A 42,648-nucleotide genomic window follows, 5' to 3' on the forward strand; every position below is an offset into this window, starting at 1 on the left:
CCTGCTCGTAGACCGCGGCCGATTCGGTGCGCTGTTTGATCATCTTCTGGAGCAGCGACAGGATCTCCTCGTCGGAGATCGGCTCCTTGCCGTTGCCGCGGGCCTCGATGTCCCGGTCTTTCAGGGCGGCCTGAATCATCCGGACGGTCGCCAGCCGCTCTTTGTCGCCGGCCTTCATGGCCTCCTTCATCTCGGTGGTGAAGCGCGCGCGCAGCATCTCGATGAACCTTCCAACGGTCGAAGCGGGGGCTGGCCTGCGATTTGCGGGAGTTGAGCCCTGCCGGCAGCGGAGCCACATTGACCCCATCGCGGGCCGCTCGCTAAGAGCGCCGCACACGATCATGCCGCAAGCCGAGAGCGCCGCAACCCGGCGCCCGCCTTCGGCCGGACATAAGCGAGACTCAGCCCATGCTGCAAGACGCCGCCGCGCATGCCCCCGAGCCTCAGGCTCCCGAGCCCTGGGCCGAGCCCGTCGCGACGGCTCTGCTGGTGCTGGCCGACGGCACCATCCTGGAGGGATTCGGCATCGGCCAGACCGGCGTGGCCGACGGCGAGGTCTGCTTCAACACCGCGATGACCGGCTACCAGGAGATCCTGACGGACCCGTCCTATGCCGGCCAGATCGTCACCTTCACCTTCCCGCATATCGGCAATGTCGGTACTAACGACGAGGATCTGGAGAGCCTGGAGGCGGCACCGGCCTCGGGCGTCCGCGGCACCGTCATCGCTTCGGCGGTGACGAACCCGTCGAACTGGCGGTCCTCGTCGCATCTCGACGGGTGGCTCAAGGCGCGCGGCATCGTCGGCATCACGGGCGTCGACACCCGGGCGCTCACGGCCCGCATCCGCGACCAGGGCATGCCCAACGCCGTGATCGCCAACGATCCCCAGGGCAATTTCGACCGCGAGGCCCTCAAGGCCCGCGCGGCGGCCCTCGCGCCGATGGAGGGGCTGGACCTCGTTCCGCCGGTGACGAGCCGCGCGCCGTCGGAATGGTCCGAGACCGTCTGGGCGCTGGGCAACGGCTACGGCACGCGCGCACCCGGCGAGGGCCTCAGGGTCGTGGCCATCGATTACGGCGTGAAGCGCAACATCCTGCGCCTCCTCGCCCAGGCCGGCTGCGACGTCACCGTCGTGCCGGCCACCACGACGGCCGAGGAGATCCTGGCGCTGAAGCCGGACGGCGTGTTCCTGTCGAACGGCCCCGGCGACCCGGCCGCCACCGGCGCCTACGCGGTCCCGGTGATTCGCAAGCTCCTGGACGAGAAGGTGCCGACCTTCGGCATCTGCCTCGGCCACCAATTGATGGGTCTCGCCCTCGGCGGCCGGACCGTGAAGATGGGCCAGGGCCACCACGGCGCGAACCACCCGGTGAAGGATAAGACCACCGGCAAGGTCGAGATCGTGTCGATGAACCACGGCTTCGCGGTGGACCCGGACAGCCTGCCGGAGACGGCCGTGGAGACCCACGTGTCGCTGTTCGACGGCTCGAATTGCGGCCTGACCCTCACCGACCGCCCGGCCTTCTCGGTGCAGCACCACCCGGAGGCCTCCCCCGGCCCGCGCGACAGCCACTACCTCTTCGAGCGCTTCGTGACGCTGATGCGCTCGGGCGAACCCGAGCGCGCCTGACGCGTCGTCCTCGCGAGCGCCGCGGAGCCGCGGCGCGGCCTTTCAGTCCTGCGTCCCGACCCCAATCGGGCCGCGGCGGGGCCATAAAATCCGCCAGATCGGACGGCTTAAGGGAGCCCACGACGGCCCCTGAACGGCGGCGCATCCGCGCCCGGCGACGGCGGTCCGTCGCAGGGGATTGCCGGATGACCATCGACGAGGCGCGCGACGATTTCTCCCGCCTGCACCGCAGCTTCACCTTCCATCTCGGCGTCGCCGCGGGCCTGTCCTGGCTGACCGCCCTCTACGCCGCCGTCTACGCCCCCTGGGTGCGCAACATCCGGGCGCTGATCGATCCGACCGGCGGATTCGACCGCGTCGAGAGCACGGTGTCCTACCTCTTCGCCATGCCGGCGGTCCTCGCCCTCGCCTGGGTCTCGGTCTATTTCGGCCGCGAGGCCCTGCGCCGCGCGCAGACGCTCTCGAACGTCGCCGTGGAGTTCGCGGCCGCCGCATTGGTGGCCTTCGGGGTGTTCTACCTCTCGATCGACCGGGCGGTCGCCGCGCTCCACGCCGGCTTCTGAGACGGATCGGGGCGGCCAGCGCCGCCCCGGCGCCTACTGAACTTTCTCGAACAGCGGCTCGAACCGCTTGGCGGCCAGCTTGTTCTGCGGCACCGCCCGGGCCGCCTCCAGGTTCTCGGGCCTGTCGCCGACCTGGACGAGGCCGACCATCCCCATGATGTAGTGCGGCGAGCACTTGATGCCGTAGAGGCCGGGCTTGTCGAAGGTCACGGCCTCCTCCTTGCCGACCACCGTCTTGAACGGCGCCGCGCCCTCGGGCGCCATCCCCTTGATCAGCTCGGCATTGTGACCCTTGTCGGCCGGCACGAACCGCACCGTGTCGCCGGGCTGGATTTTCACGAAGGCCGGGTCGAAGACCATCATCCCGCCCGGACCGCTGTTCAAAGTCTTGATGGCGACCTCCGAAGCGTTCGCGCCCGTCATCGAGCCGATCAGAAGTATCGCGAAGAGTGTCGCTAGCCTGAGCATTTTCGGTCTCGAACGATGATGATGTCGATCGGCGCGCTGGCCGATCCATCGGAGCTTAAGGTCCGGCGTCAATCTCCTGCAAGAAATCGATGAATTCTTTTGAGAATTTATAAATCCTCCAAATCGAAGGATCGATGCCGCATCCATGCGCCGGGCGCGCGGCCAGACTGCGCGGTTGTCCCGGCCTTCCAATGCGCCCGTCGCCCGTGTAAACGCGGGGCTCAACGACATTCCCGCCACGCGCGTCCGGGAGCAGGGCTCACTCGAGCCGTGCCCGATCGGGCGCGCTTGGCCTGAGAAGGCCCACGATGCCCAAACGCACCGACATCTCCTCGATCCTGATCATCGGTGCGGGTCCGATCATCATCGGACAGGCCTGCGAGTTCGATTATTCCGGCACCCAGGCCTGCAAGGCGCTCCGCGAGGAGGGCTACCGCATCGTCCTGGTGAACTCGAACCCCGCGACCATCATGACCGACCCGGACATGGCGGACGCGACCTACGTCGAGCCGATCACCCCGGAGATCGTCGCCAAGATCATCGAGAAGGAGCGCCCCGACGCGATCCTGCCCACGATGGGCGGCCAGACGGCGCTCAACTGCGCCCTGTCGCTGCAGAAGATGGGCGTGCTCGCGAAGTACGGCGTGCAGATGATCGGCGCCACCGCCGAGGCCATCGACAAGGCCGAGGACCGGAGCCTGTTCCGCGACGCCATGACCAAGATCGGGCTCGACACCCCGAAATCGGCGCTCGCCAACGCGTCCGCCGCCAAGAAGGCGGACCGTCAGGCCTACCTGGCCGAGATCGCCAGGATCGAGGCGGCGAACAGCGATCCGGCGGCGCGCCAGACCGCGCTGGCGGCCTACGAGAAGAGCTGGGCCGCGGGTGAGACCGAGCGGCGCAAGCGCTACGGTGAGCACGCGATCGGGCAGGCGCTGATCGCGCTGGCCGAGGTCGGCCTGCCGGCGATCATCCGGCCGTCCTTCACCATGGGCGGCACCGGCGGCGGCATCGCGTACAACCGCGAGGAGTTCCTCGACATCGTCGAGCGCGGCATCGACGCGTCGCCGACCAACGAGGTGCTCATCGAGGAGAGCGTGCTCGGCTGGAAAGAGTACGAGATGGAGGTCGTCCGGGACCGGAACGACAACTGCATCATCGTCTGCTCCATCGAGAACATCGACCCGATGGGGGTCCACACGGGCGATTCGATCACCGTCGCGCCGGCGCTGACGCTCACCGACAAGGAATACCAGGTGATGCGCGACGCATCGCTGGCGGTGCTCCGCGAGATCGGCGTCGAGACCGGCGGCTCGAACGTGCAGTTCGCGATCAACCCCGAGAACGGGCGCATGATCGTGATCGAGATGAACCCGCGCGTCTCGCGCTCCTCGGCCCTCGCCTCCAAGGCCACCGGCTTCCCGATCGCCAAGGTCGCGGCCAAGCTCGCGGTCGGCTACACGCTCGACGAGATCGCCAACGACATCACCGGCGGCGCGACCCCGGCCTCGTTCGAGCCGACGATCGACTACGTCGTCACCAAGATCCCGCGCTTCGCCTTCGAGAAGTTCCCGGGCGCCGAGCCGACGCTCACCACCGCCATGAAGTCGGTGGGCGAGGCCATGGCGATCGGCCGCTGCTTCGCCGAGTCGCTGCAGAAGGCCCTGCGCTCGCTCGAGACCGGCCTGACCGGCCTCGACGACATCGAGATCGAGGGGCTCGGCAAGGGCGACGACCACAACGCCATCAAGGCGGCGATCGGCACTCCGACCCCGGACCGGCTGCTCAAGGTCGCGCAGGCCCTGCGGCTCGGCGTCAGCCACGAGCAGGTCTACGCCTCCTGCAAGATCGACCCGTGGTTCCTCGAGCAGCTCCAGGCGATCATCGACCTCGAGAACCGCGTGAAGGCCCACGGCCTGCCGAAGACGGCCGGCGCCTTCCGCCAGCTCAAGGCCGCCGGCTTCTCGGATGCCCGCCTCGCGGTGCTGGCCAAAACCGACGAGGCCGCCGTCAGCGCGGCCCGGCGCGCCCTGGCGGTGCGGCCGGTCTACAAGCGGATCGACACCTGCGCGGCCGAGTTCAAGTCGCCCACCGCCTACATGTACTCGACCTACGTGGCGCCGTTCGCGGGCGCGGTCGTGGACGAGGCGGAGCCCTCGGATCGCAAGAAGGTCGTGATCCTCGGCGGCGGCCCGAACCGGATCGGCCAGGGCATCGAGTTCGATTATTGCTGCTGCCACGCCTGCTTCGCGCTGTCGGACGCCGGCTACGAGACCATCATGGTCAACTGCAACCCGGAGACGGTCTCGACCGACTACGACACCTCGGACCGGCTCTACTTCGAGCCGCTGACCGCCGAGGACGTGCTGGAGATCATCGAGACCGAGCGGCAGGCCGGCACCCTGCACGGCGTGATCGTGCAGTTCGGCGGCCAGACCCCGCTGAAGCTCGCCCGCGCCCTCGAGGCCGCCGGCGTGCCGATCCTCGGCACCTCGCCCGACGCGATCGACCTCGCCGAGGACCGGGACCAGTTCAAGCGGCTCCTCGACAAGCTCGCGATGAAGCAGCCGAAGAACGGCATCGCCTACTCGGTCGAGCAGAGCCGGCTGGTGGCCGAGACGCTCGGCCTGCCCTTCGTGGTCCGCCCGAGCTACGTGCTCGGCGGCCGCGCCATGGCGATCATCCGCGACGAGACGCAGTTCGCCGACTACCTGCTCGACACGCTGCCGAGCCTGATCCCCTCCGAGGTGAAGGCCCGCTACCCGAACGACAAGACCGGCCAGATCAACACGGTGCTGGGCAAGAACCCGCTCCTGTTCGACCGCTACCTGTCGGACGCGGTCGAGGTCGATGTCGACGCGGTCTGCGACGGCAAGGACGTGTTCATCGCCGGCATCATGGAGCACATCGAGGAGGCCGGCATCCATTCCGGCGATTCGGCCTGCTCCCTGCCGCCGCGCTCGCTCTCGGCCGAGATCGTGGACGAGCTGGAGCGGCAGACCAAGGCCATGGCGCTGGCGCTCAACGTCGTCGGCCTGATGAACGTGCAGTACGCCATCAAGGACGGCACGATCTACGTGCTGGAGGTGAACCCCCGCGCCTCGCGCACGGTGCCGTTCGTCGCCAAGGTCATCGGCGAGCCGATCGCCAAGATCGCGGCCCGGATCATGGCGGGCGAGCCGCTCGCGACCTTCGGCCTGAAGCCCAAGACCCTGCCGCACATCGCCGTGAAGGAAGCGGTCTTCCCCTTCGCCCGCTTCCCCGGCGTCGACGTGCTGCTCGGACCGGAGATGCGCTCCACCGGCGAGGTGATCGGGCTCGACGCCAGCTTCGGCGTGGCCTTCGCCAAGAGCCAGCTCGGCTCGGGCACCCAGGTACCGAAGGCGGGGGCCGTCTTCGTCTCGGTGCGGGATGCCGACAAGGCCCGCATCCTGCCGACCATGAAGCTCCTGTCCGATCTCGGCTTCACCATCCTGGCGACCGGCGGCACGCAGCGCTACCTCGCGGAGAACGGCGTTCCGGCAGAGCGGATCAACAAGGTTCTGGAGGGCCGGCCGCACGTGGTCGACGCGATCAAGAACGGCGGGATCCACCTCGTCCTGAACACCACCGAGGGGGCCGGCGCCCTGTCGGACTCGCGCTCGCTCCGGCGCGCGGCCCTCTTGCATAAGGTGCCGTATTACACCACTCTAGCCGGCGCGATGGCCGCGGCCGAGGGGATCAAGGCCTATCTAGAAGGCGATCTCAAGGTCCGCGCGTTGCAGGAATACTTCGCGGCCTGAACCTCAGGGTTCCGCTGACTTCATTTCATGGCCCGGGGAGAGTGCTGCACTCTCGGCCGGGCCTCTTCATTGTGGCGCGAGACGATGGCGATAGACAAGGTTCCGATCACGGTGCGCGGGCTGGCAGCCCTCGAAGAGGAGCTGAAGCACCGCCAGCAGGTGGAGCGCCAGCGCATCATCCAGGCGATCGCGGAGGCCCGCGCGCTCGGCGACCTGTCGGAGAACGCCGAGTACCACGCCGCCAAGGAGGCGCAGTCCCACAACGAGGGCCGCGTCCTCGAACTGGAGAGCATGATCGCGCGGGCCGAAGTGATCGACGTCACGAAGCTCTCGGGTGACAGGATCAAGTTCGGCGCCACCGTGAAGCTCGTCGACGAGGACACGGAGGAGGAGAAGACCTACCAGATCGTGGGAGAGCCGGAGGCCGACGTGCGCTCGGGCCGGGTCTCGATCACCTCGCCGATCGCCCGCGCGCTGATCGGCAAGGGCGTCGGCGACACGGTCGAGGTCACCACGCCCGGGGGCGGCAAGTCCTACGAGGTCGTCGCCGTCCAGTACGGCGGCTGAGCCGATGCGCCCGCGTACGTGGGGCCGGCTCGCCGGCCTGCTCCTCGGTGCCGTCGCGGGGTCCGCGGCGGCGAGCGACTTTCCGCCGACTCCGGTCTTCTCCGACGTCAGGGTCGACGTGCGGCCGCTCCTGAACAAGGGCGCGGGGCTGCAGGCCGAGGCGCTGGCCGGCGACCTGACCGACGCCCTGCGGAAGAACTTCGCCGGTCGGATCGGCGGCCGCGGGCCGCGCCTCGTCGTGGTCGTGACGAGCCTGTCGCTCCGGCCCTATGTCGGCAGCGGCTCCCTGCGCGGCCTGGGCGGCAACTTCGAGACCGACTACATGGAGGGCGAGGCGCTGCTCGTCGGGCCCAAGGGGCAGGTGCTCGGGCGCTACCCGCAGATGACCGCGACGCCGTCGAGCTACGGCGGCGCGTGGTACGATCCGCAATTCGAGCAGCGCCGGCTCGCCGCCATCGCCGACATCTACGCCCAGTGGCTCGCCCGCGACCTGCCGCGGGATTAGAAGGCGGCCGCCGGCCCCGGTCGGCAGCGTGGGGCGTATCCGGTGAGGAGCATGGCAAGCATCGACGTGTCGGAGGCGCAGAGCGCGCCGGTCAGCAATTCGGACCCGCGGCGCGAGCGCCTGCCCGAGCTCGCCCGCGCCCGCGCCTGGATCGTCACGGACGGCAAGGCCGGCGACGAGAACCAGTGCGTCGGCATCGCCGAGACCCTGGGTCTCGACTTCGAGATCCGGAAGGTGCCGGCCTCAGGACCATTCGGCTGGATGGCGCCCTGGGGGCCGATCGACCCGCGCGAGGGCCCGCGCCGCCGGGCCGGCGCCCTGTCGGGCCCCTACCCCGACATCCTGATCGCCTCCGGCCGCCGGTCGGTCCCGTACCTGCGGACCGTGCGGCGCGCGACCGGCGGCCGGACCTTCACGGCCTTCCTGAAGGATCCGCGGACCGGCGCCGACAGCGCCGACTTCATCTGGGTGCCGGATTACGACGATCTGCGCGGTCCCAACGTCTTCACCACGCTCACGGCGCCGCACCTCGTCACCGCGGCGCGCCTGGCCGCGGCCCGGGCCCGGCCGGATCCGCGGCTCGCGCGCCTCGACGGCCCGCGGGTGGCGGTGCTGGTCGGCGGCGACAGCCGTCACCTGAGCTACCGCAAGACCGACATGAACCGCCTCGTGGAGGATCTGCGCGGGCTGGCCGCGCAGGGCTGCCGGCTGATGGTGACGATCTCCCGCCGGACGCCGAACCCGCTCCGCGACGCCGTGAAGGTGCTCGCCGCCGAGACTGGTGGGTTCCTCTGGGACGGGAGCGGCGACAACCCCTACGTGGCCATGCTGGCGCTCGCCGAGGCGATCGTCGTGACCTCCGACTCGGCCAACATGGTGAGCGAGGCGGTGTCCACCGGCGCGCCGGTCCTGCTGTTCGACCTGCCGCGTACCTATATCCGGCATCGGCGCATGTTCGCCGGGCTGGCGATCGCCGGGGCGCTGCGACCGTTCACCGGTCAGTTGGCAGATCTGACGTACAAGCCGATCGATGCGACTCCGGTGATCGCCCGGGCGCTCGCCGACGCCTATGCCGCGCGCCGCGCGGCCGGACCGGCCTGAGGAGACCGAGACAGATGGCCCACACCCACGCCAAGCTCGTCATCATCGGCTCGGGACCCGCCGGCTACACGGCGGCGATCTACGCCGCCCGCGCCATGGTCGAGCCGCTGCTGATCTCCGGCTTCCAGCCGGGCGGCCAGCTCATGATCACCACCGATGTCGAGAACTACCCGGGCTTCGCCGAGGCCATCCAGGGCCCCTGGCTGATGGAGCAGATGCGCCTCCAGGCCGAGCACGTCGGTACCCGGATCGTCTCGGAATACATCACGAAGGTCGATCTCAAGCAGCGGCCGTTCCGCCTCGAGGCCGATTCCGGCGAGACCTACTCGTGCGACGCCCTGGTCATCGCCACCGGGGCGCAGGCCAAGTGGCTCGGCATCCCGTCCGAGGCGGCGTTCCAGGGCGGCGGCGTCTCGGCCTGCGCGACCTGCGACGGTTTCTTCTTCCGCGGCAAGGACGTCGTGGTGGTCGGCGGCGGCAACACCGCGGTCGAGGAGGCCCTGTACCTCGCCAACATCGCCAGCAAGGTGACGGTGGTCCACCGCCGCGACAGCTTTCGCGCCGAGCGGATCCTTCAGGAGCGCCTGTTCAAGCACCCGAACGTCGAGGTGCTGTGGCACCGCGAGATCGCCGAGATCTGCGGCGTGCAGAAGCCGGCACCGAACGTGACGCACGTCCGTCTCAAGGATCCGCGCTCGGGCGAGATCAGCGAGGTGAAGGCCGACGGCGTGTTCGTGGCGATCGGCCATCAGCCGGCGACCGCCATCTTCGAGGGGCAGCTGCCCATGCGCCACGGCGGCTATCTCACCGTGAAGCCCGGCACGACCGAGACCGAGATCCCGGGCGTGTTCGCCGCCGGCGACGTCACTGACGACGTCTACCGCCAGGCGATCACCGCCGCCGGCATGGGCTGCATGGCGGCGCTGGAGGCGGAGAAGTTCCTGGCCAATCTCGAGATCGGTGAGAGCCCGGTCCAGGCCGCCGCGGCGGAATGACGGCCGGACGGGCCTCCGCACCTCCCGCGCGAAGCCGTCAGGCCCCGCATTTCAACAAGTTCGCGCTGCTTATGCTTGCGCAGGACCATGCGCCGTGTGCATAGGAGTGCTGACTGCGCCGGGATGCACCGATTGCATGCCCGCGCGGTGTCGGGAGCGGCCATCCGCACGCGGCACCGCGCAGTTCGCCCGGTGATCTGCCCGCCGCTTCGCGCCCCTTCTCCACCCCGGGCGCGACCCGCGGGCGCGCGCTGGTAGGGGTTCTCGCCTTGGACTGGGACAAGATCCGGATCTTCCTCAACGTCGCGGAGGCGGGGAGCTTCACCAAGGCGGGTGACGATATCGGGCTCAGCCAATCGGCGGTCAGCCGCCAGATCAGCGCCCTGGAGCGCGAGCTCAAGGCGCCGCTCTTCCATCGCCACGCCCGCGGCCTCCTGCTCACCGAGCAGGGCGACCTGCTGTTCCGCGCCGCGCGGGACATGAAGCTGCGCCTGGAGAATACCCGGGCGCGCCTCGTCGAGACCTCCGAGCGGCCGACCGGCGACCTCAAGGTCACCACCACGGTCGGCCTCGGCACGTCCTGGCTGTCGCAGCGGGTCGGCGAGTTTCTCGACCTCTACCCGGACGTGCGCATCGAGCTGATCCTCACCAACGAGGAGCTCGATCTGGCCATGCGCGAGGCCGACGTGGCGATCCGCATGCGCCGCCCGGCGCAGCCGGACCTGATCCAGCGGCGGCTGTTCACCGTGCACTACCACGCCTTCGCCAGTCCGGATTACGTGAAGCGGTTCGGCGAGCCCAAGACCATCGAGGAGCTCGACGACCACCGCCTTGTCTCCTTCGGCGGCAACGAGCCATCGTACCTGCTGGCCGCCCACTGGCTCGCCGATGCGGGCCGCGAGGGCCGCGAGCGTCGCCAGGTCCACCTGACGGTGAACAATATCGGCGCCCTGCAGCGCGCCATGGAGGCCGGCGCCGGCATCGGCATCTTGCCCGATTACGCGGTGGATGGCGGCCAGCAGCTCGTGCAGGTGCTGCGCGAGACCGAGATGCCGAGCCTGGAGAGCTACCTCGTCTACGCCGAGGAGATGCGCTCGGTCGCCCGGGTGCAGGCGTTCCGCGACTTCCTCGTCTCGAAGGCGCAGCGCTGGACCTACTGAGCATCCGATGGTTGGATCCGGCTCCTCACGGAGACGATTCGATGCGCGCTGCTCTCTACGCTCTGATCCTCGTCGCGGGCTCCACCGGCGCGATGGCGGATGACTGCGCGGAAGCTTGGTACCAACGCAACCTGATCTACAAGCAGGCCGGCTACTGCTTCACCACGCCGCGCGCGGTCCGGACCTTCGGCAACGCCGATTGCCGGTTCGACGCCATGGATCGCGTGCCGCTCTCGCGCCAGGAGCAGGCGACGGTGGCGGATCTGCAGGCCTTCGAGCGGGCCCATGCCTGCCCGCGCTAGGCCGCGGATTGTCGACCTCGTCGGCCGGGCAGCGTAGGAGCCGCGTCGTCGCTGCGGAAGCCGCGCCAGATCAGCGCGGCTCCGGCAGGCCCGTGCTCACACGAACAGGCGCTCGCCTTCGAGGCCCTTGTAGAGGCCGGCGACCTGCTCGCTGTAGCCGTTGTAGATCAACGTCGGTACGCGCTGATCGGTGCCGAGGACGCGCTCGGTCGCCTGGCTCCAGCGCGGGTGCGGCACGGCCGGGTTCACGTTGGCCCAGAAGCCGTACTCCGAGGCCTGCAGGCCCTCCCAGAAGGTCTTCGGCCGGTCGGCCGTGAACGAGATCTTCACCAGCGACTTGGCCGACTTGAACCCGTACTTCCACGGCACCGCGACGCGGATCGGCGCCCCGAACTGGTTGGGCAGCGGCTTGCCGTAGATCCCCGTGACCATGAAGGCGAGGTCGTTCCCGGCCTCAGCCAGGGTCAGGCCCTCCGTGTAGGGCCAGGGATAGAAGAACGCCCGCTGGCCGGGCGCCATCGCCTTGTCCATGAAAGTCTCGAAGCGGATGTACTTCGCGCCGGAGGCGGGCTTGGCCAGCGCCACGAGCTTCGCCAGCGGGAATCCGGTCCAGGGCACCGCCATCGACCACGCCTCGACGCAGCGGTGACGGTAGAGACGCTCCTCCAGGCCGACCTTCCGGATCAGGTCGTCGATGCCGATCTCGAACGGCTTCTCGACGAGCCCGTCGATCTTCAGGGTCCAGGGCTGCGTCTTGAGGGCGTTGGCCGCCGGCAGCACCGTCTTCGACGTGCCGAACTCGTAGAAATTGTTGTAGTCGGCGCTGAAGCGCTCCGGGGTCAGGGGGCGGTCGAGCGTGTAGGCGGGGTTCTGCGGCGCCGGGTAGAGCGGCTGGTCGCCCGCCGCCGCGAGGGCCGCGCGCCCACCCAGGAGCGAGCCGGCCGCGAGCCCGGCCGCGCCGCCGATCAGGGCCCGCCGATTGAGGAACACGGCTTCCGGCGTCGCCAGATGCTCCGGAATCTCCCAGCCGCGCCTGCGCTTGATCAACATGGCCGTCTCCTCGGATCTCCTGCCTGCACAACCCACAGATCGGCCGCGGCCGACAGGGGCGCAAGCGCCGCAGCCTCACCTTTCGGCGAACGGCGCGCAGGAGTTACGCCGCCCGTGAGCGGCACCGGGACGCAGGCCGTCCGCCGCGCGGACGACGCTCAGGCCGGCGGCGTCTCGTCGCGCAGCATCCGCCGCAGCACCTTGCCGACATTGGTCTTCGGCAGGGTCTCGTGGAGCACCACGCGGCGGGGAACCTTGTAGCCGGTGAGCTGGGTGCGGGCATGCGCCCGCAGGATATCGGTGGAGACCGACGGGTCCTTCAGGACCACGTGGGCCACCACCATCTCGCCCGTCTCCTCGCTCGGCGCGCCGACCACCGCGCATTCGAGCACGGCCGGGTGGGCCGCCAGCACGTCCTCGACCTCGTTCGGATAGACGTTGAAGCCGGAGACGAGGATCATGTCCTTCATCCGGTCGACGATCCGGACCTGGCCGTCCGCCTGCAGGATCGCGACGTCGCCCGTCCGGAAGAACCCGTCCGCGGTCATCGCCCGCGCGGTCTCCTCCGGCCGATTCCAGTAGCCGCGCATCACCTGCGGGCCGCGCACGCAGATCTCGCCCGGCTGCCCGGCCGGGAGGGGTTCGCCGGAGACGGCGCGGATCGAGACCTCCGTGGAGGGCAGCGGGTAGCCGATCGTGCCGGAGAAGTCGCGCATGCCCCGCGGGTTGACGCACACGACCGGCGAGGTCTCCGACAGGCCGTAGCCCTCGATGATCGTGTTGCCGGTCAGGGCCTTCCAGCGCTCGGCCACCGCCCGCTGGACGGCCGTGCCGCCGCCGACCACGAAGTCGAGGTGGGCGAAATCCACCGTGCCGATCTTCGGATGGTTGATCAGGACGTTGAACAGCGTGTTCACGCCCATCAGGTGGGTGAAGCGCGTGCGGCTCAGGGTCTTGACCATGCCGTCGCAGTCGCGCGGATTGGGGATCAGCAGGCAGGAGCCGCCGCTGCGCATGAACTGGAAGAAGCACGCGGTGAGCGCGAAGATGTGGTAGAGCGGCAGCGCCGTGACCACGCAGCGCGCGACGCTCGGATCCTTCGAGTTGAACCAGAGCTGCGACTGCTCGACGTTCGCCATGATGTTGCGGTGGCTCAGCATCGCCGCCTTGGCTATGCCGGTGGTGCCCCCGGTGTATTGCAGGAAGGCGAGGTCCTCCGGGTCGACCGCGGCGGACGCGCGCGGCATCGTCCGGCCCTGGCGGAGCACGGTGGCGAACGGGATCGCCAGCCCTTCCGGCAGGCGGAACGGCGGCACCGCCTTGCGGACGTGCCGGCTCGCGAGGTTGATCACCCGCCCCTTCAGCCCCAGCCCGTCGCCCGGACCCACGAGGACGACCCGCTCCAGGGCCACGTCCGGCAGCGCCGCCGCGATGGTGGCGCCGAAATTCTCCAGGACGATCAGGATCCGCGCGCCGGAATCGTTGATCTGCTGCACGCATTCCCGGGGCGTGTAGAGCGGGTTGGTGTTGACCACCGTTCCCCCCGCCAGGAGGACGCCGAAGATCGCCACGGCGTAGGCTGGGACGTTCGGCAGCATGATCGCCACGCGGTCGCCCTTCGCCAGACCCTGTCCGCGCAGCCAGGCCGCGAGGTCGCGCGCCTGCTGGCCGAGGGTCGCGTAGGTCATGGTCGAGCCGAAGCACAGCATCGCTGGCCGGCTTGCGAAGGCGGTCACGCTGGTCTCGAACAGGTCGACCAAGGTCCCGAGGCCCGCGACGTCGATCTCCGCCGGCACGCCGGGCGGATAGAAGGGCAGCCAGGGCCGGTCGGAGGCCCCGTGGCCCGGCATCGCTCCGGCCGTGGCGGCTCGAGCGCCGTGCTCCATCACGTTCGCCTCATGCATCGCGATGCCTCCCGCGGGCCCGACTCTCGGGGGCCGAGTCCCGCAACGCCTGTCGCGCGGACTCTGCGGGAACGGAGGCCGGCCCGCAAGGCAGGGGGGTCAGAGGGCTGGACGATGCCGGCGCAATGTCGCCAGCACGGTGTGGGGCAGGGCCGCCGCGATCAGCAGGCCGGCGGCGAGCGCGGCCTCCTCCGGCCGCATGGCCCGCCGGGGCCAGGGGCCGACGCCCAGGTCGCCGGCGAGGCCGATCAGGATCGCGCCGAGCCACAGGGTCAGGAAGGCGAGCGCGCCGTAGCCGACCCGGCGCAGCCGCGGCCGCAGGGGCCGGTTGGCCGCGACCGCGAACAGGCCGAGGACGCCGCCGAACGTCAGCGCGCCCACGGCGGCGCCGAGCCCGTAGGCCAACCACAGGGGCTGGTGGGTGAGGAAGGCCATGCCCCCAGTGGCGAAGGCGCCGCGCAGGACGAGGCCGCCGAAGGTCGGGTAGAGCCCGGCGGCGAGGAGCGCGGCCGCGCCCGCCAGTCCGAACACGATCCGGCGCGGCGCGGAGCCCGGGCCCGGGCCCGTCGCCACCCGCGCGAGGTGGCCGAGCCCGTAGACCAGCGCGAAGGCGAAGAGCGGGTAGCGGGCGATGAAGTAGCCGAAGATCCAGGGCTCGAGGGCCTCCGGCACGGCGTCGCGCTGGCTCAGGCCGGTCGCCGCGACGAGAGCCAGGGCGGCCAGCATGGCGAGGATCGGCCCCGCCGCCGTCAGGACGCCGCTCGTGCGGCCTCCGGACGTCCCGGCGCACGGGGGGCCGACCCGGTCGAGCGCGGCGTTGGCGTGTGCGGCCATGTTGGGATCACCCGGAGAGGCGCGCGGGGTCGGGACCGCCGCGGCAGCCTCAGCGGGCCTCGTAATGGTCGCGGATCAGCCGGTCGAGGAGGCGCACACCCCAGCCTGCGCCCCAGCTGCGGTTGATCTCGCTGGCGTTCGACGACATCGCGACGCCGGCGATGTCGAGATGCGCCCACGGAACGTCCTCGACGTAGCGCTTGATGAACGACGCCGCGGTGGCGGCGCCGCCGTGGCGGCCGCCGGTGTTCTTCATGTCGGCGAACTTGGAATCGATCGCCTTGTCGTAGGCGGGGATCAGCGGCATCCGCCACACCTTCTCGCCGGTCGCCTCGCCGGCGGCGTGGATGTTGCCCGCCAGCGTGTCGTCGTTCGAGAACATGCCGGCGATGTCCTGGCCCAGCGCCACGATGATCGCGCCGGTCAGCGTCGCGAGGTCGACGATCGCCTTGGGCTTGGTGCTGCGGATGACGTGGGTGATCACGTCGGCCAGCACCAGCCGGCCCTCGGCGTCGGTGTTGATCACCTCGATGGTCTGGCCCGACATGGAGGTCAGGATGTCGGACGGGCGGTACGAGCCGCCGTCCGGCATGTTCTCCACGATGCCGATGGCGCCGACCACGTTGCAGCGCGCCTTGCGGGCGGCGAGCGCGTGGAGCGCGCCGACGACGGCGGCGGCGCCGCCCATGTCGCCCTTCATGTCCTCCATGCCGCCGCCCGGCTTGATCGAGACGCCGCCGGAATCGAACACGACGCCCTTGCCGATGAGGGCGACGGGCGCCTCGGCCGCGGGGCCGCCGTTCCAGCGCATGATCACGATCCGCGGCTCGCGGGCCGAGCCCTGCGCCACCGCGAGCAGCGCGCCCATGCCGAGTTCCCGCATCCGGGCCGGCTCCAGCACCTCGATCTCGACTCCGAGCTTGGCGAGTTCCGAGGCGCGGCGGGCGAACTCAGCCGGGAAGAGCACGTTCGGCGGCTCGTTCACGAGGTCGCGGGCCAGGACCACGCCGTCGGACAGGCTCTTGGCGCCCTCGCCCTCGCGGGCGGCCGCGCCGTGATCGGCGAGCAGCAGGGTCAGCGCGGTGACGGTCTTGTCGTCGGCATCGGGCTTCTTTTTGGTCTTGTAGCGGTCGAACGCGTAGGTCCGCAGGCGCGCGCCGAGAGCGAACTCGCCGGCCTGCGCCGCCGTGACCGTCGCGCCCGGCCAGTCGAGCACGACCCGGGCGGTCCGTCCCGCCACCTTGCCGGCTGTGAAGCCGCCGAGCGCCGGCCAGTCGGTCTTGGCCCGGTCCTTCTCCGAGCCCAGGCCCACGACCACGAGGCGGTCGGCACCGACGCCCGCCGGGGCCGGCAGGGACAGGGCGCTGAGCGAGCGGCCCTTGAACTTCTCGGAGGCCGCGGCGCGGGCCACGAGATCCGTCCCGGAGGCGCCGAGTGCCTCGCGGGCAGCCGACCCGAGCGACAGGTCGTCGCCGACGAAGACCACGAGATCGCCGGATCCGCCGGGGCCCTGGCCGCTCTGCTCCAGGGGACCGAAACCGATCTCGATACCGTCCGCCATACCCGTCGCCCTGCCCGTTATTCCGGAGCCGTACTACGCACCCGCGCGCCGAGGCGCGGGCGATCCGCCCTGTGTAGCCGCTGAGACGGAGAACGCAACGCGGCGTGACAGCCCTGGAATCGCCCCTTTTGTCGGGTCCCTGCCGCCTCGAGGGCGCGAGAGGACGAGCGGGACTGCCGGGCCGATGAGGCAGATCGAGCGCTACATCTTTCGGATCGCCCTGGGCGCCACCCTCGCCTGCCTGATCGGGCTGACGGGCACCATCTGGCTGACCCAGGCCCTGCGCGAGCTCGATCTCGTGACCGCCAAGGGCCAGACGCTGCTGGTCTTCCTCTTCGTCACCGGCCTGTCGCTGCCGACCCTCGTCGTCGTCATCGCCCCCGTGGCGCTGTTCATCGGCACGATCTACGCGCTCAACAAGCTGAACGGCGATTCCGAGCTGATCGTCATGTCGGCGGCCGGGATGCCGCCGCGCTCGCTGCTGCGGCCCTTCCTCACCCTGGCGCTGTTCGTCAGCTTCCTGGTGGGATTCCTGGTCGTGGTGGTCATGCCCGCGAGCTTCCAGGAGCTGCGCGACGTGATCACCCGGGTGCGCGGCGACTTCATCGCGAACGTCGTCAAGGAAGGGCAGTTCACCCAGCTCGACAACGGCATCACCTTCCACTTCCGCGAGCGCGGGCCGGGCGGCACCCTCAAGGGGCTGTTCATCCAGGACCGGCGCGAGGCCGGGAAGACCAAGGTCTACCTCGCCGAGCGCGGCAACGCGGTCGACGTCGACGGCCAGAGCTACCTGATCCTGGAGAACGGCAGCGTCCACCAGCAGCAGAAGGACTCGCGCGATTCCTCGATCCTGACCTTCGAGCGCTACACGATCGACCTCGCGGCCTTCGCGCCCCCGGATTCCGACACGATCTACAAGCCGCGCGAGCGCTCGACGGCGCAGCTCCTGTTCCCCGACACGACGGAGGGTTACTACAAGCTGCAGAAGGGCCGGTTCCGCGCCGAGCTGCACGACCGACTCTCCGCCTGCCTCTACCCGCTGGCGCTGGTCTTCATCGCCTTCGCGGCTCTGGGCGATCCCCGCACGACCCGGCAGGGGCGCGGCGTCGCGATCGCCGGCGCGATCGTCGCCGTCGTGGCGCTGCGCATCGGTGGCTTCGCGGCGGTCAGCGCCGCCGCGCGCAGCCCCGCGGCGGTCCTGGCGGTCTACGGCGTGCCGCTGCTCGCGATCCTCCTGTCGAGCCTCCTCATCTTCTACGGGCCTCGGGTGCGCGCCTTCAACGCCGCCCTGGCCCGCGCCGTCCGCGGCCGGTTCCGCGGCCCGCGCCTCGCGCCGGCGGCCTGAACCCGATGATGCTGATCGGTCCCACTCTCGGGCGGTACTTCGCCGCCCGGTTCCTCCGCACGGTGCTCGGTGTCTTCATCACCGTGTTCGCGCTGGTCTACACGCTCGACTTCGTCGAGCTGCTCCGCCGCGCCGGCGAGGCCCAGGGCGCGTCCGCCGGCCTGATGGCGCAGCTCTCGCTCTACCGCACCCCCGCGGTGGCGGAGGGCGTCCTGCCCTTCGCGGTCCTGTTCGGCTCCATGGCGGCCCTGCTCCAGCTCTCGCGCAAGCTGGAACTGGTGGTCGCCCGCGCGGCCGGGATCTCGGCCTGGCAGTTCCTGCAGCCCGGCTTCTTCGTGGCCCTCGCCCTCGGCGCGCTGGCGGTCGGCGTCTACAACCCGGTCTCCGCGATGCTGAAGCAGCGCTCCACCGAGATCGAGGCGAAGATCTTCGCCAAATCCACCAAGGCGAGTTCGGGCAAGGACCTCTGGATCCGCCAGAAGGGCCTCGACGGCGAGGCGATCCTGCGCGCCGAGACCGCCATCGAGGGCACGACCACCCTGGCGGGCGTGTCGGTCTTCACCTTCGACGACGCCGGCAAGTTCGCCGAGCAGCTCGTCGCGGCCCGCGCGACGCTCCACGACGGCTACTGGGAGCTCTCCGATGTGCGCGTTCTCACACAGGGCACACCGCCTGAGTCGTTCGACACCTACCTGATCGCCTCGAACCTCGACCCCGGACAGGTGCGTCAGGGGTTCACCCCCCCGGAATCTGTGCCTTTCTGGCAACTTCCCACAACCATCGCGCGGACCGAGCGGGCCGGTTTGGACGCCACCCGCTACCGTCTCCAGTACGATGTCCTGTGGGCGCGGCCGGTGCTGTTCGTGGCCATGGTCATCGTCGCCGCAACCGTTTCCTTACGGTTCTTCCGCTTTGGTGGTGTCGGTAAACTCGTCCTCGGTGGCGTCGCGGCCGGCTTCGCCCTCTACGTGGTCCGACAGGTCATGGAGGGGCTCGGAGCGTCCGGACTCGTCGCCGCACCGGTGGCGGCCTGGTTCCCGGCCGTGGTAGGCAGTCTTCTCGGTACGCTCACGCTTCTGTACCAGGAAGACGGCTGACTTCCGCGATCCTTCGCGGGACGGGAGACGGGTGTTGAGGTTGGTGGCGGCAGACGTCACAGGGGTTGGGACGCGCGTTGCGTAAGGTCGCCGACATCCTGCGGAAGGCTGGTTTCCGGGCCGCGCTGGCGTTCGCCGCGCCGCTGGCCGGGGGCCTGTCCGCCCATGCCCAGGGCCTGCCCGCCGTCGCGGCCGGGAAGCCCGGCGACAAGCTGCTCGTCGAGGCCGACGAGCTGATCTACGACAACGACCGCGGCACCGTGACGGCCCGGGGCAACGCCGAGCTGCATTACGGCCCTCGGACCCTGCAGGCCGACCGCGTGCGCTACGACCGGAATTCCGGCCGGGTCTTCGCCGAGGGCAATGTCCGCCTCACCGAGGCCGACGGCGGCGTCGTGACCGGCGCGCGCATGGAGCTCACCGACGACTTCAAGACCGGCTTCGTCGACGCCTTCCGCGGGCAGCAGACCGTGCAGCGGAAGTTCGAGACGGTGCGCACCCGCTTCTCCGCGCCGCGGGCCGAGCGCCTGAACGGCGAGCAGACGAGCTTCGAGTCCGGCAGCTACACGGCCTGCGAGCCGTGCAAGGACAACCCTGAGACGCCGCCGCTGTGGCAGATCAAGGCGAAGAAGATCATCCACGACAACGAGACCCACACGGTCTACTTCGACGACTCGACGCTCGAGATCGCCGGCATCCCGGTGGCCTACCTGCCGTATTTCGAGGCGCCGGACCCGACGGTGAAGCGCAAGACCGGCTTCCTGACGCCGCGCTTCGTCACGACGACCGCGCTCGGCAACGGCGTGTCGCTCCCGTACTTCATCAACCTCGCGCCGAATTACGACCTGACGCTGACGCCGACCCTGCTCAGCCGCCAGGGCCTGCTCGCGCAGGGCGAGTTCCGCCAGCGGATCGACAACGGCTTCTACAACATCCGCCTGTCGGGCATCTCGCAGACGACGCCCTCGGCGTTCCTGCCGAGCCCCCTCGGCGCCGGCGAGCGCGACTTCCGCGGCTCCGTCGAATCGCAGGGCCGGTTCTACATCAACCCGCGCTGGCGCACGGGCTGGGACCTCGTCGGCGTGACCGACAAGTGGTTCCTCGACAATTACCGGATCCGCAACCAGAACATCACCACGGACTATTTCCGTGAGGCCACCTCGACGGCCTTCCTGATCGGCCAGGGCGACCGCTCGTGGTTCGAGGCGCGGGGCTACTACTTCAAGGGTCTGTCGAGCTTCGACTGGCAGAAGCAGCAGCCGATCGTGGCGCCGGTGATCGACTACGACAAGCGGATCAACGGCCCATCGGAGATCGGCGGCGAGGTGCGCTTCCAGGCGAACATCACCAGCCTGACCCGCGAGACCACGCAGTACCAGGGCCTGCCGCGGACCTCGAGCTACCTGTTCTCGCCGAGCGTCAACGGCGTCAGCTTCCCGCTGTACCAGACCTGCACGGTCTTCCAGCGCGGCCTGTGCGCCATCGACGGGCTCGCCGGCACGAACACCCGCGCCTCCGCGGAGCTGTCCTGGCGCCGCAGCTTCATCGACGATCTGGGCCAGAAATTCACGCCCTTCGCGTACCTGCGCACGGACGCGTTCTTCAACAGCACGAGCTTCTCGGGCTACCAGAATGACCTCGTCCCGCAGGTCGCGCACGTCGATCAGGGCTTTGCCGGGCGGGTCATGCCGGCGATCGGCCTCGACTACCGCTACCCGTTCGTCGCCAATTTCGGCGCCCTCGGCGTCCACACCCTGGAGCCGATCGGCCAGATCATCGCGCGCCCGTCGGAGACCCGGATCGGCCGCCTGCCGAACGAGGACGCGCAGAGCCTCGTCTTCGACGACACCTCGCTGTTCGAGTGGGACAAATTCTCGGGCTACGACCGGGTCGAGGGCGGCGTGCGCACCAATCTCGGCGGCCAGTACTCGGTCGTGACCCCGTCCGGCTGGTACGCGAACGTCCTGTTCGGCGAGTCCATCCAGCTCGCGGGCGTCAACTCGTTCCGCCGCGGCGACATCGCCAACACCGGCCTCGATTCGGGGCTCGAGACGCAGCGCTCGGACTTCGTCGGGCGTTTCCAGGTCTCGCCGAACCAGAACATCACGTTCATCAGCCGGGCCCGGTTCAACCAGTCCGACTTCCACGTGGCGCGGTTCGAGACCGGCGCGACGGCGCGGTTCGCGCCGTTCCTGCCGCTCACCGTCTCGGCCTTCTACTCGTACTACGAGGCGCAGCCTCTGCTGGGCTACAGCCACTACCGCGAGGGCATCACCGCCACCGCGACCTACAACATCACGCCGAACTGGTTTGTGTCGGGCTCGCTGCTCGTCGACCTGACCCACTACCTCGACGTGCGCAACACCTACACGGACGCGCTGAGCTCGTACCTGGCGAACCCGATCGGGACGGTGCCGATCTACCAGAATCCGGGCCGCTTCTACCTGTCGGGCGCGAGCTTCGGCGGCGGCTACCAGGACGAGTGCACCACCGTCTCGCTGAACTACATCAACTCGCCGATCGCGACCGCGACGGGCGTCCGCGAGCGCAACCAGACGGTGCTGCTTCGGGTCGAGCTGAAGACCCTGGGCGAGGCCGACCTGCGCCAGAACGTCGGGACCGCCACCACCGCCGACGGCATCGCCTCGATCCGCTGAGGAACCGGGACCGGCGGCGCGCCGATCCGGCGCGTCGCCCGCCGCGATCCCGCCGCTCGGTCTGAGCCGCCGAGGATGCGCCCGCGCCGCGCGGGCGCTATAGAGCGCCCATGCCGCCCCTCGCCCTCACCCTCGGAGATCCCGCCGGCATCGGACCGGAGCTGGCGCTCAGCGCGTGGCTCGGGCGCGGCGGGGCGGATCCGCTGCCGCCGTTCTTCTTGGTGGCCGATCCCGACTTCGTCGAGCGCCTCGCCCACCGCCTCGACCGCCCCGTCCCGGTGGCGGAGGTCGATCCCGAGACGGCCGCCGAGGTATTTCCGCGCGCGCTCCCCGTGGTGCCCTTGCCGAGCGGCGCCCGCGTCGCGGCCGATCCCGGCGTCCCCGATTCCGGCAACGCCGGCGCGACCATCGAGTCGATCACCGCGGCGGTGGAGTTCGTGAAGGCCGGGCGTGCGAGCGCGGTGGTGACCAACCCGATCGCCAAGTTCGTGCTGACCCGAACGGGCTTCGCCCATCCCGGGCACACCGAGTTCCTGGCCGCCCTCGCGGTGCCGCCCGGCGTGACGCCGCCCCGGCCGGTGATGATGATCTGGAGCGCCGGCCTCTCGGTCGTGCCGGTGACGATCCACGTGCCGCTGAGGGACGTGCCGGACCTGCTCACCCAGGAACTCGTCGAGGAGACCGCCGCGATCGTCGCTCGGGACCTGCGGGAGCGGTTCGGCCTGCCCGAGCCGCGCCTCGTCCTCGCCGGCCTGAACCCGCACGCGGGCGAGGCCGGAACGATCGGCCGCGAGGACCGCGACGTCCTCGCCCCCGCGGTGGCGCGTCTGCGGTCGCGGGGCATCGACATCCGCGGGCCGCTCCCCGCCGACACCCTGTTCCACGCCCGCGCCCGCGAGACCTACGACGTCGCCCTCGCGCCCACGCACGATCAGGCCCTGATCCCGATCAAGACGATCGCGTTCGACGACGGCGTGAACGTCACCCTCGGCCTGCCCTTCGTGCGCACCTCGCCGGACCACGGGACGGCCTTCGACATCGCCGGCCAGGGCGTCGCCCGGCCGGACAGCCTCGTGGCGGCCCTGCGCCTCGCCGACCGGCTGGCCGCCAACGCGGCGGCGCGGAGCGAGGCCCCCGCCGGGGCCGAGATCATCCCGTTCAGCGTCTATGCCGGCCGTCCCCGGCCCGTCGGCGCCTGCCACTTCGATCCCGAGGACGAGCTGTGAGGCAGCCAGCATGAGCGCCGGGGACGGTCTTCCCCCGCTGCGCGAGGTCGTCGCCCGCCACGGCCTGGAGCCGAAGAAGGCGCTCGGCCAGAACTTCCTCTACGACCTCAACCTGACCGGCCGGATCGCCCGGGCGGCCGGTCCGCTCGCGGGGGTGACCGTGGTGGAGGTCGGGCCGGGCCCGGGGGGCTTGACCCGCGCGCTCCTCGCCGAGGGCGCCGCCCGCGTCGTGGCGATCGAGCGCGACCCGCGCGCCCTGCCGGCCCTCGCCGAGATCGCCGCCCACTATCCCGGCCGGCTCGAGGTGGTCGACGCCGACGCCCTCGCCTTCGACCCGCGGCCGCTGGTGGGCGAGGCGCCGGCGCGGATCGTCGCCAACCTGCCCTACAATGTCGGGACCGCCCTGCTCACCGGCTGGCTCGACGGCGAGGTCTGGCCGCCCTGGTGGGACCTCGCCGTGCTGATGTTCCAGCGGGAGGTCGCCGAGCGGATCGTCGCCGGCCCGGAGGAGCGGGCCGATTACGGCCGGCTCGGCGTCCTCTGCGGCTGGCGCACGGAGGCCGAGATCCTGTTCGACGTCAGCCCCTCGGCCTTCGTGCCGCCACCCAAGGTGACCTCGAGCGTGGTCCGGCTGGTGCCGCGCGCCCAGCCCCTGCCCTGCCGCGCCGGCGCGCTCGAAGCCGTCACCCGGGCGGCCTTCGGCCAGCGGCGGAAGATGTTGCGCCAGAGCCTCAAGGCCTTGACGCCCGAGGCCGGCGCCCTGCTGGCCGCCGCCGGCCTGTCCGAGACCGCGCGCGCCGAGGAGATCCCGGTGTCCGGGTTCGTCGATCTCGCCAATCGGTGGGACGCGCACAGAAAGGCCGGCGCCCCGGTGAGGACGCCGGCCTGACGGAGAGCCGTGGCTCCGGCCCGGAGGCCGGAGCGCTGCCGGGTCAGCGGGTCTGCTGGATCGCCGAGAGCACCCAGCCGCGGCCGGGCTGGCGCAGGAACGTCCAGAGCTCCGTCGCCTCGGACGAGTCCGTGGAGACGACGCGGCCGCTCGACCGCTCGATCATCACGTCCTTGAGGGCGTAGCGCATGGCCACGGTCGCGTAGTCGGTGCGGTCCTCGCCCCAGGCCTCCGCGAGGTCGCCCTGCAGCAGCTTCACGTCCGAGATCTTGTTCACCACGCCGCGGGAGGCGTTGCCGCGCAGCTCCTCGTCGAAGTAGCTGACCATCTCGGGCGTCGACAGGTTGCCCAGGGTCACCCGATCCTCGCGCGAGTAGGCGTCCTGGATGTCGCCGAGCAGGCGCTCGAAGGCCTGGTAATCGGCCGGGCCGATCTGCACCGGGCGCGTCTGCGGCGGGCGCTGCCCACCGCCGAACATGCCGCCGGGAGCCGGGCCGCCCGGAGCGCCGCCCGAAGCGCCACCCATCGGGCCGCGGGCGCCCGGCTGATCGTCGAGCGACGAGCGGACGTAGGGCGCGCCGGCGCCGGCCGGCTCGTTCCGGCGGCGGAAGAACCGCAGGGCCAGCATCACCACGAGCACGACGAGACCGACCTGGAACAGCAGGCCGATCATCGAGGCGAGGCCGCCGAGGCCGCCGAAGAAGCCGCCGCCGAGCAGCGCGCCGATCAGGCCGGCGCCGAGCAGGCCCGCGAAGAAGCCGCCGCCGAAGCGGCGACCGGGCGCGGCCGGGGCCTGCATGCCGGGGCTGCCCATGCCGGGCGAAGGCGCGGTCTGCGAGCGCTGCATCGTCGTGCCGCCGCCGGGGGCGGTCGGCGTGGCGGAGGGCGCCGTGTAGGTGCGCGAGCCGCGGGACCCGACGGACCCGCCGCCGCCCGGACGGGCTTCCACGACGGGTGCCGCGACGGTCAGCGCAGCGGCCAGCGCCAGGAGGGCGGCCACACGCCGGCGGCGCGAAATCTCAGTAAACATGTACACGCCTCAGAGGACGAGAACCGGGTGGCGCGGAGCGCCAGTGACGATATGGGAACGGTCGGGCAGCGGTTTTAGTCCTGGCCGCCGTCGCCCGGGCGACGTTTTCCACCGGATCGGTGCTGCGCATTCCGAGCCCGCCCGTCGCGCCCATCGCGTGAATGGCACGGCTCTAGTGGAGCGTGCGCTCCGGGGCGGCCGGGAAGGAGAGGCGCACCTGCGTCCCCTCCCCGCTGCGGCTGTCGAGGGTGATGGTCCCGTTCTGCCGCTTCATGAGGCCGTGGACGATCGCGAGGCCCGCGCCGCGCCCGGCCTCGTGGCTGGTCTGGAACGGGGCCAGGGCCCGGGCGAGCATCTCGGGCGACATGCCCTGCCCGGTGTCGCCGACCGCGATCCCGACGCTCCCCTGGCCCGGCTGCTGCAGGGAGCGGTCGCCGGGATCCACCCGGAAGGTCGACAGGGTCAGCGTCCCGCCCGACGGCATCGCCTCGCAGGCATTGGCGACGAGATGCCGCAGGGCGAACTCGATCTGCGTGGGATTGCTGATCGCCCGCGGCAGGCCCGGCGTCGCCGCCACGGTGAGGCGGATCCCGGGCGGCAGGTCGGGCTCGAGGCGGGCGGCGAGGTCGGCCACGATGGCGTCGAGGTCGACCGACCGGACGTCCGGCGCGATGCGGCGTGAGTAGGCGAGCAGGTGCCGGGTCAGGATCGCCGCGCGCTCGGTGGCGTCGGCCGAGCGGGCGATCGCCCGCTGGACGAACGGCTCCTGCCGGTCCCCGAGCCGCCGCTTGAGGCCGTCGATGTAGCCGATCAGGATCTGCAGGAAGTTGTTGAACTCGTGGGCGACGCTGTTGGTCAGGAGTCCCAGCGCCTCGCGCTGGCGGGAGAGCGCGAGCGCGCCCTCGGCCTCGCGCCGGGCCGTCTCGTCGCGGATCTGGCCGATGCGGAACGGGGTTCCGGGCAGGGCCGCCGTCTCCAGGCGGGCCCAGAAGCTCGTCCCGTCCGCGCGGCTGGCCAGGAATTCCTGAGGCTCGGTGCCGGCGGGGTCGAGGGGCGCCGTGCGCTGCGCCAGGATCAGGTCGAGTCCCTGCGCGACGAGCCGCTCCGCCGGGTAGCCGGCGATCCGCTCCAGGGCGGGATTGGCGTGGCGGACACGGCCCTGCGGATCGAGCACCAGGCTGGGCGTCGGCAGCGCGTCGAGGAGCGCGCGGGCCTCGTCCGCCAGCGACCCGCCTTCGGCCGCGCTGTGATCCGTCCCGGGCTGCGCCATGCTGCGTTCGCGCTCAGCGGATGCGGAAGGTCCGCGACGGGCCAGCGATAGCGATGAACGGCCTCACGGCCAAGCGTGGATCCGCGGGTGGATCCGCGCGTCGATCGGCGTGCCGACCCGTCCGGGCACCGCCTACTGGCGCACCCACATCACCCGGGCCATCCAGGCCACCTCGCCGAGATTGAGGACCCGGTCCTCGTGCTCGGGGTTCAGGGAGGCCAGTTCCACGGTCCGGGCGGTACGCCGCCGCAGCTCCTTGGCCAGGACCTCGCCGCCGTGCAGGCGGACCACGACGCGGTCGCCCTTGCGCACGCTGGCCGTCGGCGACACGATCAGGACGTCGCCGTCCCGGAACAGCGGCAGCATGGAATCGCCCTGGATCTCCAGCGCAAAGGCCCGCTCCTCGCCGAGATCCGGAAACTCGATCTCCTCCCAGCCGGCGCCCCCGGTGGGCATGCCCTCGTCGGTGAACAGGCGGCCGGCCCCGGCCTGGGTCAGGCCGATCAGCGGCACCATCGTGCGGGCGGGGATCTCGCGGGCCTCGATGAGCCGCAGGAACTCGTCGAGGCTCGAGCCTGTGGCGGCCAGGACCTTCGACACGGATTCGGTGGACGGCCAGCGCTTGCGGCCGTCGGCGCCCACGCGCTTCGACCGGTTGAAGCTGGTCGCGTCGAGGCCGGCGCGGCGGGCGAGGCCCGAGGCCGAGTAGCCGTGGCGCTCTGCGAGCCGGTCGATGGCGTTCCAGATCTGCTCGTGCGACAGCATAGCGGGCTCGGAAGCTCAGCCTGAGCGGGCCGGCACCCCCGTCTCACCAGCCGGGATCCGGCTGCCTCGGAGGCACGGAGACGGTTCGCCCGCCGGGTCCGTTCGACACCCGCCGGGTACGCGCGGAGATACTTGACAATCTGCTTTCCGGATCCGCTCTGCCGGTCCGGACGGGACTGTGTGACGTCCAGCCTAGTCGTAGGAAAGTAGAACTACGGGCGGCAGATTGCAATCGCTCCTCGAATCGGGCGGGGCGCGGCGCGGTTGCCGCCGCGGCCCCGCGCCTCTATCGCAGCGTCGTCTCCGGGGAGCTTCGATGCCGCTCATCTACAAGATCTGTCCGCGCCCTCTGTGGCGCGAGGCTGAGGCCGCGGGCCGGTTCACGGGCGCCCCGATCGATCATCAGGACGGCTTCATCCATTTCTCGACGGCCGCCCAGGTCGCCGAGACGGCGGCCCGGCACTTCGCCGGGCAGGACGACCTGCTCCTCGTCGCGGTCGAGGCCGACGCCCTCGGCGACGGCCTGCGCTACGAGCCCTCTCGCGGCGGCGACCTGTTCCCGCACCTCTACGGCCCGCTGCCGCTGTCCGCCGTGGTCGCGGTGGACGATATGCCGCTGGGCGCCGACGGCCGGCACGCCTTCCCGGCCGGGATCCTGCCGGCATGATCGCGGCCGCCTTCCCCCTCGTCAGACCGCTGCTGCACCGCCTCGACGCGGAGCGCGCGCACGACCTGACCCTCGCCGCCCTGGCGCTCCTGCCTGCGGGGCCGCGGCCGGCGGACGACCCGCGCCTCGCCGTCGACCTGCTCGGCCGCCGCTTCCCCAACCCGGTCGGCCTCGCGGCCGGCTTCGACAAGGGCGCGCGCGTTCCCGACGCGCTGCTGGGCCTCGGCTTCGGCTTCGTCGAGGTCGGCGGGGTCGTGCCGCGGCCCCAGCCCGGCAACCCGCGGCCGCGGGTCTTCCGCCTCCCCGACGACCGCGCCGTGATCAACCGCTTCGGCCTCAACAGCGAGGGGCTGGAGGTGGTGGCCGACCGTCTGCGCGCCCGGAGGGGGCGGCCCGGCATCGTCGGCGTCAACATCGGCGCGAACAAGGAATCCGCCGACCGCCTCGCCGACTACGCCGCCTGCACCGCAGCCCTCGCGCCGCTCGTCGACTTCGTCACGGTCAACGTTTCCTCCCCCAACACGCCGGGCCTGCGCGACCTCCAGGGTGAGGCCTTCCTCGACGAGCTGCTCGCCCGCACGGTCGAGGCCCGGGACGCGGCAGGCGCCGGTGCGGCGATCCTCCTCAAGATCGCCCCCGACATGGCGCTGGACGCCCTCGACGCGGTCTGCGCGACGGCGCAGCGGCGCGGGGTCCAGGCCCTCGTGGTGTCCAACACCACGGTGGCCCGCCCGGCGAGCCTGCGCGAGCAGGGTCTCGCGCGGGAGACGGGCGGCCTCTCGGGGCGGCCGCTCTTCGGCCCGGCGACGCGGATGCTCGCCCAGACGCGCCTGCGCGTCGGGGACGCGCTGCCGCTCATCGGGGTCGGCGGCGTGGATTCGGCCGAGGCGGCCTGGACCAAGATCCGGGCCGGGGCGAGCCTCGTGCAGCTCTACTCGGCGCTGGTCTACGAGGGGCCGGGCCTCGTCGGGCGCATCAAGGACGGGCTCCTGCGGCGCATGAGCGAGGCCGGCATCGCCTCGCTCCGGCAGGTCGTCGGGCGCGACGCCGCCGACCTCGCCCGCGGGGTCTGAGCCGGCGCGGGCGAGCCCGTCGCGGCGCCGCGCCAGACAATTTTTTTCGGGTCGCAGTTTAGAAAGGCTTTGCACAGCGGGAGCTTAGCCTGTGCCCCATGCATGAGGGGCCTGCGCCGGCACGCCATTGTGAGGGGGTCGGAGAGGCGCTTATCTCGCGGTTGCGAGACACATCGCGTCAGCCAATCCAGGACGGTTCATGGCCCAGTCTGAAGGGTCCACCAAGCGCTCCTCCGCCGCCGGCGGCTGGGGTGCTCTGAAGAGCTGCGGCAAGCACCTGCTCGGCAGCCGCGCACCCCTCACCGGCGCCCGCGCGCTGCTGAAGGCGAACCAGCCCGACGGGTTCGACTGCCCCGGCTGCGCCTGGGGCGACCCGGAGCACGGCTCGTCCTTCGAGTTCTGCGAGAACGGCGTGAAGGCGGTCTCCTGGGAGGCGACCGACAAGCGCACGAAGCCGTCCTTCTTCGCCAAGCACACCCTGACCGAGCTGCGCACCTGGAGCGACTACGCCCTGGAGGGCCAGGGCCGCCTGACGCACCCGATGCGCTACGACGCTGCGAGCGACCGCTACCTGCCGGTGAGCTGGGACGAGGCCTTCGCGGAGATCGGCGCGACCCTGCGCGGGCTCGACCATCCGGACCAGGCCGAATTCTACACCTCGGGCCGCGCCTCCAACGAGGCGGCGTACCTGTACCAGCTCTTCGCCCGCGCCTACGGAACCAACAACTTCCCCGACTGCTCGAACATGTGCCACGAGGCGAGCGGCGTCGCCCTGATCGACGCGATCGGCATCGGCAAGGGCACGGTCCTGCTGGAGGATTTCGAGAAGGCGGACGCGATCTTCTGCGTCGGCCAGAATCCCGGCACCAACCACCCGCGGATGCTCGGCGACCTGCGCCGGGCCGCCGAGCGCGGCGCCAAGGTCGTGGTTCTGAACCCGGTCCGGGAGCGCGGCTTGGAGCGCTTCGCCGACCCCCAGAACACCGTCGAGATGCTGCGCGGCGCCAGCCGCCCCATCGCCAGCCACTACCTGCAGCCGCGCTCGGGCGGCGACATGGCGGCCTTCCGGGGCATCGCCAAGGTCGTGTTCGCCCGCGACGCCGAGGCGCTGGCGGCCGGCCGGCCCTCGCTCCTCGACCGCGCCTTCCTCGAGCACCACACCGCCGGGCTGGAGGCCTACCGCGCCGCCGTCGAGGCGACGTCCTGGGACGCGATCCTCGACCAGTCGGGCCTGACCATGGACGAGATCGCCGCGATGGCGGACGTCTACCTCGGCGCCCAGCGGGTCATCGCGACCTGGGCCATGGGCGTGACCCAGCACCGCCACTCGGTGGCGACGATCCGGGAGATCGCCAACCTGCTGTTCCTGCGCGGCCATATCGGCCGGGCCGGCGCGGGCCTCTGCCCGGTACGCGGCCATTCCAACGTGCAGGGCGACCGCACGGTCGGCATCAACGAGCGCCCGTCCGCAGCCTTCCTGGACTCCCTGGAGCAGCATTTCGGCCTCGCCATGCCGCGCCGGCACGGCCACAACGTCCTGGCGGCGATCCGGGCCATGCGTGACGGCACCGCGAAGGCCTTCATCGGGCTCGGCGGCAACTTCCTGCGGGCGACGCCCGATACGCCGGTCGTGGCGCAGGCGCTGGCCTCGTGCCGGCTCACCGTGCACATCGCCACCAAGCTCAACCACGCCCACCTCGTGCCGGGCGCGGTCGGCTACCTGCTGCCCTGCCTGGGCCGAACCGAGATCGACCGGGGCGCCGAGGGCAAGATCCAGATCGTGACCGTCGAGGATTCGATGAGCATGGTCCACGGGTCGGGCGGCATCAACAAGCCGGCCTCCAAGGAGCTGCGCTCCGAGATCGCCATCATCGCCGGCATGGCGCAGGCGACCGTCGGCTCCGCCGCCATCGACTGGGCCGGGTTCGCCGCCGATTACGACCGGATCCGCGAGGCGATCGCCGCCACGATCCCGGGCTTCACCGGCTACAACACCCGGGTGCGCAAGCCGCGCGGCTTCATGCTGCGCAACCTCGCCGCCGAGCGGGTGTTCGAGACCGCCACCGGCCGGGCCACCTTCTCGGCCGACGCCCTGCCGGCCGAGACCGAGCACCAGGCCGCGCGAAAGACCCGCGACACGTTCGTGCTGCAGACCTTCCGCAGCCACGACCAGTACAACACGACGATCTACGGCCTGGATGACCGCTACCGCGGCGTCTACGGCGAGCGCCGCGTGATCTTCGCCCACCCGGACGACCTCGCGGAGATCCGCGACCGGCTCGGCGACCGGGTCGACGTCGTCGGCACGCACGACGACGGCATCACCCGCCGGGCGGAGGATTTCCGCCTCGTGCCCTTCGACATGCCGCGGGGCGCGCTGGCCGGCTACTATCCGGAGCTGAACGTGCTCGTGCCGCTCTCGACCTACGGCGAGAAGAGCGACACGCCGACCTCCAAGTCGGTGCTGGTCACCCTGCAGGCGCGCGCGGCCGCGTGAGCGCGGAGCCCGACGAGGCGGCGTTCGTCGCCGCCCTCGACCAGGTTTCGGCCGCCCGCCCGGATCTCGACCCGCTGGCGGCGGGCCTCCTGGCGGCGCTCGACCTCGGCCTGCCGGGCGACAGCCGCGCCTTCGCCCGCACCTTCGGGGTGGAGCACGCCCTGGTGCTGCGCGCCCTCTCGGGCCTGGACGAGGCGGGCCTCGTCGCCGTCACGGCCCGCGACGGGCGCACCCAGCGGACGCGCTACACCACCGCCGATTCAGGGCCGTCGGTGCCGTCATCACGCGCGTAGCGAAGTAACCCAGGGACCGCGACAGACTCGGGCGTGGCGCTGCCCTGGATCGCTTCGCTCCGGCGGGGACGGACGCGCTCAGAACCCCTTCGCCTTGATCGCCTCGGCCCAGGTGACCGCCCGCCGGTTCACGCCGAGATGCTGCCGCTCGTAGAGCCGGCCCTCCAGCTTGATCGCGCCGCGCTTGGCGTATTCCGGGCGCTCGAACGCCTCGATCACCAGCTTGGCCCGGCGCACCTCCTCCTCTGTCGGAGCGAAGGACGTGTTGGCCGGCTCCAGCTGCGTCGGGTGGATCAGGGTCTTGCCGTCGAAGCCCAGGTCCCGGGCCTGCCGGCACTCGTCGCGGCAGCCCTCTGTGTCGGCGATGTCGTTGTAGACGCCGTCGAGGATCGCGAGCCCCTCCGCCCGCGCGGCGGCCAGCGCCATCATCATCCAGGGCAGCATCGGCACGCGGCCGGGGACGATCTTGGCCCAGGTGTCCTTGGCGAGGTCGTTGGTGCCGAGCACGAGGCAGGTCAGCCGGTTGCGCGGGTCGCGCTTCGCCCGGGCGATCTCCTGGATATTGAGGATCGAGGCCGGAGTCTCGATCATCGCCCAGATCGCGATGCCGTCCGGCGCGTCGAGGGATTCGAGCCGGTCGGCGATGCTCTCCAGCACGGCGGGGGACGAGACCTTCGGCATCAGAATCGCGTCGGGCTCGGCCTCGATGGCGGCGTGGAGATCCGCCTCGCCCCACGGGGTCTGCGGGGCGTTGACCCGGATGACCAGCTCGCGGCTGCCGTAGGCGCCGCTCTTCACCGCGGCGCAGACCTGATCGCGGGCGAGCTCCTTCTCCTCCGGGCCGACGGCGTCCTCGAGGTCGAGGATGATGCTGTCCACCGGCAGGGACTTGGCCTTGTCGAGCGCCCGCTGGTTCGAGCCGGGCATGTAGAGCACGCTGCGGCGCAGGCGCAGATCGGTGGTCGTGGCCATCGGCTTCTCCCTCCTGGGCCGTCGCGCGGCCTCCCGTCGTTGCGCTGCACCCTAAAGCACGAACCCGGCCGCGCCACACCCTAAAGGTCGGGGCGGGTGAGTCCCCGCGCGGTTTGATACCGCGCCGTCTCTCCGCAGATCGAAGCCGCGGTTTGGTCATGTTCCGCCGCTTAAAGGCCGGACGAAACCAATTCTCGAAGTCCGGGATCTCTACGATGCGCAAAGTCTTGGTCACCCTCGCCTTGCTCGGAACATTGGCGGCACCTGAGGCGGCCCGGGCCCAGAGCCGGACCACCCTCGGCGTCGGCTCCGGCGCGGTCGCGGGGGCGCTGGTCGGCGGCCCGATCGGCGCCGTCGCGGGGGCCGTGGTCGGCGGCTTCGTGGGGAACTCGTCGGAGCGCGGGCGCCGGCACGTCCGCCGGGGACGCCGCTACGGCTACGCGGCCCCGCGCCGGTCGTACCCGCGGCGGGCGGAGGCCGCCGTACCGCGGACCACCGGCTCCGTGGCCCGCGCCGCGCCGCCGGCCCAGCCCACCACCTGGAAGGATCCGCGCTAGCACGCCTCGAGGTCGCGCGCGGCTGCCGCCTAGGCCGCCGGTTCGAGGGCGGCCGCGGCCGGCGTCCGGAACGTGTCCCGGGCGAGGCGCGGGAACGCGATCGCCTGTCCGAGGCCCCGGGCGCCCAGGAAGCTCACGAAGGCCAGCCACAGCCCGGTATTGCCGAAGCCCAGGCTCTCGACGAGCGCGAGGATCGCGCAGTAGGCGGCGAGCGCGCACACCATCAGGTTGCGCATCGCCCGCGTCCAGGTCGCGCCGATATAGATCCCGTCATACGCGAAGGGCGCCGCGGCGGCGAGCGGCGCCAGGGCGGCGAGGACGAGGTAGGACCGGGCCGCCTCGCGGACCGGACCGTTCGTGGTCACGGCATCGATGAAGGCCGGGCCGCCCGCCAGAGACACCAGGCTGACCGCGAGGCCGAAGCCGAGGCACCAGCGCAGGCTCAGTGTGGCGGCCGCGTCGAACGCCTCCCGGTCCCGGGCGCCGACGGCCTGGCCGCACAGGGTCTCGGCCGCCGTGGCGAAGCCGTCGAGGAAGAAACCGCCGATCAGGAACAGATTCCACAGGACCGAGTTCGCGGCCAGGACCACGTCGCCCTGCCGGGCGCCGAGCGCCGAGAACAGCACGATGCCGGTGATCAGCGCGAGCGTCCGCAGGATGACGTCGCCGTTGACGCTGAGCGTCCGGCGGAGCGCCGCGGCGTCGCGGAGGTCGCGCAGCGGCACCCGGAAGGGCCGGGAGCCGAGCCGCGCCAGGAGTATCAGCCCGAGCCCGAGCCCGAGCGCCTCGGCGCCGAGGGTTGCCAGCGCCGCGCCGGCGAGGCCCAGGCCGAAGCCCAGGACCAGAATGAGCGTCAGCGCGACGTTGGTCAGGTTGATGGCGATCTGCAGCAGCAAGCCGAGATCGGTGCGCCCGCGGCCCAGGACCGAGCCGAGCACGCCGTAGCTCGCCAGCACGAAGGGCGCGGACAGGATGCGGATGTGGAAGTAGGTCGCGAGACCGGCGATGACCGCCGCGCTCGCCCCGCTGATCGCGAGGGCGAGCTGCGCGAGGGGCCCCTGCAGGGCTACCAGGACGAGCCCGATCAGGGCGCCCGCCGCCAGCGCCCGCGCCAGGATGCGTTCGACCTCAGCGTCGTCGCGCCCTCCGACCGCCTGCGCGGTCAGGCCGGCGGTCGCCATGCGGAGCGCCCCGAACGACCAGAAGATTGCGTCGAAGATCACCGCGCCGAGGGCGATGGCCCCGAGCAGCGCCGCGTCGCCAAGCCGCCCGATCACCGCCGCCCCGATGAAGCCGAGCATCGGTGTCGTGACGTTGGCGATCGTCATGGGCAGCGCCAGGGCCAGGACGCGGCGGTTCGTCGGGCGGGCCGGGCTGGCGACGGTGTGCATCATGCCGCACGCTACGGAGACGCGCCGCCCGCGAAAAGCGCTCCGATCGCATCGGCGGGTTGCGGTGGCGGGCGGCCGATCTGCCCGAACCCGCGGCGCGCTGGGACGTCGGGGCGCGACCGTGCCGGATCGGCCCCGGACCCCGTCAGCGGGAAACGGCGAAGAGGCGCGCGATCAGCCAGAGCGGCACGACGACGATCGCCCCGGCGACGATCCAGCCGCCGAAATCGTGGAGCGAGGCGAGCCCGACCTCCACCAGCGCCCGCGCCGAATCGTAGACGTGCCAGAACAGCCGCCCCGGCGTCAGGCCGAGCATCGACATGAAGGCGCCGACCAGCACCGACAGGAACAGGAGCCGCAGGAACACGCCGGCCGGCGAGCCGCCGAGGAACCGCCGCAGGGCGGAGGGGCGCGACCGGTAGCTGTCCGCGCCATAGGGGGCGTTTGGCGGGGCGCCCTGCTGATAGCCTTGCCGGCGCCGGTCGTGATCGACGAGCATTGCGTCCTCGTGAAGCCTCAGGGCCCTCGGATCGGCGACGAAGCGGGCGGAACCGTGACCGGCACACCACACCGCGTCGAAACTCGAGCGCGGATCAGGCGTTGGCGGGTTTCTCGCGCGCCGTGCAGATGGCAAGCGGCGTCGCGCGCGCCAAGATGCCGGACGGGGTGGACTACGCCGCGGGACTCTCGCGGCGCGGCCTCGGCCAAAGGGAGAACTCCCGGGAATCGGGAATTGGTGTGAGAGGCTCTGAGTGCCGACGGGACCATACGCACGATGATCGACCACGCCCTGTTCGACCCGGCGACGATCGATCCCGAGACGCTCCGGCTCAATGCCGAGATCGTCTCGGCGCACGCCGCGCTGCCCGATCCCTGGTCGCTGCCGATCGCCGAGGTGCGCGAGCGGCGCCGTCTGGGCACCAAGGCGGCGCCCGCCATGCCGCACAGCGCCCGGGCCGAGTGGCTGACGATCGACGGGCCCGGCGGCCCGCTCAAGCTCCGCGTCGTCCGGCCCAAGCCCGGCACGAAGCTGCGCGGCGCCTACCTGCACATCCACCGCGGCGGCTGGGTCTGGGGCTCCGCCGACGAGCAGGATCCCTGGCTGGAGCGCATCGCCGACACCTGCGGCTTCGTCGCCCTGTCGGTCGAGTACCGCCTCGCCCCCGAGCACCCGTATCCGGCGGCGCTGCTCGACTGCGAGGCGGCGGCCCTGTGGCTGGCCGGTCCGGGCAAGACCGAGTTCGGCATCCACGCGCTGACCATCGGCGGCGAGTCGGTGGGGGCGCACCTCGCCGTGATGGTGCTGCTGCGGCTGCGCGACAAGCACAACCTGCCGCGGGCCTTCCGGGGCGCCAACCTCAACGCCGGCTTCTTCGATCTCGGTCTCACTCCATCGGTGCGGAACTGGGGCGAGGAGCGGCTGGTCGTGAACACCCGCGACCTGACCAAGTTCGCCGACGGCTACGTCCGGGAGGGCATCGACCGGCGCCGGCCGGACGTGTCGCCGATCTACGCCGACCTGAAGGGTCTGCCGCCGGCCCTGTTCACCATCGGCACCGCCGACCCACTCCTCGACGACACGCTGTACATGTCGGCGCGCTGGGCGGCGGCGGGCAATGGCGGCCACACGGCGATCTATCCCGGCGGCTGCCACGTCTTCGCCCGCTACCCGAGCCCGATGAGCGAGCGGGCGCTCGAGCTGATCGACCGCTTCCTGATGGCGCTCGCCTGAGCGACCCGTCCGAGATCCTGCCGGAGCGGTTCCGCGCCTGGTTCGCCGGGCGCGGCTGGGCGCCCCGATCGCACCAGCTCGATCTCCTGCGGATCGCCGGCGCCGGCCGCTCTGCCCTGCTGGTGGCGCCGACCGGGGCCGGCAAGACGCTGGCCGGCTTCCTGCCGAGCCTCGTGGCCCTCGCCGAGCGTGGCCCCCAGCGGAAGGCGGCGGGCCTCCACACCCTCTACGTCTCGCCCCTGAAGGCGCTCGCGGTCGACATCGCCCGCAACCTGGACGCGCCGATCGCCGAGATGGCGCTGCCGGTGCGCGTCGAGACCCGCACCGGCGACACCCCGGCCCACAAGCGCACCCGCCAGATCAGCCGGCCGCCGGACATCCTGCTGACCACGCCCGAGCAGCTGGCGCTGCTGATCGCCCATCGCGAGGCGGCGGAATTCTTCTCCGGATTGCGCTGCGTGGTGCTCGACGAGCTGCACGCGCTGGTGACCTCGAAGCGCGGCGACCTGCTGTCCCTGGCGCTGGCGCGGTTGCACCGGCTGAGCCCCGGCCTCGCGGCGATCGGGCTGTCGGCCACGGTGCGGGAACCGGACGAGCTGCGGAAGTACCTGGTGCCGCAGGGGCCGCTTCCCCCTCCTCCCGCCGCGCGCGGGGACGGCGCGTCCAGTCCTGACGCATCTCCTCCCCCACCCCGACCCTCTCCCGGACGGGACGGGGAGCCCGTCGCGCCGCCCATGGCCGATCTCGTCACCGTCGCCGGCGGCGCGAAGGCGGACCTGCGCATGCTCGATCTCGGCCGGGCGCTGCCGATCTCCGGCCACACCGCGTGGCACTCGATGCCGGCGATCTACGACCTCATCCGGGAGCACCGGACCACGCTGGTCTTCGTGAACACCCGCCTCCAGGCCGAGTACACGTTCCAGGAGCTGTGGCGGCTTAACGACGACGCCCTGCCGATCGCGATCCACCACGGCTCGCTCGACGCCCAGCAGCGTCGCCGGGTCGAGGCCGCGATGGCGGCGGGCCAGCTCCGGGCGATCGTCTGCACCGCGACCCTCGACCTCGGCATCGACTGGGGCGACGTCGACCTCGTGGTCAATGTCGGCGCGCCGAAGGGCGCCAGCCGCATCATGCAGCGGATCGGCCGGGCCAACCACCGCATGGACGAGCCCTCGAAGGCCTACCTCGTTCCGGGCAACCGCTTCGAGATGCTGGAGTGCCAGGCGGCCCTCGACGCCGTGGAGGAGGCCGCCCAGGACACGCCGGACGCCCGCCAGGGCGCCCTCGACGTCCTCGCCCAGCACGTCCTCGGCATGGCCTGCGCCGACGCCTTCGATCCGCTCCACCTCTACGACGAGATCGTCTCGGCCGCGCCCTACGCCGGGCTGACCTGGGAATCGTTCGAGCAGGTGGTCGACTACGTCGCCACCGGCGGCTACGCGCTGCGCGCCTACGAGCGCTTCGCCAAGATCCTGCGCGGTGCGGACGGGCTCTGGCGCGTGCGCGACGCCCGCACCGCCCAGGCCTACCGGATGAATGTCGGCACGATCGTCGAGGCGGCCCGGGTGAGGGTCCGCCTCGGCCGGACCCTGCGCGGCAAGCCCGGCACGGTGCTGCCGAAGACCGGCCGCGTGCTCGGGGAGATCGAGGACGAGTTCGCCGAGACGTTGACGGTCGGCGACACGTTCCTGTTCGCCGGCGAGACCCTGCGCTTCGAGGGGCTCGCCGAGGACGAGTGCCTCGTCACCCGCGCGCCGGCCGGCACCGACCCGGCGATCCCGTCCTACGCGGGCGCGAAGTTCCCGCTCTCGACTTTCCTGGCCGCCCGCGTGCGCGCGCTGATCGCCGACCCGTTCGAATGGGACCGCCTGCCCGAGCAGATCGGCGCCTACCTGCTCCAGCAGCGCCGCCGCTCCGTCCTGCCGGGCGAGCGCGACCTGCTGGTGGAGACCTTCCCGCGGGGCAAGCGCTACTACCTGACGGCCTTCCCGTTCGAGGGCCGCCTCGCCCACCAGACCCTCGGCATGCTGCTGACCCGGCGCCTGGAGCGTTCCGGCCTGCGCCCGCTCGGCTTCGCGGCCAACGATTACGGCATCGCCATCTGGTCGACCCGCGACGTCTCGGAGCGCGCCGCGATCGATCCGGACTTCATCGGCGACCTCTTCGCCGTCGACATGCTGGGCGACGATCTGGAGGCGTGGCTCGACGAATCGGCCATGATGAAGCGCACCTTCCGGCAATGCGCGGTGATCGCCGGGCTGATCGAGCGCCATCACCCGGGCCAGAAGAAGTCCGGCCGGCAGGTCACGATCTCGACCGACCTGATCTACGACGTGCTGCGCAAGCACCAGCCCGACCACCTGCTGCTGCGGGCCGCGCGGCAGGATGCGGCAACCGGACTCCTCGACGTGAGGCGCCTCGGCATGATGCTAGAGCGCATCCAGGGGCGAATCATCCACAGGTCTCTCGACCGGGTCTCGCCGCTCTCCGTATCCGTGATGCTCGAGATCGGGCGCGAGCGGGTCTACGGCGAGGGCGCCGACGAGATCCTGGCCGAGGCCGAGGCGGAGCTTCTCCAAGAGGCTCTGTCCTGACCGCCGATCCGCCCTCCCCCGACGACACCGAGGATGCGATCTTGGCGGCCGGCCTGAGACTCGAGAAGACTCACAAGCACCCCACCCTGATGCTCGCGGGCGAGACCCTGGTGCTGGACCTCTGCGGCGGCCTCTGGCTGCCCGAGCACCGGACGCTGATCGTGTCCGACCTCCACCTGGAGAAGGGCTCGTCCTACGCGGCCCGCTCCGGCCAGTTCCTGCCGCCCTACGACACCCGCGAGACGCTCGCCTGCCTGCACGAGGCGGTGGTGCGGCACGATCCGGCCCGGGTGGTGGCGCTGGGCGATTCCTTCCACGACGCCCGCGGTCCCGAGCGCATGGAGCCGGGCGACCGCGCCCTGGTGGCGGCCCTGCAGGAGGGGCGGGACTGGGTCTGGATCGCCGGCAACCACGACGCGGCCGTGAACGAGGGCGTCGGCGGCCGCTACGCGGACGCGCTGACGCTCGGCGGCCTCGTCCTGCGCCACGAGCCGAGCCCGGAGCCCGTGCCCGGCGAGATCGCCGGCCATCTCCATCCCTGCGGGAAGGTGGCGATGCGCGGGCGGGCGGTGCGCCGCCGCTGCTTCGTCACGGACGGCACCCGCCTCGTCATGCCGGCCTTCGGCGCCTACGCCGGCGGCCTGAACGTCCGCGACCGGGCGATCGAGAGCCTGTTCCCCGACGGCTTCACCGCCCATCTCCTCGGGGACGGGCGGGTCTTCGCCATCGGCCGGGCGCAGCTCGCCCGGGACTGAGTCGCCCGGTCAGGCCGTCTTCATGAACCGGATCACGCTCTCCGACAGGCTCGTCGAGTGGCCGGCGAGGCTCTCGGCGATGCCCTGGACCGCCTGGGCGAGCTGACCGGTGGCGTTGGCGGCCTCGGAGACGCCGCCGATATTGCCCGCCATCTCGTGGGTCGAGACCGCCTGCTCCTCGACGGCGCTCGCCATCGCCAGGGTGAGCTTGGACAGTTCGTCCACCGCGGCCGTGATCATCTCGATGGCGCCGACCGCCTCGCCGGTCGCGCTCTGGATCGCCGAGACCTGCTGCGTGATCTCGCCGGTCGCCTTGGCGGTCTGCTCGGCGAGCGCCTTGACCTCGGAGGCCACCACGGCGAAGCCGCGCCCGGCGGCGCCCGCGCGGGCCGCCTCGATGGTGGCGTTCAGGGCGAGCAGGTTGGTCTGGTCGGCGATCGACTTGATCATGCCCACCACCGCGTCGACCTTGCGGGCGTTCTCGGCGAGCTGGCGCATGGTCGCGTCGGTGGTCCCCGCCTGGGCGGCGATCTGCTGCGCGCGCTCCGAGACCCGCCCGACCTGGCCGGAGATCTCCTGGATCGCGCCGTTCATCTGCTCGGAGTTCGACGCGACCGACGACGCCTTGTGGCGCGCGGATTCGGCCGACTGCATCAGGCCCACGGCCGAGCTCTGCATCTCCTGGATGGCGGAGCCGACGGCCTCGACGACCCGCTTGACGTCGGTCTCCATGTTCACCTGCGCGGTGACGACCGCCCAGGTCAGCATCGGGCCGAGGTACTGCCCCTTCTCGTCGTTCACGGCCGTGACCCGCAGGTTGAGGGTCTCGGGCCCGACCTTGATCTTGGTGCTGTGCGGCAGCCGGCTCGCGTCGGCCAGCATCGTGCGCTGGTGGCTGGGGTTCTTGTGGAAGATGTCGAACGAGCGGCCGAGCATGTCGTCGACCTTCACCGGCAGGTGCTGGTCGATCGTGCCGAGGGTCTTGCGCGACGTGGCGTTCATGTAGTCGATCTTGAAGTTGTCCTTCAGATTGGCCGTCATGACCGCCACCGGAACGTTGTCGATCATCGTCAGGAGCCGGTTGATCTCCTTCTTCTTCGCCGAGATGTCCGCGGCGAACTTGACGACCTTGATCGGCTTGCCGCGCGCGTCGAGGACAGGATTGTACGTCGCCTCGAGCCAGACCGAGTCGCCCTCCTTGTCGAGGCGCAGGAACTCGCCCGTGACGTACTGGCCGTCCTTCAGCTTGCTCCAGAACGCCGCGTAATCGGCGGACTCGGCGTAGCTCTTGTCCACGAAGATGCGGTGATGGCGGTTCCGGACGTCGCTGAGGCCGTATTTCATCAATCGCAGGAAGTTCTCGTTCGCGTGAAGGACCGTTCCGTCCATCGAGAACTCGATGATCGCCAGCGAGCGGTCGAGCGCGTCGATCTTGGCCTGGGCTTCATTGAAAACAGTGCGATTGAACATGGTACGGCTCGCGTTCCCCCGGCGTGGGGGGTAGCCTCACAGCGTTAATGAATCCCTTATTCTGGCATTCGTCCAGTTTAAGAGTTGCCTGACGGAAATCGAATGCTTGGAGCGCCGCGCCCTCTGTGCGTCCGTAACCGGACCGACGCCATCGTCGAGATTGCATTCAAATATAAACTCGGTCAGGGCCGAAGCATACTTACGAATATCAGAACCAGCCGCGCATGCGAAAGTATACGATCGGCGCGACCGCGCTGATGAGGATCAGGCCGAGCGCGTAGGGATATCCGAGCGCCCAATCCAGCTCGGGCATGTGCTTGAAATTCATGCCGTAGATCGACGCGATCAGCGTCGGCGGGACGCCGACCACCGAGACGACGGTGAGGACGCGGAAGACGTTGTTCTGCTCGATGGTGATCAGGCCGAGGGCCGCGTCGAGCAGGAACTGCACGTTCTCGGCGAGCCGCGTCTCGAACTCGTCGAGGGATTCGATGTCCCGCTTGATCGTCTCGAAGCGCGCATCCTCCGGCAGGCCGAGGCTGTCGCAGGCCGCGGCGACGAACGGGATGATCCGTTCGAGCCCGAGCAGGCTCGACCGGATCTTGCCCAGAACCTTCCCGCGGTTACTGATGCCGCGCAGGATCCGGCGCAGGGCGAGGTCGCGGCGCCGGGGCGGCGGGCTCTCCAGGCGCCGCCGCTCGGCACCGCGGACGTCGAAGTCGAAGATGCGGGTCGAGAGCGTGTCGAGCTCGGAGCCCATATCCTCGAGGGCGTCGGCGAGGCTGTCGACCAGTTCCTCCAGCACGACGAGAAAGATCTCACTCGGCGTCGTGCTGCCGTCGCCGTCGGCGATACGCTTCGCGGACGCCTCGATGGCGCGCAGGTCGTGGAAGCGGATCGTGACGAGGTGATCCTTGGTCAGCAGGAAGCCCAGCGGCTTCAGCTGCGACGCGCTCTGCTCGAACGTGATCATCGGGGTCGAGAGCGAGAGGCCGCCCTTGACCCGGCGCAGGCGGCTCGACGTCTCGACCTCCGAGAGCGCCGCCCGCGACGGCACCCGCAGGCCGGTCGCGGCCTCGACCGCCGCAGCCTCCTCCGGCGTGGGGTCGTTCAGGTCGAGCCACACGGTGTCGCGCGCGATCGGGCCGCCGGGTCGCAGCGCCACCGGGCCTTCGGGTCCGTGCAGGCTCAGCATGAGAGCGCGTTATCCATGAGGGGGAACGGGGCCGCCGGCGCGTCATCGCACCGTCGCGCGGGGGTGCGACAGCCTTGACTCGGAACCCGCCCGCGCCTATCTCGCGGCCGTCTTTGGCACTCGCCGAGACAGAGTGCTAACAGTCGAGTTTGCGAGCGGTCCCGCCGGCCGCATCAACGCCAACTCAAGACCTGAAGCAAGAGGGCAGCTCATGAAGTTCCGTCCGCTGCACGACCGCGTGGTCGTCCGTCGCATCGAAGGCGAAGAGAAGACCAAGGGCGGCATCATCATCCCGGACACCGCCAAGGAGAAGCCGCAGGAGGGTGAGGTCGTCGCCGTCGGTCCCGGCGCCCGCGACGAGGCCGGCCGCGTCAACGCGCTCGACGTGAAGGCTGGCGACCGCGTCCTGTTCGGCAAGTGGTCCGGCACCGAGGTCAAGATCGACGGTCAGGACCTCCTGATCATGAAGGAATCCGACATCATGGGCGTCGTCGCCGCCTGATCGGGTCACCCGCCATCGCCCTTTGAGGCCGTCCCGGCCTTGGGGTTCAACAACCAGCTAAGAGGCACACAATGGCAGCGAAAGACGTTCGTTTCTCCGCCGACGCCCGCGATAAGATGCTGCGCGGCGTCGACATCCTCGCCGACGCGGTGAAGGTGACGCTCGGCCCGAAGGGCCGCAACGTCGTGATCGAGAAGAGCTTCGGCGCCCCGCGCATCACCAAGGACGGTGTGACGGTCGCCAAGGA

Annotated in this window: 38 protein-coding genes (1 of these 38 cut by a window edge); 24 read left to right on the forward strand and 14 right to left on the reverse strand. The window is 71.0% G+C overall.

Annotated elements, in window-relative coordinates; translation table 11 throughout:
• Positions 1-217: the 5' end (the start) of a GatB/YqeY domain-containing protein gene (locus BM419_RS04420; RefSeq protein ID WP_020093533.1), read on the reverse strand. The gene continues 245 nt to the left of window position 1, outside the view; 217 of the gene's 462 nt are visible here — the first part of the coding sequence; it begins with the start codon at positions 215-217; its stop codon lies off the left edge, out of view.
• A 191-nt stretch (positions 218-408) separates the two neighbouring features.
• Between BM419_RS04420 and carA the strand changes: the two genes are divergently transcribed.
• Together carA and BM419_RS04430 are read left to right on the forward strand one after the other, a co-directional pair.
• Positions 409-1,632 carry a glutamine-hydrolyzing carbamoyl-phosphate synthase small subunit gene (gene carA, locus BM419_RS04425; protein ID WP_020093534.1) on the forward strand — a complete coding sequence of 408 codons (1,224 nt, stop codon included), beginning with the start codon at positions 409-411 and terminating at the stop codon, positions 1,630-1,632.
• Positions 1,633-1,817: 185 nt separating this feature from the next.
• On the forward strand, positions 1,818-2,195 hold the full coding sequence (locus BM419_RS04430; protein ID WP_020093535.1) for a hypothetical protein: 378 nt from the start codon (positions 1,818-1,820) through the stop codon (positions 2,193-2,195).
• 33 nt (positions 2,196-2,228) lie between these two features.
• Here the strand turns inward: BM419_RS04430 and BM419_RS04435 are convergent, their stop codons facing one another.
• Positions 2,229-2,618 carry a pseudoazurin gene (locus BM419_RS04435; RefSeq protein WP_020093536.1) on the reverse strand — a complete coding sequence of 130 codons (390 nt, stop codon included), beginning with the start codon at positions 2,616-2,618 and terminating at the stop codon, positions 2,229-2,231.
• A gap of 353 nt (positions 2,619-2,971) precedes the next feature.
• On the opposite strand from BM419_RS04435, the gene carB reads away from it, so the two are divergent.
• The 7 genes from carB (at position 2,972) to BM419_RS04470 (ending at position 11,075) form a co-directional block, all read left to right on the forward strand.
• Positions 2,972-6,445 carry a carbamoyl-phosphate synthase large subunit gene (gene carB, locus BM419_RS04440; protein WP_020093537.1) on the forward strand — a complete coding sequence of 1,158 codons (3,474 nt, stop codon included), beginning with the start codon at positions 2,972-2,974 and terminating at the stop codon, positions 6,443-6,445.
• Positions 6,446-6,535: 90 nt separating this feature from the next.
• Positions 6,536-7,012: a transcription elongation factor GreA gene (gene greA, locus BM419_RS04445; RefSeq protein ID WP_170855149.1), complete on the forward strand. Its 477-nt coding sequence runs from the start codon at positions 6,536-6,538 to the stop codon at positions 7,010-7,012.
• Between the two features lie 4 nt (positions 7,013-7,016).
• Positions 7,017-7,517 carry a hypothetical protein gene (locus BM419_RS04450; protein ID WP_020093539.1) on the forward strand — a complete coding sequence of 167 codons (501 nt, stop codon included), beginning with the start codon at positions 7,017-7,019 and terminating at the stop codon, positions 7,515-7,517.
• 51 nt (positions 7,518-7,568) lie between these two features.
• Positions 7,569-8,618, forward strand: a complete 1,050-nt coding sequence (locus BM419_RS04455) for a mitochondrial fission ELM1 family protein (protein WP_020093540.1) — start codon at positions 7,569-7,571, stop codon at positions 8,616-8,618.
• 14 nt (positions 8,619-8,632) lie between these two features.
• Positions 8,633-9,613, forward strand: a complete 981-nt coding sequence (trxB, locus tag BM419_RS04460; RefSeq protein ID WP_020093541.1) for a thioredoxin-disulfide reductase — start codon at positions 8,633-8,635, stop codon at positions 9,611-9,613.
• Positions 9,614-9,882: 269 nt separating this feature from the next.
• Positions 9,883-10,773 carry a LysR family transcriptional regulator gene (locus BM419_RS04465; RefSeq protein WP_012317569.1) on the forward strand — a complete coding sequence of 297 codons (891 nt, stop codon included), beginning with the start codon at positions 9,883-9,885 and terminating at the stop codon, positions 10,771-10,773.
• A gap of 41 nt (positions 10,774-10,814) precedes the next feature.
• Positions 10,815-11,075: a YARHG domain-containing protein gene (locus BM419_RS04470; protein ID WP_020093542.1), complete on the forward strand. Its 261-nt coding sequence runs from the start codon at positions 10,815-10,817 to the stop codon at positions 11,073-11,075.
• Positions 11,076-11,171: 96 nt separating this feature from the next.
• Here BM419_RS04470 and msrP read toward each other — a convergent pair whose 3' ends face one another.
• The 4 genes from msrP to BM419_RS04490 all read right to left on the reverse strand — a co-directional run bounded on the left by msrP (position 11,172) and on the right by BM419_RS04490 (position 16,424).
• Positions 11,172-12,125 (reverse strand): protein-methionine-sulfoxide reductase catalytic subunit MsrP, encoded by a 954-nt coding sequence (msrP, locus tag BM419_RS04475; protein WP_020093543.1) that lies wholly within the window; start codon positions 12,123-12,125, stop codon positions 11,172-11,174.
• A 158-nt stretch (positions 12,126-12,283) separates the two neighbouring features.
• Positions 12,284-13,975: an AMP-binding protein gene (locus BM419_RS04480; RefSeq protein WP_026604991.1), complete on the reverse strand. Its 1,692-nt coding sequence runs from the start codon at positions 13,973-13,975 to the stop codon at positions 12,284-12,286.
• Between the two features lie 153 nt (positions 13,976-14,128).
• Entirely contained in the window at positions 14,129-14,863 is a 735-nt protein-coding gene (locus tag BM419_RS04485) for a hypothetical protein (RefSeq protein WP_020093545.1), read from the reverse strand.
• A 49-nt stretch (positions 14,864-14,912) separates the two neighbouring features.
• Entirely contained in the window at positions 14,913-16,424 is a 1,512-nt protein-coding gene (locus BM419_RS04490; RefSeq protein ID WP_020093546.1) for a leucyl aminopeptidase, read from the reverse strand.
• Between the two features lie 184 nt (positions 16,425-16,608).
• On the opposite strand from BM419_RS04490, the gene lptF reads away from it, so the two are divergent.
• From lptF to rsmA, 5 genes are all read left to right on the forward strand, one after another.
• On the forward strand, positions 16,609-17,769 hold the full coding sequence (gene lptF / locus BM419_RS04495; RefSeq protein ID WP_020093547.1) for an LPS export ABC transporter permease LptF: 1,161 nt from the start codon (positions 16,609-16,611) through the stop codon (positions 17,767-17,769).
• Between the two features lie 8 nt (positions 17,770-17,777).
• Positions 17,778-18,866: an LPS export ABC transporter permease LptG gene (gene lptG, locus BM419_RS04500; protein WP_026604992.1), complete on the forward strand. Its 1,089-nt coding sequence runs from the start codon at positions 17,778-17,780 to the stop codon at positions 18,864-18,866.
• A gap of 77 nt (positions 18,867-18,943) precedes the next feature.
• Positions 18,944-21,523: an LPS-assembly protein LptD gene (locus tag BM419_RS04505; protein ID WP_020093549.1), complete on the forward strand. Its 2,580-nt coding sequence runs from the start codon at positions 18,944-18,946 to the stop codon at positions 21,521-21,523.
• Positions 21,524-21,633: 110 nt separating this feature from the next.
• The gene (gene pdxA, locus BM419_RS04510) at positions 21,634-22,749 is read left to right on the forward strand and encodes a 4-hydroxythreonine-4-phosphate dehydrogenase PdxA (RefSeq protein ID WP_020093550.1); all 1,116 of its coding nucleotides are present in this window, start codon (positions 21,634-21,636) and stop codon (positions 22,747-22,749) included.
• Positions 22,750-22,759: 10 nt separating this feature from the next.
• A complete protein-coding gene (gene rsmA, locus BM419_RS04515) occupies positions 22,760-23,638 on the forward strand; it encodes a 16S rRNA (adenine(1518)-N(6)/adenine(1519)-N(6))-dimethyltransferase RsmA (RefSeq protein ID WP_020093551.1) in 879 nt (292 codons plus the stop codon).
• Positions 23,639-23,681: 43 nt separating this feature from the next.
• Here the strand turns inward: rsmA and BM419_RS04520 are convergent, their stop codons facing one another.
• The 3 genes from BM419_RS04520 to BM419_RS04530 form a co-directional block, all read right to left on the reverse strand.
• Entirely contained in the window at positions 23,682-24,668 is a 987-nt protein-coding gene (locus BM419_RS04520) for a TIM44-like domain-containing protein (protein ID WP_026604993.1), read from the reverse strand.
• A 172-nt stretch (positions 24,669-24,840) separates the two neighbouring features.
• On the reverse strand, positions 24,841-25,938 hold the full coding sequence (locus BM419_RS04525; RefSeq protein ID WP_020093553.1) for a two-component system sensor histidine kinase NtrB: 1,098 nt from the start codon (positions 25,936-25,938) through the stop codon (positions 24,841-24,843).
• Positions 25,939-26,070: 132 nt separating this feature from the next.
• Positions 26,071-26,703: a S24 family peptidase gene (locus BM419_RS04530; RefSeq protein ID WP_012317556.1), complete on the reverse strand. Its 633-nt coding sequence runs from the start codon at positions 26,701-26,703 to the stop codon at positions 26,071-26,073.
• 316 nt (positions 26,704-27,019) lie between these two features.
• Between BM419_RS04530 and BM419_RS04535 the strand changes: the two genes are divergently transcribed.
• The 4 genes from BM419_RS04535 (at position 27,020) to BM419_RS04550 (ending at position 31,233) form a co-directional block, all read left to right on the forward strand.
• On the forward strand, positions 27,020-27,370 hold the full coding sequence (locus BM419_RS04535) for a DUF952 domain-containing protein (protein ID WP_020093554.1): 351 nt from the start codon (positions 27,020-27,022) through the stop codon (positions 27,368-27,370).
• Positions 27,367-28,443 (forward strand): quinone-dependent dihydroorotate dehydrogenase, encoded by a 1,077-nt coding sequence (locus BM419_RS04540; protein WP_020093555.1) that lies wholly within the window; start codon positions 27,367-27,369, stop codon positions 28,441-28,443. Before BM419_RS04535 ends, BM419_RS04540 begins: the two co-directional genes overlap by 4 nt.
• A gap of 199 nt (positions 28,444-28,642) precedes the next feature.
• Positions 28,643-30,940 (forward strand): FdhF/YdeP family oxidoreductase, encoded by a 2,298-nt coding sequence (locus tag BM419_RS04545; RefSeq protein WP_042673294.1) that lies wholly within the window; start codon positions 28,643-28,645, stop codon positions 30,938-30,940.
• On the forward strand, positions 30,937-31,233 hold the full coding sequence (locus BM419_RS04550) for a hypothetical protein (protein ID WP_020093557.1): 297 nt from the start codon (positions 30,937-30,939) through the stop codon (positions 31,231-31,233). The genes BM419_RS04545 and BM419_RS04550 overlap by 4 nt, the downstream gene beginning before the upstream one ends.
• Positions 31,234-31,311: 78 nt before the next feature.
• Here the strand turns inward: BM419_RS04550 and BM419_RS04555 are convergent, their stop codons facing one another.
• A complete protein-coding gene (locus tag BM419_RS04555) occupies positions 31,312-32,205 on the reverse strand; it encodes an HpcH/HpaI aldolase/citrate lyase family protein (RefSeq protein WP_020093558.1) in 894 nt (297 codons plus the stop codon).
• Positions 32,206-32,420: 215 nt separating this feature from the next.
• On the opposite strand from BM419_RS04555, the gene BM419_RS04560 reads away from it, so the two are divergent.
• Positions 32,421-32,762: a YMGG-like glycine zipper-containing protein gene (locus BM419_RS04560; RefSeq protein WP_026604994.1), complete on the forward strand. Its 342-nt coding sequence runs from the start codon at positions 32,421-32,423 to the stop codon at positions 32,760-32,762.
• Positions 32,763-32,791: 29 nt separating this feature from the next.
• Here the strand turns inward: BM419_RS04560 and BM419_RS04565 are convergent, their stop codons facing one another.
• Positions 32,792-34,156, reverse strand: a complete 1,365-nt coding sequence (locus BM419_RS04565) for an MATE family efflux transporter (protein ID WP_020093560.1) — start codon at positions 34,154-34,156, stop codon at positions 32,792-32,794.
• A gap of 142 nt (positions 34,157-34,298) precedes the next feature.
• Positions 34,299-34,652 carry a DUF6460 domain-containing protein gene (locus tag BM419_RS04570; protein WP_020093561.1) on the reverse strand — a complete coding sequence of 118 codons (354 nt, stop codon included), beginning with the start codon at positions 34,650-34,652 and terminating at the stop codon, positions 34,299-34,301.
• Between the two features lie 276 nt (positions 34,653-34,928).
• On the opposite strand from BM419_RS04570, the gene BM419_RS04575 reads away from it, so the two are divergent.
• Genes BM419_RS04575 through pdeM form a run of 3 tightly spaced genes read left to right on the forward strand, consistent with a single transcriptional unit; the run spans position 34,929 to position 39,234 of the window.
• Positions 34,929-35,885 carry an alpha/beta hydrolase gene (locus BM419_RS04575; protein ID WP_020093562.1) on the forward strand — a complete coding sequence of 319 codons (957 nt, stop codon included), beginning with the start codon at positions 34,929-34,931 and terminating at the stop codon, positions 35,883-35,885.
• Positions 35,882-38,479, forward strand: a complete 2,598-nt coding sequence (locus tag BM419_RS04580; RefSeq protein WP_026604995.1) for a ligase-associated DNA damage response DEXH box helicase — start codon at positions 35,882-35,884, stop codon at positions 38,477-38,479. The genes BM419_RS04575 and BM419_RS04580 overlap by 4 nt, the downstream gene beginning before the upstream one ends.
• 41 nt (positions 38,480-38,520) lie before the next feature.
• Positions 38,521-39,234, forward strand: a complete 714-nt coding sequence (gene pdeM, locus BM419_RS04585; RefSeq protein ID WP_020093564.1) for a ligase-associated DNA damage response endonuclease PdeM — start codon at positions 38,521-38,523, stop codon at positions 39,232-39,234.
• Between the two features lie 9 nt (positions 39,235-39,243).
• On the opposite strand, the gene BM419_RS04590 is transcribed toward pdeM, so the two are convergent.
• The gene (locus BM419_RS04590) at positions 39,244-40,704 is read right to left on the reverse strand and encodes a methyl-accepting chemotaxis protein (protein WP_020093565.1); all 1,461 of its coding nucleotides are present in this window, start codon (positions 40,702-40,704) and stop codon (positions 39,244-39,246) included.
• Between the two features lie 208 nt (positions 40,705-40,912).
• Positions 40,913-41,899: a CorA family divalent cation transporter gene (locus tag BM419_RS04595; RefSeq protein ID WP_020093566.1), complete on the reverse strand. Its 987-nt coding sequence runs from the start codon at positions 41,897-41,899 to the stop codon at positions 40,913-40,915.
• A 211-nt stretch (positions 41,900-42,110) separates the two neighbouring features.
• Here BM419_RS04595 and groES point away from each other — a divergent pair, with 211 nt between their 5' ends.
• Complete coding sequence (groES, locus tag BM419_RS04600; protein WP_020093567.1) at positions 42,111-42,401, forward strand: co-chaperone GroES; 291 nt, start codon at positions 42,111-42,113, stop codon at positions 42,399-42,401.
• A 71-nt stretch (positions 42,402-42,472) separates the two neighbouring features.
• Positions 42,473-42,648: TCP-1/cpn60 chaperonin family protein (locus BM419_RS31625; RefSeq protein WP_280141959.1), on the forward strand; the 176-nt coding region annotated here is incomplete at its 3' end.

This window comes from Methylobacterium sp. yr668, assembly GCF_900116245.1.
GTDB lineage: Bacteria > Pseudomonadota > Alphaproteobacteria > Rhizobiales > Beijerinckiaceae > Methylobacterium.

Excerpts from the sequence above, each read along its gene's own strand:
- BM419_RS04555 (WP_020093558.1), bottom strand. The coding sequence starts at position 32,205 with ATGGCCACGACCACCGATCTGCGCCTGCGCCGCAGCGTGCTCTACATG.
- BM419_RS04530 (WP_012317556.1), bottom strand. The coding sequence starts at position 26,703 with ATGCTGTCGCACGAGCAGATCTGGAACGCCATCGACCGGCTCGCAGAG.
- lptF (WP_020093547.1), top strand. The coding sequence starts at position 16,609 with ATGAGGCAGATCGAGCGCTACATCTTTCGGATCGCCCTGGGCGCCACC.
- BM419_RS04560 (WP_026604994.1), top strand. The coding sequence starts at position 32,421 with ATGCGCAAAGTCTTGGTCACCCTCGCCTTGCTCGGAACATTGGCGGCA.
- msrP (WP_020093543.1), bottom strand. The coding sequence starts at position 12,125 with ATGTTGATCAAGCGCAGGCGCGGCTGGGAGATTCCGGAGCATCTGGCG.
- BM419_RS04430 (WP_020093535.1), top strand. The coding sequence starts at position 1,818 with ATGACCATCGACGAGGCGCGCGACGATTTCTCCCGCCTGCACCGCAGC.
- pdxA (WP_020093550.1), top strand. The coding sequence starts at position 21,634 with ATGCCGCCCCTCGCCCTCACCCTCGGAGATCCCGCCGGCATCGGACCG.
- BM419_RS04470 (WP_020093542.1), top strand. The coding sequence starts at position 10,815 with ATGCGCGCTGCTCTCTACGCTCTGATCCTCGTCGCGGGCTCCACCGGC.
- BM419_RS04490 (WP_020093546.1), bottom strand. The coding sequence starts at position 16,424 with ATGGCGGACGGTATCGAGATCGGTTTCGGTCCCCTGGAGCAGAGCGGC.
- BM419_RS04575 (WP_020093562.1), top strand. The coding sequence starts at position 34,929 with ATGATCGACCACGCCCTGTTCGACCCGGCGACGATCGATCCCGAGACG.
- BM419_RS04455 (WP_020093540.1), top strand. The coding sequence starts at position 7,569 with ATGGCAAGCATCGACGTGTCGGAGGCGCAGAGCGCGCCGGTCAGCAAT.
- carB (WP_020093537.1), top strand. The coding sequence starts at position 2,972 with ATGCCCAAACGCACCGACATCTCCTCGATCCTGATCATCGGTGCGGGT.
- BM419_RS04485 (WP_020093545.1), bottom strand. The coding sequence starts at position 14,863 with ATGGCCGCACACGCCAACGCCGCGCTCGACCGGGTCGGCCCCCCGTGC.
- BM419_RS04450 (WP_020093539.1), top strand. The coding sequence starts at position 7,017 with ATGCGCCCGCGTACGTGGGGCCGGCTCGCCGGCCTGCTCCTCGGTGCC.
- BM419_RS04525 (WP_020093553.1), bottom strand. The coding sequence starts at position 25,938 with ATGGCGCAGCCCGGGACGGATCACAGCGCGGCCGAAGGCGGGTCGCTG.
- BM419_RS04480 (WP_026604991.1), bottom strand. The coding sequence starts at position 13,975 with ATGCCGGGCCACGGGGCCTCCGACCGGCCCTGGCTGCCCTTCTATCCG.
- BM419_RS04595 (WP_020093566.1), bottom strand. The coding sequence starts at position 41,899 with ATGCTGAGCCTGCACGGACCCGAAGGCCCGGTGGCGCTGCGACCCGGC.
- BM419_RS04435 (WP_020093536.1), bottom strand. The coding sequence starts at position 2,618 with ATGACGGGCGCGAACGCTTCGGAGGTCGCCATCAAGACTTTGAACAGC.
- BM419_RS04540 (WP_020093555.1), top strand. The coding sequence starts at position 27,367 with ATGATCGCGGCCGCCTTCCCCCTCGTCAGACCGCTGCTGCACCGCCTC.
- BM419_RS04565 (WP_020093560.1), bottom strand. The coding sequence starts at position 34,156 with ATGATGCACACCGTCGCCAGCCCGGCCCGCCCGACGAACCGCCGCGTC.
- carA (WP_020093534.1), top strand. The coding sequence starts at position 409 with ATGCTGCAAGACGCCGCCGCGCATGCCCCCGAGCCTCAGGCTCCCGAG.
- BM419_RS04590 (WP_020093565.1), bottom strand. The coding sequence starts at position 40,704 with ATGTTCAATCGCACTGTTTTCAATGAAGCCCAGGCCAAGATCGACGCG.
- BM419_RS04520 (WP_026604993.1), bottom strand. The coding sequence starts at position 24,668 with ATGTTTACTGAGATTTCGCGCCGCCGGCGTGTGGCCGCCCTCCTGGCG.
- BM419_RS04570 (WP_020093561.1), bottom strand. The coding sequence starts at position 34,652 with ATGCTCGTCGATCACGACCGGCGCCGGCAAGGCTATCAGCAGGGCGCC.
- rsmA (WP_020093551.1), top strand. The coding sequence starts at position 22,760 with ATGAGCGCCGGGGACGGTCTTCCCCCGCTGCGCGAGGTCGTCGCCCGC.
- BM419_RS04545 (WP_042673294.1), top strand. The coding sequence starts at position 28,643 with ATGGCCCAGTCTGAAGGGTCCACCAAGCGCTCCTCCGCCGCCGGCGGC.
- lptG (WP_026604992.1), top strand. The coding sequence starts at position 17,778 with ATGCTGATCGGTCCCACTCTCGGGCGGTACTTCGCCGCCCGGTTCCTC.
- BM419_RS04535 (WP_020093554.1), top strand. The coding sequence starts at position 27,020 with ATGCCGCTCATCTACAAGATCTGTCCGCGCCCTCTGTGGCGCGAGGCT.
- groES (WP_020093567.1), top strand. The coding sequence starts at position 42,111 with ATGAAGTTCCGTCCGCTGCACGACCGCGTGGTCGTCCGTCGCATCGAA.
- trxB (WP_020093541.1), top strand. The coding sequence starts at position 8,633 with ATGGCCCACACCCACGCCAAGCTCGTCATCATCGGCTCGGGACCCGCC.